Genomic DNA, 54,298 nt, shown 5'->3' on the forward strand with positions numbered 1-54,298 from the left:
AGGCGGCTGACTCAAACGGATTTACCTACGTTTCAGAGGATGAAAACGGCCAAGTCGTTGGATTTATAGATGGTGGTAGAGAGCGCACAGATGACCGACTTTACCGAGGTGAAATCAACGCTATCTACATTCTGAGCAGTCATCAACACCAAGGGATTGGCCGCGAACTGGTTCGACTGGCAGTAAAAAAACTGTGGCAGATGGATATTCAGTCCATGTTGGTCTGGGTGCTAGAAGATAATCCTGCTTGCAAATTCTACGAAGCGTTAGGAGGGCAGATCGTACGGAGTAAAAGTATTGAGATGAGAGGTAGCACTCTCATTGAGTATGCCTACGGGTGGACTGATACATCACTCCTATTGAGACCTGTTGATTGATTGACAAAGAGCTACTACACAAAGGTTATTTACACTGCACGCAGCCAGGCCAACTGTCTATAACCTCTGCCATAGTGCTTGTTGGACAGTACTAAAAACCTTTCCTCAATTGTTACAGGAAAGTAGAACGGTATATCAAGGATCTCAGCCCTCTTCTACCAAAGGGGTTCAACTGGTACAGTCCCTACGGGTGCTTAGCGTGCGTTTCTGTTCCGATGCTACTGATAGCCCAATAGGAAGGCAACCACCGGACTTTTCAAGCTGCTGCCATGCCCACTTAATTTCTGAGCGGGTGACACACCGTGCTTCTGAAGCTCGTTGAGATAAGAATCTATCGACCAGAGAAAAGCGCTGCTGCCACTGGTCTAGTTCGCTGAGCTGCTCCGCCAGAAGCAGTACATCGTTACCCCACAGTTCTACGAGATCGATAACGCCTTCACCAGGCTCCATAAAAGCGCCATGGAAAAGTTCGCGTGCGGCCCAAGGCAGAAGTTCTATCTCTACACAGTGCTGGACACCATGATGTTTGACAAGGAGTGGAGAGCTTTGCAAGCTAACTGCGAAAGCCTGACAGCTCATGTTTGTCGTTCTATCTGTTGTTTCTGTAAGTTGTAGTTTGTCCCCAAAACCGATGATGATGACAACTCGACTTTTGACAACTTCGAGGCGGTGGACGACTTGTGCGGTCATTTCAGAGTAACCACTGTAGGAACAGACCCGGTCTTTCAGGCCATTGCCAGGACGTCCTTCAGCATATTCCCAAAGTTTTGGCTGAGCATTCATACCTTTCTGCATTCCCAGACATTTTGGCTCTTCCCGGTCTAGCTATTAGACACTATTTATCAGCTAAAACACAACACGCTAACAGTCCCAAAATCCCTAAGTAATGGGCCTAGGTCTTCTACGACTGCTATAGGCAGTACGGAAAAGCTCAGAGTATAGAAGCTATAGAAATTACGGTACTTTCTGGAGATGCTGCCTACCGGAGCCGTTCGAGGATACAGCCTTCCTGTGATGAACACTGTATGTGGCATTTGCTTGATACCCGTAGGTTAGTAGTAGATGCTGATTCGCTTCTTTTCGTCTTAAACGAGCTAAGTAATTGACTGACTTGACTTAGAGCGCACTCTAAGAATTATGGTGTTTGCATGGTTACAGAATTATCGATTCAAGAAGTTGCAACGATCACTCAACTAAGCGCTCATACTCTTCGCTACTACGAGCGAATTGGACTGCTCGATCCAGTGGGTCGAGCGTCGAGCGGACACCGCCGATATTCAAAACAGGATATTGGTTGGATTGAATTCGTCACTCGATTGCGAGCGACAGGCATGTCAATTCGAGATATGCAGCAGTTTGCCGAACTACGACGGCAGGGAGATCGTACGTTTGCTCAGCGGCGTCATCTACTAGAGGCGCACCAACAGCAGATAGCTCAGCAGATAGCAGCGCTTGAGCAAAACGCAGACGTTTTAGCTGAGAAGATTCAACACTACAAACAATTAGAGGAGGAACAGGATGTCAGTAGTCGATGAGAAAGAAAACAGTGATGTTTCACAGAAGAAGAGTGAACGTTACCGCCGGGGCTGGCAAAAGCTGAAGGAGGTCGATGGCGAAGCTGGTGAGCAGGTGATTGAGAGCCTGAAGGGTGTCGCCCCTGACCTAGCTCGTTACACTGTTGAGTTTCCCTTCGGAGATATATATAACAGACCAGGACTAGATTTGAAGTCTAGAGAGATTGCTACAGTCGCTGCATTGACGGCACTTGGAAATGCTCAACCACAGCTGAAAGTTCATCTTCACGGTGCTTTGAACGTAGGGTGTACTCGTGCAGAAGTGATTGAAGTGATTATTCAGATGGCCGTCTACGCTGGCTTCCCCGCTGCGCTGAACGGCATCGCTGTGGCGAAGTCGGTTTTTGCAGAAAGAGATGAGATTGCAGATAGAAACAAGAAAGAGTAAGGAGAAAAATGACTATGGAGATACGTCATCTTGGCACTGAAGGACTAACGGTATCGGCGCTAGGACTTGGTTGTATGGGTATGAGTTCTGCCTATGAAGGTAGAGAAGATGCACAGGCAGTTGAGACAATTCATCGGGCGATTGATCTAGGCATTACGTTCTTCGATACAGCAGAAGTCTATAACGACAACGAGCAGCTCGTTGGCAAGGCTATCGAAGGACGGCGTGACCTGGTTACGGTTGCGACTAAGTTCGGCTTCAAAATCAACAACGGTAAGATTTCTGGCCTTGATAGCACTCCGGAAAATGTACGCCGAGTCTGTCATAACTCGCTACAGCGGCTGGGTGTCGATTACATTGATCTGTTTTATCAGCACCGTGTAGATAAGGCGGTGCCTATAGAAGAGACGGTAGGCGCAATGGCAGAACTGGTAGCCGAAGGAAAGGTTAGGTACTTAGGACTATCAGAAGCAAGCGTAGACACCATTCGTCGTGCCCATGCCGTTCATCCTATCAGCGCCCTTCAGTCCGAGTACTCATTTTGGGAGCGAGGCGTAGAAACTGAGGTATTGCCCCTATTGAGAGAGCTGAAGATTGGCTTCGTACCTTATTGTCCCTTAGGTAGAGGCTTCCTAACAGGAAAGGTTAAGCGAGCAGAGTCATTTGAGAGTGACTATCGCCGTCAAGACCCTCGGTTTCAAGGAGATAGTTTTACGAAGAATATGAAGCTGGTTGAGCAGGTTGAAAAACTTGCGAAAGAGAAAGAGACAACACCCGCTCAAATTGCTTTGGCGTGGTTACTGCATCAGGGGAAAGACATTGTTCCTATTCCTGGAACAAAGCGACCTGCTTATGTAGAGGAGAATGCAGTTGCGACTGAAGTTGCGTTGAGTGAAGAAGACCTATCGCGGCTAGAACGCATTGCTTCCGACAATGCTACGTCTGGTGAACGCTATGCGGAAGAACGGATGAGCTGGCTTGACGCTAGTTGATATAGATTGCCTCCTGAAGTACATATCTACTAGTCAAAACTCTTCGTTTTTGGCACTATTGAGAGCAGTTTTCAAGTCCTCATAGTGCCAGTAGGCACTGTCAACTTAGCGAAGCTTGACCGTATACCGGTGATTTTGGGAAGCTACACTCATGACTAATCCTTACCGGGGCACCGCTTCCCATCTGAAACCATCAGCTACTGCGTGTGGCTGTACCATACGTTTCCGTTAAGCTTTCGTGACATCGAAAAAATGATGCTCTATCGAGGCATCACGGTCACCTACGAAGCGATCAGAGGATGGTGTCACAAGTTTGCTCAGAGCTATGCCAATCAGATTCGCAAACAGCGGCCAAAGCCCGGTGATAAGTGGCATCTCGACGAAGTCGTCATCAAGATTAAAGGTGAACAGTTTTACTTGTGGCGGGCTGTTGACCAGCATGGTGTAGTGCTCGATATCCTGATGCAGCGATGCCGCAACAAAGCGGCAGCCAAGAAGTTCTTCCGAAAACTACTCAAACCAGCCGGCTTTGCCCCCAGAGTCATCATCACCGATAAGCTCAAGAGCTATGGGGCTGCGAAGAAGGAAATCTTGAAGGGTGTGGAACACAGGCAGCATAAAGGGTTGAACAACCGAGCCGAGAACTCACATAGACCGACCCGAGTTAGGGAAAGACGAATGGGCCGATTCAAATTCAGTGGGACAAGCCCAACGCTTTCTGTCAGCCTTTGAACCGATACGCGGTCATTTTCATCCCCATCAACACAAACAGACCGCTTCAGAATACAGAGAAACGATGCGCCAACGGATCGAAAGTTGGCGATCATTGACTGGGTTGAGTGCGTTGGCGGAGCCTCTCACTCAGAGAATCGCATAGTCCGATCAGATGGTGTTTGCTCGATGAAACTGTCTTAATATTTGCCAGTCAGCCTCAACTTGACAACGCCATTTACCCTTGTGTTGACAGGCTTGCTATATTGATGATGAAGCAAAGAAGGTAACCCTGTTGATACGTTAGCTCCATAAAACAACAACGTCCTATTCTTAGCGCAGCTCAAGCTGTGCGACTTTGTACTGTTTTATGAGAGAAACAATGGTTATTCCTGCTACATACTTAGAGCGTATCGCCCAAATTTACCCTGCTCAAACGTTCAACGAGATCGTCTTCAATCAAGATGGTATGGTCAACGATGTTGTCATTCTTGACGGTCGTATCGTCTGTCGCTTTCCCAAGCATGACTGGGCTTTTGAACTACTTCAGCAAGAAGCTAGAGTTATTAGCTTAGTTAGCCGCCACGTAGATCTTCAAGTTCCACAGTTTGAAACTGTTGAAAAAGATGCCGCGACATATCGATACATAGAAGGTATACCGCTTTCGAGAGAGGTGCTGTTCTCTCTACCACTTGAAGACCGTAATGCTGTGATGTCCGAGCTAGGACTATTTTTGAGGCAGCTACACGCAATTCCTATATCAGAAGCTGAGAAGGTAGGCATCCATCAGTCAGACACCAATCGAAGTACGCAGGATTGGCAAGACTTCTATACAGATGTTGAGGAAGCACTCTTTCCGCTGCTCATGCGTCATCAGCGAAGTGCGATTGCCTCTCACTTTGAACCAGTCCTATCTGACAATTTAGATATGGACTATCGTCCGGCTTTCATCAACGGCGACATAGGTTGCTATCACATCCTCTTCAACAAAGAGAAAAAAGCATTGTCTGGCATCATTGACTTTGGTACAGCAGGCATTGGTGATCCAGCAACCGACATTGCCGTTTTACTAGGACAGTATGGAGAAACTCTTTTAGAGCTAATGCTATCAGGCTATCCTAGTGCATCGCAGTATATGGAACGAGCGCGATTTTGGGCTGGAACGTTCGAGCTACAGTGGGCGCTTACTGGCGTCAAGAACGACAACAAAGAACTCCTACTAGCGCATCTGGGTGGGGCAAGAGACAGATTGCCACTCTGTCAGTAATCTCAGAGTCAAACCCATGACTAAGTTTTATCGGCTTAGTCACGGTCGGCAGAAAAGAGTCTCATATTTTAGACCTTTTATGACTACAGAAAAGGCATGTCTCAAATCATGTCTCCCTGCAACCTCATATGTTGTAGCTGGGCTAATGTTAGTGCAGAAAGAGTCTACGCCTTCTTCTGACCCCGTAGCCGATAACCCATGCCTCTAATCGTCTCGATATAGCCGTTCCCGAATTTTTGTCGCAGATGACGGATGTAGACTTCAATAACATTAGAGCCAGGGTCATAGTCGTAGCCCCAAACGCGGTTTAATAGCTGCTCTTTGCTCATCACATGCATTGGATGTCTGAGCAGCACTTCTGCCAAAACAAACTCACGGGCTGATAGCTCAACGGTGCGGCCGCTGATAATAGCCTGTCTGGTGATTAGGTTAAGAGAAAGGTCACCTACTCTCAGCACTGTTTCAGACTGTAGTTTCTGTTGCCCATGCAGACCACGCATCTGTACCTTAATTCGAGCGAGTAATTCTTCAAATCGAAAGGGTTTGGTCACGTAGTCATCAGCACCGCTTTCCAATACGGTTACTGTATCGTCTACGCCGTCGCGGGCAGTTAGAACAATCACAGATAGTGAATCGCCTTGACCACGCAGTTCTTGCAGTACGGCTAGGCCATCCTTACCGGGCAATCCTAGGTCTAGTAGCATTAAATCAAAGTTGTCGCTATGAGCAAGCAGGCTAGCCTGCTGACCGTCGCGGGCGACTAGAATGCTGTACCCGTGGGCCTTTAGCCCGGTACTCAGGAAGTCTACGATGTGAGGATTGTCCTCGGCGATTAGGATGCGATTCATGCCTATCTATCTCTGATACTTTTGCGAGCGGCTCCAAGGGCACAATTAGCGTAAAAGTAGAGCCTTGGCCAAGTTTACTGGTCAGTTCAATTCGGCCACCGTGGGCTTGAACAATAGCACTGACAATAGAAAGCCCCAGTCCTGCGCCTTCAAACTGACGATTGTTGTTCGTAGCGCGGGCGAATCGCTTAAATATCCGGCTTTGGTCTGCTGTCGCAACGCCTTCGCCGGTATCGCTTACCCAAAACTGTAGATATCCGTCTGTAGCCAGGGAACCCAGCGCAATTGTATCTCCAGGTTGGGTATGGCGAACTGCATTTTGCACCAAATTCATCACTGCTTGAGAAAATCTCTGTTTGTCGATAGTAGCTGGGTAGAGACCCTTCGTCTCTAACTGCCAGTTGCGTTCATCAGAGAGGGTGCGGGCCTTGAGATAAAGCTCTTCGGTGAGCCAGTCGAGATCCTCAGGTTTGAGAATCAGAAAGTCAGGTCGCTCGGCTTTGGTCAACAGCGTTAGGTCATTGACTAAACGGTCCATTTGCGCCAGTTCGCTGGTAACGAGAGCGATGGTTTCCGGCTGCTTTTCAGGACGATAAGGCAGCATTTCAAGCTGGCCCTGAATCACAGTGATGGGTGTCCTTAGCTCATGGCTGATATCTTTGAGGAACTCTTGCTGAACATTAAAAGCAAGCTGGAGCCGGTCCAACATGGCGTTGAAAGTAGTGGCGACAGCTGTGATCTCGTCATTACCCTGAACAGGAATCCGCTGCGTCATATCAGACTCGGTAATTCGACGAGCCGTTTGAGTCATCAGCTGTAGGGGCCTGAAAATGCGTCCAGCAGTTGTCCAAGCAACAACAAAGAATCCACCTAACACGGCGACTGAAACCATTAGCACCAACCTCATTGCTTCAGTGCCCGACTGATAAGCCACTGTAGAATCGCGCACTGCAACAAACACGCCGCGATCTCCATTCTCACCAACTATCAGTTCTGCAACATAGAAAAGTCGCTGGTCAGGGCTGATTACTTGCTGGCGCTGCGGCACAGTAAGACTAGACCACCGATTGAGTAGATTAGGTTGGCGCTGTAGCCAATCAAGATTAGGTTGGCCAGCCCTGTAAAGCTGACCGTTGACGAACGTAAACACGAACTCATTCTCAATGGGAACGTAATCAGCCAGAGCTTGGTCAAAAAGGTCGGTTACCTCAGCATCTAACCGTTCTCTCGTGCCTAGTGGCGTTGCCGAACGCCGTAAACGTTCAACTTCCCTCATCAAAGAAGCCTCAGCTTTTTCGTCTAGGCGATTGCAGTAAATTTGGCGAGTGACCCAAATAGCGGATATCGTTGTGCAGGTGGCGAGTAGACAGTACCAAGTCAATAGCCGAACACGAATGTTCCGAAAGGGCATGAACCCGGCTGCTAATCTTTTCATCGCATCGACTCCTCCGAATGTTGAAGGGATTTAGACTTAGCAGCCGAGCGCTCTAGGCTAACTGGCCCAGGGCCGTGGGCCGCAATCATCAGCAACCCGCCTATGATAGCTAGATTCTTCAAAAACGAAATCATCTCCGCAGGATCGGCAACCGGGTTATGAAACACTAGGGTGGCAGGAACCAAGAATAGCAATAGCAAAATTACACCGATTTGCACTTTATATCCCAAAATTAAAGAGACCCCACCGGCTATTTCAAATATCACTACGCAGAGCGCTACCAAAGCAGATAGCGGAATGCCAACGTCAGCAATTTGCTGCTGAGTATCTGCGAACTCGATCGCATTAGCAATGCCAGTTTGAATAAAGATGACGGCAATGAAGATTCTGGCTATGAGCGGCGTGTACTTTTGAATAAACATAATACTTCTCTCCTATGTAGGTTGCGAATTTACAACAGTATTTGATCAGCGAGTTGTCGTTAGCTGAGAATGGTAGACTTAGCTAAGGTCAGCAGCTTATTTGTAGATAGCGTGCGGTCTTGAAAGACAAGCGGTGAGCTAGGAAGAATTAGGCGAATTGCGCGGTCACCCATCCCATAGCCATGCAGCCAGCTCAGTAGCACTAACAAGCGACTGCGAAAACCTGGCAGATAAACGAGATGAACGCTGAGCCACATCAGCCACGGTAAAAAGCCTGTTAGCAGAAAGGGACCAATTTTACCGACACCCGAGTAGCTACCAATGATGGCCAAACGACCCTTGTTGAAGTAGCTGAAAGGCTTAGGGACTTTTCCCTTTATTTGTCTGTTGATGTTTCGGGCGATCATCACTCCTTGCTGTAACGCTTCTGGAGCCACTCCTGCGAGCGCCTTCTCTTGCTGTTGCACATGAGCCAGATCGCCAATCGCGTAAACATTGTCATAGCTGATTAACTGAAGTGTCGGTCGCACTCTGACCTTTTGTTTGCGAGCAACTGCTGGCTTCGCGGTAACTGGGGGCATTTCAGCTTCAAGCCCAGCAGCCCATACGACAGTTGCCGTAGGCAAGCGGGATCCATCTTGAAACTCTATAGCCTGAGAGGTGACACGACTCACTCTTTTCTCAAACAACACCGTTACACCCAATCGGCTAAGCGTACGCACCGTATAGCGGCCCAAGCGATCCGGCAGGTTTCCGAGCAGGTTGTCACCAGATTGCACCAGAACAATTCGTAGTTCGTTGAGAGAAAGTGTTGGATAGTCTTTTATCATCGCCTTTTTCAATTCGACGAGCGTACCTGCCATCTCAACACCAGTCGGTCCGCCACCAACGATGACAAACGTTAAGAGCTGTTTTCGCAGCAACAGGTCTGGCTCTTGAGAGGCTTGTTCTAATCGGCGAAGAATGTGGTTACGGAGGGCAATCGCCTGATCCAACGTTCTGAGAGCGAACGCATTCTCAACAGCGCCTCGGACGCCTAGATACTGCGTTCGACTGCCCGTCGCGATGACTAAGTAGTCATAGGGAAAACTGCCACTATCCGTTTCGACCACCTGATGGGCAAAATCAATACATTTGGCCTCAGCTTTGAGGAATTGAGTTCTCGCCGCTCGTCGCAGAATAGTACGAACGGGGTAAGCAATCAGCTCAGGTTCAATTTGAGCAGCGGCGACTTGATACAACAACGGCACGAACGTGTTGTAGTTATTACGATCTATCAAAAGTATATCAGCGCCGCTTTTTGATAGCGATTGAGCCGCTTGCATACCACCGAAGCCTGCCCCAATGACAACAACTCTCTTTCTTTTTGGTGTAGGTTGCATCTGCTTGACTACTCCAATAACTCTATGCTTTTCAGATTTTCAGACTAACTAGTGTGTACTCTGAATCTAAGATGAAAAAAAGTTCAGATTCGGTTCAATTGAGTCATTTACTTCTGAACAGATAAAAGGGAGCTTTGCAGAGCTCCCGTAACCAGATGTCTATCTACCGCTGACGGCTTTATTACGACTATCCAAACGCTCCATTCGCTCGGCTTGAATATCTGCAATGGCTTTGACCTGAGTGTCTAGATGCTCCAGACGGCGAACCTGTAGAGAATTAGCAGATTCTCTAGCTGCTTGAACAGTAGGAGCAGTAGCGGCAATGGCGAACATAACTGTTAAGGCAGAGAGAAGATAGCGTTTCATTGTTAAAGCTCCTTACAAAATTAGTAAATGGCCAGTGAATGGCTTGATTCATTCCAATCATGGTGCGGAACGATAAACAATACCTGACGCCCACATGAAGATTATTTCATGCACGCATTGCACATCCCGTGGGAATACTGACTGTTCGCCCAAGCAATAGGCTCGTTCAATCAAGACTTTTTTTGCTTCGCTATCCAGGTCTACCGCCTCCACGATATCGCTTTTGCGGCGGCGTTTGACGATTCCAGTACTACATCAGCCACGACCCAGTTGCCAACTCCAATTCGCTTCGTGCATCACCTGCCATATGGTGTATATGCTAATACGAGAAAACTCAGGCTGTTGACGTAATCACCGCTGTAGCAGGCTCAAAGACCAGCTGAGTGCGCCATCTTGTTCTACTTCCGGTAGCTGACTAGCTATCTCCAAAATGTATTGACGTTTCTCGCTGTCATAAACAGTTTGGGCACCGCCCAACGATGCTCAACAGATCGCTCAGCGAGCGACCCAGCCGATCAAGCTTCCAGATAACAAGCACATCCTTCTTGTAAATGCGGTCAAGCGCTTTATCCAGTCCAGGGCGTTCAGCCTTCGCTCCGCTTACACCGTGATCGCTAAAAATCTTCTTGCAGCCTGCCGCTTCCAAAGCATCTGTTTGAAGATCCAAACTTTGGTCAGCCGTCGAAACTCGGGCGTATCCAATTCTCACAGTTCCAAAACTCGCAAAGCGCCTCCTTTTTTGGTACTTTGATTGTGACACAGTTTTTGAAACACAAATATAGTCCCAAAAGCCGCTTTTTTGCCGTTTTTCTAGATGGTGTCAAAAACGGTCGTTTTTGAGGCAGTTGCATGTATAGAAAGTGCTTTTCCATACGTTTTATTGTGTTAGTGACTACAGCTTACTTTTCAATACGTCAAGTATCTCGTTGACCTTTGAAACATTTACAAAGAATCTTGCTGGATAAGCATTCGTATAGTTTTTTTCAATGTATTTCTCGGCTTCTTCAACGAGCAGATCAAGCTTCTCTGATAACAGAGCTTCATTAGGCAGAACTAACTCTGTAGCGTTCTTTATGCTACTTACTTGATTCAAAAGAAGAGCTGTCATTACTCTATTAGAATGCGTAATGATAAGACGGCGTTTTCTATGGGTGCTCTTGTCTGTTGCGCTCAGCTTAGCACTTATAAGTCGCTCAATTATGCGAGTGTGAACAACAGAATTAATTACCTTAATACCTGAAATTGTTGGATTGAATACACTTTTATAAAGAGAGCCATCTAGGTTCTCAAAAAACTTTCCTCTTTTATCCTTCAATGCAGCAACAATAGAGGCCGACATAGTTAGACAGGCCACTCCATTGAGTGCTTCATCTAAATCGATAATATTGGCATCAATATGAATATTTTTATCAGCTGTTCTTAGTAGTTGATATTGATAATTTTCGACAGCAAGTTCCTTCGAGATTCTTAATTGCTCTGGATGTTGCGAAGCAAAGTCTCTGCCTAGAACTCTATTTTGGTGATTATTGGCTTTAGTGATAGCCGTAGCAACTTCTGCATTATCAACATCAGCAACCTTTATAAATCGCGCAGGAATCTTAATCTGAGCGAGAGTATTATTGCCCTCAGAAATGTTTTTGAATATATGTCCAATAGTGCTAACGGTTTGAGCACCATTAATGACGCTTGCATTTGAAAATTTGAAGGTTCCTTTTGTAGTATCTCTATTGGCGTTACGGCGATGTGGCAATATATTCGAGACTAGTAATGTGATTCCATTGTTGTAATACCAAAACATCTCTGGGTTGTTAACAGCAGTCTTTCTAATTGACTCGTTGACATCTGTACTGCCTAGCAGATTTCTTATGTTTTTCGCAAACAAGCGAGTTCCATGAGCTTCCCACCACTCTAGGATCTGATCACCGCTGATCTGTCCATAAAACGCTAAGTGTGGCTCGGTCTTCTTTCCATAATTCTCTATCTCGACATCGTCAAGATCAATATTTACGTGTGTTCCAGTTTGCAGCCATTCTGTCAAGTCTTCGGCAGAGACAAGATGCACTTGAAATGGAAGCTCATCCTGCGAAATGTCCTCAGCAGCAAGAGCAGCTGAATTCAGTTCATCTTGCCACCTTTGCATATCGCCTAGAATTTCCTCGGCAGCACCGCGCTTGCCTGTATGAGCCATTACAAATAGAAACTTGTAATCTTGAGATTCAAGACCAACTTCTATATCACTAGCCATTTGCTGCAAGATCTGGTCAAATCTCGCGTATTCTTCTAGCTGGAGTTTTTCACATGCATCTTTGAATGCAAGAAAATCATCTTTTGTCCAAGTACTATTACCTCTTTGGTTAAATTTTGACTGGACTACTACAACTCTTTTCTCACTGTGGTTAACGCACAAAGCATCAATACCACCATCATTGGAACTATCACATACGCTGTGGCCAGCCGTAGCATCATCCACCACAGCTAAGTTATATATTGAAAAGGCAGCTATGGCTCTACTGGCCATTTTGATATCATAATCGCTCTGATCAGATTTACATTCACGTTTATGGATGAAAGATTCAAACCTTTCTCTAAACTTTTTGCCAAGGCGTTTAGCAACAATATGGGATGTAGCCGCAGCCGGAGCTGCATTATCTTCGATTTTTATATCTTTTACGAAAGCCATAATGGATATTGGTTAGAGACCCCTTTATCTGATGTGTACATAAGCTCAGTTTTCTTGATTGCTATCAATATGAACAGCTAATCGTCATCACAGGATTCATACACTCAAACGTCTTACAATATCTTAGTATTTTCAAGAAAGCTATTATGAGACACCATTTGAGACGTGATTTTCACAGGGTTCCGTAACCTATAGAGCCCATTTGAGATCTTTTACTAGATGCGCGAAAATTCAGAGAGCCGTCTATCGTAGCTATCATGGCATACTCAAGCAGTCTGACCGATGCCGAATGGGAAATCCTTGAACCGCTGTTGCCAGAAGTGCTACCACCGAAGAAGCGAACCAAGCCTCTGCGTTGGAGTTATCGAGAGCTGATAGAGGGGATGCTCTATCAGCTTAAGAACGGCTGTAACTGGGAGGACTTGCCGAAGGATCTACCGCCATATTCAACTGTGTTCTGGCACTACAACCAGTGGCGCAAAGCCGGTTCGTTTGAGCAGCTGATGACGTTACTTCATGGACAAGTGCGAGAACAAGTCAAAAAAAAGCGGTCTGGACAACATTGATGATGGCAGACTCACAAGCGGTGAAGAACACCTGCAATGCCGGCGTAGCCTCGAAAGGTTTTTGTTTCTACAAAGCCACGAACGGCATAAAACGGCATCTTGTGGTCGATACACTCGGATTTCCTTTCTTTACCCTTTGTACGCCCGCGAACCTGTCGGATGATATTGGCTTGCTGATGTTGCTCATACTCAATATCGAGTACTTCAAGTCAAAACCCGTCAACATTCCGAAGATTACCTTCTTGTTGGACAACGGCTACCACTTAGACAAGTTGACGAGCACACTAAAGGCTGTCTATCCGGGCATTATGCGCAAGATTAGGTTTGAGCTGTCGCCGAAGCCGTCGAAAGCAGAGAAGACAGCGCAGAGAAAAACAGGTTTTGTTCCCGTTGCCGTCAGGTGGGTGATTGAGCGTTCCAACGCTTGGATGGAACGCTGCAAGCGTCTGACAAAGAACTTTGAGAGAACGCTGGACAACGCTAAAGCGCAGATGGACTTTTGCTTTGTCAGGCTTATGCTCAAACGGCTTGCTGCCAATTCTTGAGATCTCAAATAGGTTCTATAGGTTTTGAGCCGTACATGATTCTCAGGCGACACTAAGCGCACAATCTTTCTCGTTTTGCCACTGATTCCTTGAAACCATGCTGACAAAGTCTACGTAATAGACATTCTCTCTGTGATAGAAACATCCATGTCATTCTCAAACTCGTTATCTTCAGTAGTTCCAATGATGTCAAGTTGAACAAATAAGTCAAAAGGCTGCTCCAGCGATCTATAAATTTTCCCTTTCAAGGAAAGATTGAAAACATTGTTTTCCTCATCATCCGAATCACTGTCTTCCTCCTCTTCAAGAATAGAAACTATCTCTTCAGTTAGCAGCTGGCCTATCGACTTCTCATTTGACTTTTCACTGACCGCTGCTTCTATAGTTTGGAGGCTATAATCATCAAAGTTTTCCTCAGTGCTCACTTCATTATAGATATCGATTAACTTATAATATAGTTCCGGAGAATTTTGTTTCATAACCTCTTTAAGAGTAAATTCCTGAAAGTAAAGATCTTCAGAAACCTGCTGAAGTAGGGATGGAAGGAAATAATCTTCGACCAAATCTTCTGCAAGTGGCTCTCTAAAAGACTTAGCAAGTCTGTTTGTTAAGTCACTATCTTCGTTAAATGGTGAACGATCTCTCAAAGAGTACTGAGAACTGCCGCTGTCAACAACACGCATGCTTCCATCTACAGATATCAAAGCCGCTGGATATCCGTTGTAGTCAGTTATCTCCGTTAAAGTCGCAACAACATTAGACTCAGTCACATTCATTTCAGGAGTCAATATCAGATTACTAAAATCCCAAGATTGGCCTACTTTCAGCGGCTGCTTCGGATATTCATAAAAAATACTTCTGTAAGCCCAAACTCCTTCCAATTGTTTTTTCTGCTCATTCGATGGTCTTTGGTCTGAAAGAGTGCTATACCATTGTTCATTCCTTCTCTCATTCAAAATACTAGAATTTTCAAGAATGCCTCTCTCGGAGAGCGAATCAGTATAGTCATATGTCTTATTGTCTTCAGCTGATATAAATTCAAAATCTCCCGTAGATGAAATTTTATCTTTTCCTATTCTCTCTACTATTTGTACTGGAATTCCATCAGCAACTTCGACAAATTTGTAGTCTACTTCTTTATTTCGTTCCTCTTTAAACTCTAAGGCTACGACTGGGCTGTCTAAAGTAGACTCGTAAAGATTTCCCTTCGATGTCTTGAATGTGAATGTAGACGAATGAACTCTTTTGACATTCGTTCCTTCGGAAATCTTCTTGCCCCCTAACCGGTAAGAAGACAGGGATTCATCAGTTTCTAATAGATACCTTATTGTCCTGTTTGGATCAGCCAGCAGGTTTATTGTTCGATTTATATCTTTGAATCCTTCCGCTTTAATAACAACATCTATATCATCTCTTTCGGGGATTTCAACTCTCACATATCCATCTGAGTCAGTGAATCTCGGAGCAGGTGCCCCGTCGAAGATAAACTGAACTTCAGCTCGTTCTACAGGATCATTTGCGCTTTCTGAATAGATGAGGAACTTTACCTCTACAGTATTAGAGTTTACAGTCTCTATCGTTTCTTTGCTAGTACCAGTTACTGTAGACAGAATTCCTTCACGATTTGAAACGCCAAGAGTAAGCATTACAGCGGATAGAAAGATAGCTAAAAACTGTGCCCATCCTGGCATCTTGCCCCACATTTGATTCATATCCCAATTTTAGAAGTACACAATATTGTACATTCTCAGAAAATTGGGTTGCTTTCTATGAAGTTCAAGATGAGTTCATCCAATCGTTTTACTTTTACTTTAGACCTGTTAAGAAACAGGGGGGTGTACGTAGCTTTAGAGCAGGAAAACCACGCTAAGAATGAAAGCCTTTCGTAGCAATATCTTCTATATTCAGTTGAGCTCGTAGCGTTGTACAAGTTGCACAGTACACCAATTGCCCCCTAGCCGAGATAAGTGTAATTCTCCACACATTGGACTAAAAGCATTGGTATGAAGGGGATTCAGCTCTAGTCTCCTGGGTAGTACAGCGCTTTGATCCGCTGAATCCACAGTCTACGGCTTCAGAGAATACCTAATACTCTGCAGCCGTAGGTGATCACATCACCACGCGAAGCGACAATGAAGGCAAAGGACAACGAATCCTTTATCCTCTGCACCACAGAAGCGCCTAATAGCCTACATTTTCAGTTCATCTTGTGCCTGCGGTTCACTGACCGCTGCCGTCTCTTCGTAAGGCAGCCAGCTCCTAAAGCCGCTCCCAACCTTCGGCCCACGTGGATGAAACTCCCCCTGCCACTGCCACGCTTCGCCCTGCCGGTGCAAGATTAGATCAACCCAGTGACCCGCCGTCCACTCAGATAGCGGCTCACTCTCCACCACGAGCAGCCTGGCCACGCGATCGCCTTTCTTTCTGAACCCATAACCGACAAGGACAGAGAAGCGGTCAGCTTCTACGTCCTGTAGCGTCCCACAGACAAACATCTGATCGACCGGCGGCGAGTCTTCATGAGGTTGCCAGTCATCGGCGTTGATGAACGAAGCGAGGGTAATGCCGTCTTTATAAAATGCAGGATAGAAGGAAAACTTGCCGCAGCGTTCTCCATCCGATAATCCCAGCAGCCGAAAGGCCAATCTTGATTTGCCCACCGAACCGACACGAAACGCGGCTCCGTCCGCTGTCACTATCTCGATACCACCTTCTACCGGCGAGAGACATCCTTCTATCCGTCCGAGGGCCTGCACCATTCGCCGCTGGGAAGGCGGGGGAAGCTTACGTTTTTTTCGCTTCTTCTGCTTTTTCTGCTTTTTCTGCTCACTCACAGGAACGGCTTCGAGGGCACCCTCTGCGTCAGGAACCACTGCACTCTCTTGAGCCGCTTCTACTGGTTCAGCGTGGAGATCGCCTACTGTGGCTGTGCTCTGCTCTGAATGCTTGGATGGCATTACTATTACTCTATATCCTCATTCGGCTAGGCCGCACTGAGAGCGCTACAGGTGAAAGCAAAGGCTCATGCACTCACCTTAGTCATACTGGCTCAGCCGTTTACCAGCATCCAGGCTAGCGCATAACGTAATCCGTCCATCTCTATCAACAGCAGCGGACTTGCAATACAACACGAAAGGGCTCAGTAAGCCAAGGCAGTTCACTGCGGATAGTGGGTTCTATAGCTAAGCGGGTGTAGAAAGGTTGGTTATGACTGAGCCAATGGAAAATGTAGGCTTGCGGAAAACTGATCAGGGCTGGGAGTTTACCAGCGAGCATGCCCTAGAAGATTTTGTTTGGCATCATCTGTATGACCTGCTGCAAGTGAGCCCATTTCAACGGCAGCTTTCGGTCATGGGTGAGATATGCGATATCTTGGCGCTCACCGAAGACCGGCAGCTAGTCATCATCGAGCTAAAGAATGCAGGGTATCGTCATGTCATACAGCAGCTCACTCGTTACTACAGCAACTTGCTGTCAGAACGACCATTCTCAGATGCTATCGATTACGAAAAGCCTGTTCGTCTGATTGCGATCGCCCCTAGCTTTCATCGACACAACTACATCGACCGGCAGTACAGCCGACTATCTTTCGAGTTCATCGAGGCGAAGGTCAAAAGGTCTGAGCAGTTTTATCTAGAGCTGATTTCTGACGACACCGATAGCCCGATAGCTAAAGCCGTCTTGCCCTACCAGGAGCCGGAGATAGACAACCAGTATGAAGACTTACCTGCACCGCCAGATTTGCTGCTCGAATGGCTAGGAGGTTGCTCAGCAACTGAGCAGCAGGCTTTCTTAAGAACAAGGGCACAAATTCTCAGGTTTGACCCAAGGATTCGAGAAATTGTCGGTACCAAAAGTATTCAATACGGCACCGGCAAAGCGAAGCTATGCGCGGAGGTCTACTTTAGTAAACTTCTTCAGCGTCCAATCCTTTTTCTTTGGCTAACGCTGCCGACCTCCTGGAAGGCGTCTGGGAAAGCAGCGCGAGCTGGCCGACTAAGACTTTGGCTGCAGAATGGCGAACTGACTCACGTAGGTCACGTCGTTAAAGGTCTTGGCAAAATGCGCCTGGAGGAGGAATGGAACGCAATACCAAAGGAGCAATGGCCGCGACGGGCGCTTGTCTATAACATGAGTCATCGTTCACATACTCCCGTTGCCGTAACAGGGTATGTGCGTCTCGCTTTAGGCATTGAGAGCAGTGCCGATTATCTAGAATTCTGCGTGTCTACTGCCCTGCAAAAGTGGCTTGAAAAGCTGTAAGGCCCTAAAGTAGCGGTGCGATGTAGATAAGCCGAGTGTGCAAGGAGGCAACAGCCGAATTAAGAGTGGAGATAATCTCTCAGCAGCACCTGTCCTGCTGTCCCCACGTAACAGAGTTATCGACTCCGGTTACGCTGACGTTAGTAATGATGTCAGTGGAATGCAGACCACGCAAGTATCCTGACCTGGCAGCCTAAAGCTGGGAAAGGGCAAGGGGAAGTCCGAAAGGGTTAACACCCGTGAACCGTCGAAGAAGCTTCGTCATTGGCGGAATCAGTGAAATCAGGCTGACACACTGCGACCAAAAGGTGAGTGGGTGGCTTAGCGGCTCGCTACTTCGTTAAGCGATAGGTCACAATCCCACCGGAGCATAGACGGAACCCGACCCGGACGTATCTCACACACTCGGAACTGCATAAGCCCGATGGATTCTCTGAACTATCAGAGTAGGCAAACCGTAAGGGATGCACAACCATCCAGCGGGTAAAGGATGCCAGAGAAAGCGAAGGCTCTTGTGTAATGCGAGAGATAGGGGTTCGAGCTTTGCCCCACATCGAAAGATGGCAAACTTCTGGCGGGTCTTTAACGGTAAACCAAAGTAAAGGAACCGTATCCATTGTGAAAGATAGAGCCATCCCGGCATCGGAGCAAAGGAAGCTGCTAAAACACTGGACCAGTATCCACTGGGACCAAGTGAAGAAGCGTGTTAGGAACCTAAGACGACGGATTTATCGTGCCACCCAAAACGGTCAGTGGAATCAGGTGCGCAGCCTGATGAAACTGATGCTAAGAAGCTACTCCAACCTGCTGCTATCAGTACGGCATGTGACTCAAGAGAATCAGGGGCGACAGACAGCGGGCCTCGATGGCCAGACTGCCTTAACCGCTGAGAAACGAGTCCAACTAGTGAATCGATTGCAAGACCATTCCCTCTGGCAAGTGCTCCCGACTAAACGGGTCTACATTCCGAAAGCGAATGGAAAATTGAGGCCGTTAGGAATTCCTGCTCTCGAAAATCGAGTCGCCCAGACGATAATGAAGAATGCGCTCGAACCTCATTGGGAAGCCCGATTTGAGGGACATAGCTATGGTTTTCGCCCTGGTCGCAGTTGTCATGATGCTATTGAGCAGTGCTTCCTACGACTCAGACATGGCTGTGATACCTGGGTACTCGATGCAGATCTAAAGGGTGCATTCGACAATTTGAGTCACTCCTTTATCCTCGACACCATCGGCCTCGTGCCGGGTCGAGAACTCATCAAGCAGTGGCTCAAGGCAGGCTACGTAGAAGCTGAGATGTTCCATGCCACCCCCAAGGGAGCCCCCCAAGGCGGGTCCATTTCACCGTTACTCTTGAACATTGCCTTGAATGGAATGGAGAAGTTGTTGTTGTCATTTACGACAACGAGAACTTACCAGCCTTCCTCAAAGGCAAAGTCTCAATCATCGTATAAACGCACGTCGCCAACTTATGGCTACTGTCGTTACGCTGATGATTTCGTGGTAACGGCGAAGACAAAAGCAGACATCGAAGCGGTTGTCCCTATCTTGCAGGCGTGGCTTAAACCACGCGGGCTAACGCTGAATATGGAGAAGACTCAGATAGTGAATGTCCAACAGGGTTTTCCCTTTCTGGGGTTCTCAATTCGGCACCACAAAGGTAAGTGTCTCTGTAAACCGCAAAAGGAAAAGATTCTGGCCTTTCTGAAGCGGATTCGGAGCTGGTTGAAGCACAATGTTTCTATCAGTCCGGCGGCAGTAATACACCACCTAAACCCGATACTGCGAGGATGGGGTAACTACTACAAACATGGCGTCAGTAAAGACGTGTTTAGCTACGTGGATTCCCAACTCTGGCAGGCGATCTGGAGATGGTGCTGTCGGCGTCATCCGAACAAACGGAGTTCATGGGTTGCCAGGAAATACTACCGAACCTTCCAAGGACGGCTGTGGACATTCACCACGTCTGTCACTGACCGGACAGGGAAGCGGAAGCCACTAACGTTAGTGCGTCTAGCGGATATTCCGATTCAACGCCATGTCAAGGTCAAAGGAACGGCTTCTCCTGATAATCCAACTCTCGAAGACTACTGGCAATACCGCCAAACCCGATACGGTAAAGCCTATTGGGAGAAAGGCTCGAAATACTACAGAGTTGCTCAGAGCCAGAATTGGCGGTGCCCAGTCTGTCATGACGCCTTGTTCAATGGAGAAGCTCTACACACGCATCATCGGCAGCAAGTTAAGAATGACGGCACTGAGATAGAAGAGAATCTAATTCATCTTCACCAAGCCTGTCATCAGTACCTGCATAAGAATGATGTGGTTTTGAATGGCCAAAGGCTTGAGCGGCTTGATGGGATAACTGTCACGAGCCGTTCTTAGGGGAGAGGGACGCGGCGACGTGTTCCCTCTTACCCGACAAGCTGCGAAATGGGGCAATTTAGTTCGTTTGTACTCTTAAAGTGCCATTTTCAGTCCCTGATATGTTTAGCGACAGTTATGCATAGAGGAAGCTGAAATGAAGCGACAGTGGGACACAGAGGAATTGATAGAGCAGTTTACGCTAATGCCATCAGAGCTAGCGCTGCTGCCAGAGGAGATCACTAACGCCACCGCTCACAATCGACTAGGCTTTGCCATCCTGCTCAAGTTCTTCCAAGTGGAAGGGCGATTCCCTCAGCACGCTGGCGAGGTGCCCAAAGTGATCACCAATTTCATCGCTCAGCAGCTAGCCCTGTCTGAAGCGGACTACCGTCAGTACAAATGGTCAGGTCGAACGGTTAAGACGCATCGCAGCCAGATCAGAACCTTCCTCGGCATCAGGCCGATGAGGCAGAGCGATCAGCAAGAGCTGAAGCGCTGGCTGATAGCAGAGATTCTACCATTGGGCCTGTCTTTTGAAGCGCTCAAAGCACAAGCCTACGGGCAGTTGCGACAACTCAAGATTGAACCGCCCACTGCGAAGGGGTTAGAACGCCTGATCCGCTCTGCGGCCCGTCTGCATGAGCGTAGCTTTTGTAAACAGATCGCGGCTCAGCTATCAGCCAAGACTCGCGCCAGCATCAATGCCCTGCTGAATACTGAAAGCCCACTAGAGGATGAAAATAGCCAGTTTAGGCAATCGCAGTTGAGCTATCTGAAAACAGATCCAGGACGGCTGGGTCTCAACAGTCTGTTGAAAGAGATAGAGAAACTACAGCGCACCCGTGAGCTAGAGCTGCCTTCGGCGTTTTTTAATCATGTTGTTCCCAAGCTAGTGCAACAGTATCGCCGCAGAGCGTCCACTGAGCCGCCGCGAGAGCTAAGACGCCATCCACCAGCGATTCGCTACACCCTAGTCGCTGCATTCTGCTGGCAGCGAGAACGAGAGATCATCGATGACCTAGTCACTTTGCTAATTCAAATCATCCACCGCTTGAGCATCAGCGCCGAGCGCCGAGTCGAGCGCGAATTGATTGCTAGCTTCAAACGAGTCAATCGCAAAGAGGCGCTTTTGTTGAAGATTGCAACGGCTTCCCTTAAGCAACCGGAAGGTACAGTGAGAGATGTCGTCTATCCTGTGGCCAACCCTGAGACATTGCAGTCACTGATTGATGAGCAGAGCGCAGGCGAGACCTATCACGAGAAGGTGCATACTCGCATTCGAGCGTCATACCTGCATCACTATCGGCGGATGGTGCCTGCCATTCTGGATGCTTTGAGCTTTCACTCTAATAATGAACAACATCAGCCGGTTGTCTACGCCTTAGCGATTCTCAAACGCTATCAGGATAGCAATCGCCGTTTCTACGACGAAGACGAAACTTTGGTGATTGAAGGCGTATTGCCCACCCACTGGCCAGAGCTGATCGGCGAAACTGATAGCAACGGAGAAGTCCGTATCAACCGGGTCAACTACGAGATCTGTGTGCTGCAAGCGCTACGAGAAAAGCTACGTGCTCGGGCGGTTTGGGTCGTAGGAGCCGGACGATACGGCAATCCAGAACAGGATCTACCCCAAGACTTTGAAGCTCATCGAGAAGTCTACTACCAGGAACTTAGCCAGCCGCTAGAAGCAGCGGCGTTTATTCAGCAGCTCAAGCAGACGATGCAAGCAGAGTTGAGCCAGCTGAACCAGGGAATGCCAAAGAACAAAGGGGTTCGCATTCAAACGCGCAAGCACGGTTGGATCTCAGTCTCTCCGGTAGAAGCGCAGCCAGAGCCACCCAACTTGCTAAAGCTCAAGGCAGAGATTACTCGCCGCTGGCCGCTGACTGGACTGTTGGAGATGCTCAAAGAAACAGATTTGCGGGTCAACTTTACTGAACAGTTTGAAAGTGCTGCTACCCGTGAGAACCTGGATCGCAACACTTTACAGCGGCGGCTGTTGCTCTGCCTCTATGGTCTAGGCACCAATACTGGCCTCAAGCGGGTCTGTGCGGGCATCGATAACGAAAACTACAACAATCTGCTCTACGTCAAGCGTCACTACATCCACAAAGAACATCTGCGTAATGCGATTGCTAAGGTCGTCAATGCGGTGCTGCGCTCACGCCTAGAGACCGTTTGGGGTGAGGGTACGTCAGCTTGCGCATCGGACTCGAAGAAGTTCGGCGCATGGGACCAGAATCTAATGACTGAATGGCACCAGCGCTACGGTGGCCTGGGGGTGATGATCTACTGGCATGTGGAGAAGAAGTCAGTGTGTATCTACTCTCAGCTCAAGACCTGTTCTTCTTCTGAAGTCGCTTCTATGCTTGAAGGGTTGTTGCGCCACAACACTGAGATGAAGGTAGAGCGCAACTATGTTGATACTCACGGTCAAAGCGAGATTGCCTTTGCCTTCTGTCATCTACTGGGCTTTAACTTGATGCCCCGGCTGAAGCGGATCGGGGCGCAGCGACTCTACTTCCCAGAGGTAGGCACTAAAGCCACCTACCAGAACTTACAGCCAGTGTTGAGTCGGGCGATTGACTGGGATTTGATTCGCAGGCAGTACGACCAGCTGATCAAGTATGCGACGGCACTGCGGTTGGGCACGGCTGAAACCGAAGTCATTCTCAGGCATTTCAATCGTAGTGAAACCAAGCACCCGACCTATCAAGGTTTGGCAGAGCTAGGCAGAGCGGTCAAGACGATCTTCCTCTGTCGTTACCTACATTCTGTTGAACTGCGACAGGAGATCCAGGATGGTTTGAATGTAGTAGAGCGCTGGAATGGCGCTAATGACTTTATCTTCTATGGGCGCAGCGGCGAGTTTGCCAGCAATCGGCGTGCTCATCAGGAGCTAGCGGCGCTAGCATTACATCTGTTGCAGATCAGCCTGGTCTATATCAACACGCTGATGATTCAGAGAGTGCTGAGTGAACCCAGGTGGTGGGCGCAGATGCAGCCGGAGGACTTGCGGGCACTGACGCCGCTGTTGTGGAACCATGTCACACCCTATGGTGTGTTTAGGTTGGATTTTAGCGATCGCATTGACTTAGAGCCTGTCGGCAGCGCCTTATCATCGGCTTGAAAGGGCGTCGAGTAGCTGCTCGGCACCGCAACTAGGCGACTCTCTTTTCATAGGCTGAAGCCGTTGCTATATAAGCACTACAGCAATTTAATCTGCCCCTAGCGCCAAGGGATGAGTCTCACGAGAATCCAAAGGTTTCAGCCGACTTAGTAAGCGCCGATTAGGCCAGATCTAGTCTGGCGCTCTGAAGCACTGTGAGACTCACTGTAAGATTGAGTCGTTCGTTGGGGAGCAGATGAACCATGTTAATAGTTTATGCGTACTAAATTGCCCCATTTCGCAGCTTGTCGGGTAAGAGGGAACACGTCGCCGCGTCCCTCTCCCCTAAGAACGGCTCGTGACAGTTATCCCATCAAGCCGCTCAAGCCTTTGGCCATTCAAAACCACATCATTCTTATGCAGGTACTGATGACAGGCTTGGTGAAGATGAATTAGATTCTCTTCTATCTCAGTGCCGTCATTCTTAACTTGCTGCCGATGATGCGTGTGTAGAGCTTCTCCATTGAACAAGGCGTCATGACAGACTGGGCACCGCCAATTCTGGCTCTGAGCAACTCTGTAGTATTTCGAGCCTTTCTCCCAATAGGCTTTACCGTATCGGGTTTGGCGGTATTGCCAGTAGTCTTCGAGAGTTGGATTATCAGGAGAAGCCGTTCCTTTGACCTTGACATGGCGTTGAATCGGAATATCCGCTAGACGCACTAACGTTAGTGGCTTCCGCTTCCCTGTCCGGTCAGTGACAGACGTGGTGAATGTCCACAGCCGTCCTTGGAAGGTTCGGTAGTATTTCCTGGCAACCCATGAACTCCGTTTGTTCGGATGACGCCGACAGCACCATCTCCAGATCGCCTGCCAGAGTTGGGAATCCACGTAGCTAAACACGTCTTTACTGACGCCATGTTTGTAGTAGTTACCCCATCCTCGCAGTATCGGGTTTAGGTGGTGTATTACTGCCGCCGGACTGATAGAAACATTGTGCTTCAACCAGCTCCGAATCCGCTTCAGAAAGGCCAGAATCTTTTCCTTTTGCGGTTTACAGAGACACTTACCTTTGTGGTGCCGAATTGAGAACCCCAGAAAGGGAAAACCCTGTTGGACATTCACTATCTGAGTCTTCTCCATATTCAGCGTTAGCCCGCGTGGTTTAAGCCACGCCTGCAAGATAGGGACAACCGCTTCGATGTCTGCTTTTGTCTTCGCCGTTACCACGAAATCATCAGCGTAACGACAGTAGCCATAAGTTGGCGACGTGCGTTTATACGATGATTGAGACTTTGCCTTTGAGGAAGGCTGGTAAGTTCTCGTTGTCGTAAATGACAACAACAACTTCTCCATTCCATTCAAGGCAATGTTCAAGAGTAACGGTGAAATGGACCCGCCTTGGGGGGCTCCCTTGGGGGTGGCATGGAACATCTCAGCTTCTACGTAGCCTGCCTTGAGCCACTGCTTGATGAGTTCTCGACCCGGCACGAGGCCGATGGTGTCGAGGATAAAGGAGTGACTCAAATTGTCGAATGCACCCTTTAGATCTGCATCGAGTACCCAGGTATCACAGCCATGTCTGAGTCGTAGGAAGCACTGCTCAATAGCATCATGACAACTGCGACCAGGGCGAAAACCATAGCTATGTCCCTCAAATCGGGCTTCCCAATGAGGTTCGAGCGCATTCTTCATTATCGTCTGGGCGACTCGATTTTCGAGAGCAGGAATTCCTAACGGCCTCAATTTTCCATTCGCTTTCGGAATGTAGACCCGTTTAGTCGGGAGCACTTGCCAGAGGGAATGGTCTTGCAATCGATTCACTAGTTGGACTCGTTTCTCAGCGGTTAAGGCAGTCTGGCCATCGAGGCCCGCTGTCTGTCGCCCCTGATTCTCTTGAGTCACATGCCGTACTGATAGCAGCAGGTTGGAGTAGCTTCTTAGCATCAGTTTCATCAGGCTGCGCACCTGATTCCACTGACCGTTTTGGGTGGCACGATAAATCCGTCGTCTTAGGTTCCTAACACGCTTCTTCACTTGGTCCCAGTGGATACTGGTCCAGTGTTTTAGCAGCTTCCTTTGCTCCGATGCCGGGATGGCTCTATCTTTCACAATGGATACGGTTCCTTTACTTTGGTTTACCGTTAAAGACCCGCCAGAAGTTTGCCATCTTTCGATGTGGGGCAAAGCTCGAACCCCTATCTCTCGCATTACACAAGAGCCTTCGCTTTCTCTGGCATCCTTTACCCGCTGGATGGTTGTGCATCCCTTACGGTTTGCCTACTCTGATAGTTCAGAGAATCCATCGGGCTTATGCAGTTCCGAGTGTGTGAGATACGTCCGGGTCGGGTTCCGTCTATGCTCCGGTGGGATTGTGACCTATCGCTTAACGAAGTAGCGAGCCGCTAAGCCACCCACTCACCTTTTGGTCGCAGTGTGTCAGCCTGATTTCACTGATTCCGCCAATGACGAAGCTTCTTCGACGGTTCACGGGTGTTAACCCTTTCGGACTTCCCCTTGCCCTTTCCCAGCTTTAGGCTGCCAGGTCAGGATACTTGCGTGGTCTGCATTCCACTGACATCATTACTAACGTCAGCGTAACCGGAGTCGATAACTCTGTTACGTGGGGACAGCAGGACAGGTGCTGCTGAGAGATTATCTCCACTCTTAATTCGGCTGTTGCCTCCTTGCACACTCGGCTTATCTACATCGCACCGCTACTTTAGGGCCTAGTCGGTTGAGGAGACTATCGAATGTCCTAGATATCGACCTCCTGATGCAGCAATCACTGCAGTACGCTGTCGGTATGCAAGCTTTCGACGTGATCGCTGTATCAGGGGGCTATTGAATTCGGCTTTTTACCAACGTAGCTTTTTCTCCCATATCAGTTAGTTCGCTACCGGATATTCCAGCCATCGAGTTCTGGGCTGTTGATGGTAAGACTGTGCCATCCTACTCAAAGCTAATTGTGACTGTGGCTTCGATTACTCTGAATGGGAAGGAAGAAAAGCCACAGATGCAAAAACAGATCTTTCCCAGTACCTGAATAAACCTTACGATCAACTTAAGCATCAACTTAGTCTGAAGTATCCTCATCAGACCAACCTAATTTTTGAGCGATCGCTTCCAACAGCAAATGCTTCTCGGCCATCATCCGCCCGAACGAGCGAGAGCACATGATGTTTTTCTTGGGCTGAATCTCTTCTAGTCCCAGACAGGCCGTCCCACGCAGTTCGTGAACGATACGCTCTGCCACTACGTTGTACAGTTGTCGAATTGTTCTTGGTCACGCCTCTCTTAGTTCAGCGTAGCGTAATTTCCTGTAGTCGAAAAAGGATAAATGTAATTGCTCAACTCCCCCTTGAGCGAGGTTGCGAGAAATAAGTCATGGCGTAAGGTAGTGATATGGAAAAGCTACCGGATTTAAGCAGTCTAACGCCCGAAGCCAAAGATGCCTTGATAGAGCGGCTATGGGAAGAGTTACAAAACCAACGGAAAAGCATAGAAGGGCTGAAGAGCAGACCAAAGAAGACCAGTCAGAATTCAAGTAAGCCGCCATCCAAGGGGTTCAAGGCGAATAAAGCGAAAAAGAAAGGCGGTGAGCGCCGAGAAGCGAGCGTAGGCAGAGCAGGTGGTGGCCGCAAGCTTCATGCCAATCCGAACCAAAGGGTAAGTGCCCATTTACAGTGCTGCCCGTCGTGTCATGAGTCAATTCCTCTAACGTCTCAACACTTGCACAGTCGCTACGACAAGATAGAGCTACCGCCGATAGCGCCTGTGGTGACGCGAGTAGAGCGCTACTGTGGAGAGTGCCTAACCTGCGGGTATCAGAGTGTGGCAACAGTGCCGCCAGAGCTGGCAGCGGGTTCACCGTTTGGCGAAACGATAGAACGATTCATCGCGTATCTGCGCTACGGTCATGCCATTAGCTATCAGCGGCTGCAACAGCTGTGCAAAGAGGTGTTTAATCTATCGATATCAGAAGGTGCGATAGCTAATCTGCTCTCACGGGTCAAGACTCGATTGGAGAAACCGCTAGGAGAGATACAAACTCGGCTACAGCAGTCGGCCGTGATCTGCTCAGACGAGACTAGTGCTCGGGTAGAGGGAAGAACGGAGTGGGAATGGGTGTTTCAGAACGAAGACGTTTGTCTCCATGTGATTTGTCCGAGCCGAGGTGCCAACGTTATCTATGCCGTTTTAGGCGAGCATACCCCGGCCACCTGGGTCTCTGATATGTTCAGCGCTCAGCGTTGTCATCCTGGCCAACAGTGGCAGGTGTGTCTAGCCCATCAGCTGCGGGATACGCAGTATGCGATAGACGCTGGCGATGAGGTCTTTGCACCCGCAATGAAGCAGTTATTCCTCGACGCCCTGAAACTTCATAAAAGACGCGACCAGCTAGCGGTCTCTACGCGATATCAATATCGTTTAGCCATTCAACGCAGACTCAGAAAGCTGCTGTCGCTAGACCCTTCTCAAACCGATGGGCAGCGGTTGAAAAAGCGATACGAGACCATTCTAGACAATTTGTTTCTGTTCCTCGAAGATGACTCAATTCCACCGACCAACAATTCTAGTGAGCAGGCAATTCGGATGAGTGCCCTCTTCCGCAAAGTTACCAATGGGTTTCGCTCTGAGTGGGGCAAGGAGCTATTCGCTGCTGTTCGCTCTGTCGTCAATACGGGCCAGCGTCAGGGCTTATCTGCCCTGCAATCGATTGAAGCTGCTTTGTCTGCCCAGGGCTCTCTCTTTCTACCCAGTTGAGCAATTACGGATAAATATTAAAAAAGAGGCAGATGCTATTGCAAAGAGAGTACTAGCACTAAATTTAAGTTCAACAGCAGACTCAATGGCGGTACCAAACAGCACACAAGCATAGCTATAAAACACCAAAGTTCGGGTTCGCCAAGGTTTAGGCTTGCGACGAGATATTAATTTATTGTTCATTGAACTTTCCTATTCTCCTTTATGTTGCTTTCATCTTAGGATGCGTTCCATCGCAGCATCCACCGCTGTCCATTTTCGGTATCGGTTCTGTCAGTGAGGATCATTTTCTTCTGATGAATCAGACCAGCCTAGTTCCTGAGCGATCGCTTGACGGCATACCTCTTGCCAGTCTTCGATTAGTCCGCTTTTAATAGCAGTCTTCATCGAAGCAGGCATCCGAATCGTCATCTTCTCAGTACAAGGTTCTGACCAATCGTGCTTTTGTTTAAAGCCATGGTCAGCTATATCAGGATTGCCGCCTGGTCTCCCTTTTGCCATATTTCCTCACTAACACCTCTTGAGGGATTTCCGCTAGAGCTAAGCATACGTAGTATAACAGCCTTGATTTAGTGAGACGGTCACACTATAATGGATTTTGTTGCAAGACTACTAAGTATTCAATCAAGCTGTTCCAACCGTTCTTAGGAGTCTCTATAATGTCTTTTAGTCAACAGGCACAAAGGTTTCTAGTTCCCTATCCTTACACACCCACGGTATTCGATGAGTAAAGACATAGATTTCTTAGTAGAACTAGCTGAATTATCTACAGCGTCTGAAGAGACTTTACCCACTGAAAAAACTGACGAGTCTATGTACAGGCGTTGCAAAGTTGCGTCTAAGCTGCTAAAACCAAAGCTTAGACAAGCGGCTGCCGACGGTCAATACGATAGTATTGCGATTCTGAAACTATATTCTTCTGATTTTCAATCGGTGAAACCTTTCCGAAGACCGCGTAATTCTGATGTCGATAGTGAAGCTTTTCAGATTTTTACATGGGACTTAGCAGAGGAAGGCTTTCGGTGCTTCATTGATCGTCCAGGACTGTCCTCGTCGCTAGTAGCCTTTCAACACTGCGGCATCTCGAAGTCAGCACAATCGGATAGATGGGTACTGTACGTTTTGTTGCCGCAACGTGAACCTCCTCGACGCTACTGGGCTAGGACTCTCGCATTCCATGCCAAGAAGATTGTTCTTCATCTGCTGGCTTTTGCCCTTGTTGCATTGATAAGCCTCCTAATCTTTGCTGCCTAAGTATTATTGGCGCTCGAAATATACGTTGAAAGCCAAGCAGGTAATACAGCAGTGGTTATACTTTACGTGGGTTTGGCAGCACTGATTATCAGCACCTTAGTTTCTATTGAGGCTGCTGTTTTCTTTGCGCTTACGGATAGCTGAGCAGCATTGTTCACATCAGAATAGACTCAGACTTAAGATAGGATAAGCTATGCTACGAAGTTTACAAACGTTGAATATTCAAGCGACCTCTCTTAAGTACAAGCAAGCAGGTTTCTTACAGAAATCGTCGTAAAGCCCACTGATTTTAATCGTGGGATATAAGACGGTGAGCGTAGCGAACAATCTTGCTCAAAGCTTTATATAGCAACGGTGTCAGGTTATTAGGTGGTGATAAAGTATACCTATGGCACCCGTGACGACGACGCTAAAACTAAAGTGCTTTGACCTCAATCAGGCCAAAGCAAATATGTTTGGGCAAACGACAGCAGCGACAACGCAGTTGGCGAATGAGTGCTGGGTTGGATTATCACTATCAAGATAGTGGATTGCGAGTTGTTTGTTCGGATGTCGAGAGCTAGTGAAAAATCCATGAGACTTGAGGAGAATTGATGGAATTGAGGGAGCATAGGAAGACGCAATCACCTTCTCAGTTCATTTGATATGTTGTAGTTGTCTAAAGAAGTTACTGATTAAAAAGGTATTTTGAATGTCTAGTAATCCTACCCAACCGGCTTTTCTATTTGTCCTAGAGCAACATGTGGCGGACTGGCGGCAGATGGTATTGCCGCCGTATTGGCTAGGCGATCGCCGAGCTCCCGAGTATCTACAACGAATCAGAGAGGTAGGCGGGAAATACCTGCGGTTGCGTAGCGCTAATCTACAAGGCGTTAATCTGAGCGGCGCTAACTTGCGGAAAGCCGATCTGAGTAGCGCCAACCTCAGTAGTGCTAATTTACGCGAAGTCGACCTAAGTGATGCAACTCTGTACTGTATCGACTTAGAGGACGCTTCTTTAGTCAGGGCCAAGCTGTGTGACGCCAAAATGCAAGGCGCTATCCTACACAGGGCAGATTTGAGGGGCGCAGATCTCAGTGGCGCGAACCTCGATAGAGCCGAACCGAACAAGGCTTGCTTACGCGGCGTTAACCTGCATGGAGCCAGTCTGTTCGCAGCGGATCTACGCGGAGCTGATTTACAAGAAGCCGATTTGCATGGAGCCAACTTGTTCTTCGCGGATCTCAAAGCAGCCAATCTAAACAATAGCGACTTGTGTGGAGCCGTCCTAGAAATGACTGATCTAAACCAGGTTTCTCTAGTAGGAGCAAAAGTTGATAATACTCGATTCGGTGAGGGTGAAGGGTTGTCCGATGAGAGAAAGGAAGATCTGAAGCAGAGAGGCGCAATTTTTGGGTGGGATGCGTTTTGCGAAGAGAACAAACCCTAGCATCTAACCTTGACTATCTCCTTGAGCCGTGTCGTATACCGGGGCGATCGCCACTGCTGTCTCATCCCCCAAGACTTCCGCTGCTTGCCCTTCTCTAGTCCTTGAGCCGCAAAGCGAACTGTACCTCTACCCATCTTGGCGTTAAGCGAATCCATCAGCGCCATTAACTCATCGGACTGCTCGTGGTCGGTAGAGCAGAACAAGTTTCCCTGTACGGTGGTAGCCGGGGCCAGGTCAACCAGCATAACGCCGCACTTGTGGTACTCAAACCCAGGTCGATACAGCTGTGCCATACATGCTCTGGCCGCATGGATAATCTCGCGGCTATCGCGGCTAGGTACGGTGAATGACCAGGTGCAGCTATTGCTGTACTGCGCCTCATGCTTACGGAATCTGTTGGTTTGCAAGAACACCTGCAACCCCCCACAGCGACTGCCCTGGCCGCGTAGCTTTCCGGCTGCTCTAGCGGCATGGTCAGCGATCGCCTCCAACAGTAAATGCTTCTCAGAGATCATCTGCCCGAACGAGCGCGAACACATAATGTTCTTCTTCGGCTGGATCTCTTCTAGTCCCAGACAAGCGGTTCCGCGTAGTTCATGAACAATACGCTCTGCCACTACGTTGAACACCTGGCGAATTGTCCTTGGCTCAGCGGCTCGTAAGTCAGCAGCAGTTTTAATACCAATCGCGTTGAGCTTGAGTGCCCAGCGCCGCCCGATGCCCCAGATATCTTCGACTGCAATAGTGGGAAGCACCTGGTCTTGGAGGGTGCGATCACACAAGTTAAAAACACCGCTCGTTGTTCGCTTCTTTGCCACATAGTTTGCGACCTTAGCCAGTGTTTTAGTAGGTCCGATACCCACGCCGATAGGTATGCCTGTCCATTGATGAACTTTCCTTTGCATCTGGCGTCCGTAGTCAGTGAGGTCAAGGTGGGCAAAGCCGTCCAGTTGTAGAAAAACCTCATCGATTGAATAAACTTCCATATCCGGGGTGAATGTCCCCAAACATGCCATTACCCGCTGAGACATATCACCATAGAGGGCGTAGTTAGAAGAGAAAACTGCAACATTGTTTTGAGTACAGAGGCTTCGATACTTATGCCACGGCCCGCCCATTGGTACCCCTAACGTTTTTAGTTGTGGTGATCTAGCAATAAAACAACCGTCGTTATTTGATAGCACACCACAGGCGTGAGTCTCTAGCTCAGGCCGGAATACCCGCTCGCAGGACACGTAGAATTGGTTGCAGTCACAAAGAGCAAAGATCGGCATGGAATAACCCTCTCAGCGCATCGAGCGAATGATATGGATGACAACACCCCAAATCCGCACGTCGGCATCCTCACCCAGTTCAATCGAAGGATAGTCAGGGTTTGCTGCCATCAGGAAGGTTTGCTGTTCCTTCTGACATAGCTTTTTAACCGTCAGTTCGCCATCGATCGCCGCAACAACAACTCTGCCGTGGCGCGGTTCTTCACTACGATCAACAATGAGCAAGTCCTCATGATGAATACCTTCGCCTACCATTGACCAGCCATCAGCACGGACAAGGAAAGTGGCGCTAGGATGCGGAATCAGATGCTCGTTCAGGTTGATATGGCCATCAAGGTGATCGGTTGCAGGCGAAGGAAACCCAGCTGAGACCGGACAGCTATACAGCGGAAGTAGATGCGATCGGTACGGAATCAGACGGAGCGCTTCAGAAACGATCATAGAATTCAGTAATGCGGGAGGACAGAATCGGTTGCCACACAGCGCTCCTGATAGCTATGCGGCAGGTCTTAGAAGGTGAGGTGAAGCAAACTGATAATTCTCAAAACATCAAAAAATATAGTACAAAAGAACTAAAATTTAAGATTACTGCTACGCCCGTGAGAAATCAAGTCCCTTGGTTCTGCAAGTAGTTCTGAAGGCAGAGGTCGAACATAGAATCACCCTTGAGCACCGTCTAAGGTACTCCTGTGCAACGTTTTTGGTCGGAGTGGTTTATGGATACTATCTTGGCGGATCGGTTAGTGCGGATTAAGTCCGAGCGGGTCTTCGTGAGGAGATGCGCCTAGCTAACCGCGCTAGGCCACAAAGCTGTGGGTACTCTAGCCCAAGTTCTGCAAACAATTACCAGATTGAGATGTAGGGATAAGCCTGACCATAATTTCTGATAGATAAGAGTTGCTAAATTACTATGAATAGCCGCAATAAACCTGAGCATCCTGTTGGTAGGTACCAAGATTTTCTTGATGCTGCTCTGGGAACTGATATGACTCAAGGAATGGAGAAACGTCATGCTGCTAGAGTCTTAGAAGCAATAGACTATGCAGATCAGGAAGACTATGTAGAAGCCACCGCTCTATTTTCGATGGCTTCAAGTACCGCTCCCACAGCTTCAGGTAAGCAGTCCTGCCTGCTTTTATCAAAGGGAGCAAGTGATGCTTACAATGCTTATGAGAATGCACTTGCAAATGCTGCCTCTGAGATAAAAGCTAAAGAGATAGCACAAGCAGCCTGGAACCTGATTGGCTGACAAAAGATGCAATAGCCAGGTTGAATCGCTGTCATACAGGGACTTGAGAGCCGCAAAGGTTGCGAGGGGGAGCCAGCGTTCTAAGATTTAGATGCAACTCAAAACCAAAGGAACGCTGTGAAAAAAACTCCCGCCTCTACGATGCCTTGAAAGCCTGGCTGGGTCAAGATTGCCCCTGGGCACATCTATCGCATCTAACGACCTGCTGTTGGATGGTGTTTGCGCTGATTCAAACCGGCAGCGTCAGCCTGACAAAGTGGACAACCTACTTGCCCTGTCGCGGTCTCTACGCCCAGAGTAAACAAAGACGGGTGCGTCGCTGGTTAGGCAATAGCCGCATCAACATCCACCGATTGTACAAACCGCTGATTCAAGCGGCCTTGGCGACCTGGGAAGCCGAGTGCCTTTATCTTTGTTTAGACACCTCGCTGTTTTGGGAGCAGTACTGCTTAATTCGGCTAGCCGTGGTGTATCGAGGCCGCTCCATTCCTCTGGCTTGGCGAGTTCTAGAACACAACAGTGCCTCTGTTGCGTTTGAAGCCTATGAAGAACTGCTCAGGCAGTCTACGCAATACTTGCCTTCAAACGCAAACATGATTCTGTTGGCCGACCGAGGCTTTGTGCATACCCGTGCGATGACGCTGATAAAACAACTCGGCTGGCACTACCGCATCCGTATCAAAAGTGACACCTGGATTTGGCGACCCGGTTCCGGCTGGTGTCAACCTAAATCGTTTCACCTAGAACGAGGTCGGGCACTATGTTTCCACCACATCAGACTCCATCGTCACGAACAGTACGGCCCAGTGCATGTCATCATCGGGCGCAACAACATCAATGGTGAACTTTGGGCCGTCGTCAGCGACCAGCCCACTAGCCCGCAAACCTTTATGGAATATGCCTTGCGCTTCGATATCGAGGAAGGATTTTTAGACGACCAGTCCGCCGGTTGGAATCTACAACGCTCTGAGATTCGAGGCCTCACTGACCTCTCTCGCTTATGGTTTATTCTGGCAGTAGCCACGCTTTACGTCACGGCTCAAGGCGTAGCGGTTGTGCAATCAGGCCGTAGGCGATGGATTGACACACACTGGGATAGAGGCAACAGCTACTTTCGCATCGGATTGGAGTGGACTAAGGCGGCTCTGCTCAACGGTTGGCAGGTGATTAAACAGGCTTGTTTTACCTCTCACATTGATCCGCAACCGGCGATGGCTTCTAGGCCACAACACAACAAGAAGTCCGGGCGCTTGCTCGATTTCAGCGTGATTACCGTTAAGTTTGTTCCTGATTAAACTTTTGTCAGCCAATCAGGCCTGGAACACTGTACAAACCGAATTATCCAATTACTTAAACTTTCTAGGCTTTTACTATTGTGAACGCAAGAAGCACTTAGAAGCAATTGAATTTTATGATAGAGCGATCAAGATTAATCCACGTTGCTCAATGGCATATTTGAGTCGTGGCTACAATAAAGCTGAATTGGATCTTTACGATGAAGCAATTAAAGATCTGCAAATTGCCGAGCAGCTTTACAATGAGCAAGGTGACAAAGTTAACAGCCAATATGCTCAAGAAATTTTGATGCTAATAAAATCTGGGGTTTTTTGCACAACCCCTCGAAAAGGTATAGTCCAGATTGAGATCGTCGAGACTCATTCTTGTGCTGGCCATATTTAGCGAGCGCAGAGTATAGTCGATACTTTGAATATTAAAGTCTATTCAGTTGTTAGCATTGGCTAATTCCAGCTTTACTACCTAGCTTGACACAGCTACTTTTAGCTACCGTCTTTAGTCGCGGTTAATCACTCTTCGATGGTTAACAACTGCATAACGGCGCATTATCTTCTCTGCTTCTAGCAAGTACAACAGCTTCAGTTGAGCGCCAGAATACCTACTGCTCATTAGTCTAGCAAGCGTTAGGAGAGTTTTTGGGTGCTGGCAGAAAGTTCTGACAACTTGAGGGAAAACACAATGAGAAAAACTTTTTGTGGTCGTGCGATCACAAAGCTTAGCTACGTTTACATGCTGAACTACCCAACGAAAGTATTGATAGATAGCAATCAGGTTTTATCAATACTTTGAAAGGACTTAGTATGTGATCGCTTTGGAAAACGGTGCATGGCCGTGTTAGTTAGCGAGCTATATTCCATACAGCGACTCCATATCGAACGCATTGACACACAAGGTACACAGCATTGCGACCGATCAATCAAAAGCCTGAATCTACTGCTGTGAAAGAGATTACGTGGCTATTTCAATAACGAGTCTCAGTCGTCCTATTGTGGACTTTACCTTTTCGAGGGGTTGTGCAAAAAACCCATTATTCGTGGATCGTTTGGGCCGATGAAACTGAACGGGAGCGACTCCAACAATTGCATCTATCCCCATATCGACGTCCTCCTGCTCAATGCTGGCTCAAACCTACCGATGACTTGACTGAAAAGCCTGCCACAAATCAGGTGTTGAAATAACGTTATTTAGGAGCTCGACCGATGTCACCTAACTCTAAACGGCCAAAAACAGATGGGGGTATTGAGAATGGTTCATCTCGACTATGTTGTTCAAGTATTTTGTCTGCCGGATTTTTGTTGCTTTCGGTAGGGACTCGTCAGTCTTCAATGCTTCAATCGCAGGCGGATAGGCGGCATTCTTATCGATGGTGATTACTCTCGGTGCAATTGTGTGCGAGGCGTTGAGTACCTTGTTGAAAAAGCGTTTAGCCGCTTTGGCATCCCGTTTGGCGCAGAGCATAAAGTCTAACGTATTGCCCTCAGAATCAACAGCTCGATAGAGATACTTCCACTTTCCTCGGACTTTTACGTATGTCTCATCAGTCCTCCACGAGTCGTTGGTAGGCTTCAGATGGCGGCGAGAGCGCTGGTCTAGTTCTGGGCTATAGGCCTGCACCCAGCGGTAGATTGTCGTATGGTCAACGTTGACGCCCCGTTCGAGCATCATTTCTTCTATGTCCCGGTAGCTGAGGCTATAGCGCAGATACCAACGCACCGTCAGCAAGATAATGCCTGATTGGAAGTGACGCCATTTGAACGGTTTTGAGGAAGGCATAGCAAGGGTGCGAACTGGGCATCTCAGAATACCAATAAAGGGCTACGCAATTTTTGCAACACAGCCTTGGCAACTGAGCATCAACAATGAACTTCATGATGCTAGCTTATACAAACCTTTCACTTGACTCAACCGAGTCGCATACAACAGGGCTGAGAGTATATCATCCTCTTCCAAATCATCGTAGTCTGACAAAATCTCTGCATGGCTCATGCCTGAACTCAGTAGTTCCAAAATAAATTCTACTGGGTAGCGCAATCCTCTGATGCAGGGCTTTCCATGGCAGACCCCTGGATCAATAGTTATCCTGTCTAGAAGCGTGCTATCCATAAGAAACTCTTCGGGCAACGTTGTTTCAACTATACTCAGTCTGACACCATACAGAAATCCTGGCGCAATAAGTTTGTGAGAAACCGTCAGGATTCAGTAGCCAAAATCGAACAGTGGCCATCCTGCTGCTAGTCTGAGGCTACCCTCGCGACATCTTCCTATGGATTGCCCACACTGCCAATCGCCTCGTGTTTCATCTTTGCAGCGTGAAACCAGGCTGGGCTACACCATGTATCGGTGCAAGGAATGTCGTCGGACGTTCAATGAACGGACAGACACACTGTTCAATTTTATCGAAGTGCCTACCGACATCATCTTTCAGGTATTGCTCTGCCGCGTTCGATACAAGCTCAGCTATCGATATGTCGCTGAGTTTTTTCTGCTGCGTGGCTTCCAGTTCACCCATGAAACTGTGCGAGATTGGGAGGAACGCTTCCTGCCTCATTTTACTGAACAGATCAGGATGAAGCGGAAAGGTCAAGTCGGCAAGGTTTGGCTCGTTGACGAAACCTACATTCGGATAAAAGGGGCGTGGTGCTACCTCTATCGGGGCATGGATGAGGATGGCAATCTGGTGGATGTCCGTCTCAGCAAGACTCGCGATATGGCTGGCACCAAAGCTTTCTTTGCCCAATCCATTGGTCTTCACGAGGACGCTCCAGAGAAGGTCGCCACCGATGGATTGGCTTCCTATCCACGGGCGATCATAGAAGAACTAGGACAAGACACTGAGCACGAGGTGCGCCCCTGCACCGCCAATCCGGTGGAGCAGAGTCATCGACGCATCAAGCATCGCTATTACCCTACGCTGGGCTTCGGCGAGTTTGAAGCAGCTCAGAGATTCTGCCGAGCAGTCGATGAGGTGGGTCACTTTTTGAGGCCGTGATCGCGTATGGCAGAATTCGTATCTCTAGATGACCGAAGGAAACGGTTTATAAGTGGTGTTGAGGAACTGCAAACATTGTTCCAGGCCGCTTAAACAGAAAGAGAGAGAGGTGTGGTCGCGTTAATCGCGATACTTCGCAATTTGGCTACTGACTTCTGTTCCTATGATGAGTACATCAGGAATCAGAGCGTTCTTACCAAAAGTGCCCGAATTTTTTATGCCCCTATTTGGGCAAACGAATAGAATCTGGACACTCACCTATCGACCATGGAGGATTGCCATCATGCGTAAATCATCTAAAGTTGAGAGCTATCAGGATAAACAAGTGTTCGTTGGTATTGACGTACATAAGCGAACGTATACGATTGTCAGTTTTATGGATGGGATTGTCATCAAGAAATGGACGACCCCTGCGAGCAATGGCAAATTAGTTGCGCAACTGAAATCGTGGTACCCTCAGGCTGATATTCATGCCGCCTATGAAGCCGGGTTCTCAGGGTTTGGATTGCATCGAGCGTTAACACAAGCCGGTATCGAGAATTTAGTGGTGAATCCCGGCAGCATTGAAACCACCGTCCACAATCGAGTGAAAACAGATAAACGAGATGCTAAGAAGATCGCCTCCTTGCTAGCGGCGGGGAGACTCAGCGGCATCCGAGTTCCAACAGAACAAACCGAACATAAACGTCTCTTGACGCGAACTAGAGAACAATTAGTGAAGGAGCGAACGTCGATCAAGAACATGATTCGGATGCGCGCCCATCAGTTTGGCTTGCTTCTACCAGACGACAAACGAGAAATGAGCCAGAGCTTGCTGAAATCGATATTGGCCAAAACCCCCAGTCCTGAATTCACCATCATTCTCCAGGCCTATCGGAAAATCTGGAAAGTGCTTGACACGGAAATCAAAGCGATTGAAGCCAAGTTGAAACAGCAAGCACAACAAGATCCACTCGAAGTCACCTATCGGTCTGCCCCTGGCATTGGTCCACTCTCTTCGCGTATCCTATCCAACGAACTGGGTGATATGAGTCAGTTTGCCAACGAGCGTCAATTGTTTAGTTATACGGGCCTAACGCCCAGTGAGCACTCCAGTGGAGATGCCATTCGCCGGGGGCATATCACCCGACAAGGGAACACTAGAGTACGACACATACTGTGTGAATCAGCTTGGGTCGCCATTAGAAAAGACCGAAACTTGAGGGATTTCTATCAGCGACTTTATCCAAGAACGGGGAAGAAGAAAGCCATCGTTGCTGTAGCCAGAAAATTGGTCGGACGTCTCCGCTCAGCCTTCCGACAGGGGGAACCCTATCGATTCAATCCGATTGGCTAATCGATGAGAACGGATAAACCACAATGAGTCTGGAGAATATGAGCAGAGTTTTAACAACCAGCTTACTTTGCAACTACGAGAAATTGTCTGTAAATATTTACCTTGAGTAATTACGTAGTTCTGTATGTGGTGCAAGTATTTTAGAGCGAATAAGGAAAAGGTGGCACAGCGTTGACTGTGACCACGGATGACTGACTGTTTCAGCTCACCTCACTTTCTCAAGAGTCAGTACTTGGATAATGGAGGAAAATTAAAGTCACCATGACCGATAGCGAAGGCTGACCGACCCTGGAAGCATCAGGGTAAATTTTTGCTATACGCTATTGATTCTCATCATGACTGACATTTTCGTCTACAACGCTTGACCTTTCCCTCAACGACACCCATGCTTACAAGCCGACTCTGAGCCAGCAAGATACCCTTACATCGAGAAATTCTCGGGAAGCCAATGTATCCGATGCCGCGCCTTACTTTTCCATAACTGGTAGCTGCAAACTCCATACCTTTTTCACAACGACGAAGCCTGCATGCAGCCACTACCGTTAGAAACATCAGCAAACAGGTTCTCTCATCGGACTTGTGAAAAGGTCTTCTAAATTTCCCAGATTTGGGGAGCTTTGGTCACCTTCCTAGCGATCACCCCATTTCCATCAACAGTGACTTCCAAGTTGCTGACCTGTGAACTGACGTTGAGTACGCCAGTGGACAGGATCGTTCGTCTCAATTATTACCCTTCGCACACATGAAGAAGTCCTAATCTTTTCCGGACACAATCCTTGTCATTCTTGTTTCGGAGAACCCTGGCAGCCGACGCTTTGGAAAATTCCAAGTCATGGCTGACAAACAGCATCGCTAGATAAAGGTTGAATCGTCTGACATCTCTCATTGTCGCTGAAGTTTTGCGGCCATCCTGACTGACGTAAGCTGACAAAAAGCTAGCACCGGGATACCGACATCCAAATCCCATTGCTGACACTTATTTGGACACAGTGCAGTGTCAGCAAACAATCAAATCAACACCAGTTCAATCTCATTAAAACAGGAGAATTACTATGACTTATGGACAATTGACACCCACAACTTCCAATACAGCAACAGGTGAGCGGAATATTGATAGCCTAATCAGTGCAAAACGCTATCTGCACGAATCCAAACAGAGCTCAGGTGGCATGGGTGGTGATCCTGAGCAGCCACCATACGGTGGAGACGAACCACCAATCGGTGGAGGTGAGCCACCAATCGACCCTATTGATCCACCTGACGAATCCGACGAACCCGTAGGAATTAAAACACGTATTACCTACAGCTTCCCAGATGAATTTCGTGACAAGGATTACGAATCGGACTACGGAGGGTTTGATGGCTTTAATGCTTTCAACTCTGCTCAGAAAGCTGCTACTCGCAGCATCATGAAGATGTATGAGTCAGTGGCTAACTTCGATCTCGATGAGCTGACAGATAACAAGGATCGCGACGCGACTATCCGCCTTGCAAATGCAGATGGAACTAATCGATTCGATGGCATTGCTGGTTTTCCCTCCGAACCTGATTTTATGCAAGGGGACGTTTGGATTGACTCTGTCAACGACCCACGAAATACTAACCCCAAAATAGGGAATAAGGGATACTGGGTTCTGATGCATGAGATCGGCCATGCGTTGGGACTAACACATTCTCATGAAACCCATGCGAATTTAGATGGGCCTATGGATTCATGGCTGGACTCGAAAGAATTTACAGTGATGAGCTATAAAGCTCACGTGGGGGGAGAATTGATTCCGAACCCAGTAGATGAAGTGGATCAGCCACAGTCACTGATGATGTATGACATCGCTGCTATCCAGGCAATGTACGGTGCTAACTTCGATACCCGTTCTGGTAACACAACCTATACCTTCTCTACCAGTACTGGTGAGATGTTTGCCAATGGTCAGAGTTTAGGAAAACCAGAGAATAACACGATTTTTCGAACTATTTGGGACGGTAATGGCAGGGATACCTATGATTTCTCAAACACCGGACGCTCTCAAAGCATCAATCTAAGACCGGGTGCATGGAGTGATCTCAGTGCGGATTCGACTGCTCAGAACGCTCGACTCAAGATTGAATGGGGGGGAGTTGTCACAAAACGGGCTCGCGGACACATTGCAAACGCCCTACAGCACAACGACGACCCACGCTCTTTGATCGAAAATGCTAAAGGCGGCGGCGGCAGCGATACCATTCAAGGCAACATTGCCCGCAATCATTTGTATGGGAATGTAGGGGATGATCGTTTATGGGGCTGGGACAACAACGACACGCTCGATGGCGGTAGCGAGGATGATTTACTCTTTGGGGGGCGCCACAACGATATCCTCAAGGGTGGTCCTGGCAACGATATTTTGGTAGGTGCCGACCCGTATTCAAACACGCCCCACAACGAAGTTGACGTGCTGTGGGGCGGCGCTGATGCCGATCGCTTTGTATTAGGACTAGCATCTGATTATTCTGTCCCCACTGTAGGTGGCCCGCCTGCTAATCGCATCTTGTATGACGACAACGTCGTATGGACTGAAGGTCAAAATAGTTATGCCCTGATTATGGACTTTGAATTAGGGATAGATCGCATACAACTCAGGGGGGATTCTAGAGATTACAATTGGCGTTCTGTCGAAGTGGTTCATGACAATCAGACTTACTTAGGAACGGGCATTTACGTAGATAACCCAGTTCCCCACCGTGACGAATTGATTGGTGTTCTAGTGGGTGTTAATGCCAGTCAAATCAGTGTGTATGACAGCAGCCAGTTCTCTTATGTATATGCCACGACTGAGTTTTAGAGGTTGAATCCCAACGAAACTGTGATTGACAAAACAGAATCCGCTCATGCTAAATCTCTTGAAGCTATTGAATTAACAGAGACGTTTTAAAGCGTTGACGTAGCTCTATCCTTCTTTACAATCAGGGGCCGAGAGACTTAGCCGGAAACGTTGAATTGAAGATTTCCAAAATTGCATCCCATAAACAGCTAAGGAGCAAAGCATCATGGCTAACTTTGCAGTGCCAAATTTAATTGCCGATACAGGTTTGGGAGAAAACACCTTACCCAAAATCAATGCCAAGAGAGGACATGTCGCGATCGCCAATCGCAACTCGGGAGACCTCTCGATTTTGCATGAACAGACCGGTGCGGTGAAGGGCCACGTTGCCCTGCCGACCGGCCCGAACGGAGAAGCGGGGGAGCCTACTTACCTCTCTTTTCTCAATCGCACCGATGAGGTGGCCGTCGCCGATCGCGCCAACGACCGAGTGGTCTTCTACGACCAGCGCACCTACGAAGTTACCGGCACAGTGGATACGGGCGCGGGCAACTTCCACATGTGGGCGGCCCCCAAAGAAACCCAGCTTTGGGTGATCAACGACATTGATGAGGCCCTGACAGTCATTGACCCGCAAACTAAGACCGAAATCACGCGAATTCATTTGCCGGAGGAGTTGATTGGCGCAGACGCTAAGCCCCACGACCTGATTTTTGATCCGGCGGGTCAGTACGTTTACGTCACCGCGGAGCAGGAAGATCACCTCGATGACGATCTACTGCTGAAGATTGACACCCAGAGCTTTGAGGTCGTAGATGCCATCACCACGGGCAAACACACCCATGTCTCGGTTGCTCCCGAGCATAATCTGCTCTATGTGCTGTCCCAAGACAATGACACGATTGAAATCTATGACCATCGCGGCCTCGAACTTGAGCAAGTGGGCCATATCGATCAGCCCAATCCTCATGGAGTGAGTGCTGCCACCAATGGCCGGTACCTTTACACCACCAATATTTCGGATGGTGGCGAGCAGGGCATCTTCGTCATCGATACCGTCACGAACCAGATTGTGGGCGATGTGGATACACCGTTTGCGGTACCTCATAACCTGGCAGTGACGAATGATGGCAACAGTCTATTTCTCACCCACTCAGGAGCCGATGCCACTGCCGTCAGCCGGTTTTCTCTCGATGATCCAACCGATCCGGTGTGGCAGATTAGCGTCAATACTGGGGGACTCAATCCCTTTGGGTTGGCCTATATCCCTTCTGTCCACGATGAGCTGTACGTCTGTGGCGACAAAGACGACGTGCTTAAAACGGCCAAGGGCCAGGACACCGTCTATGGTGGCGCTGGCAAGGACAAGCTGTGGGGTCAAGGCGGCAACGACAAGCTGTTTGGCGAAGCCGATGATGACTACCTCCGTGGCAACCGGGGGGACGATGTGCTGATTGGCGGACTTGGCAACGACACCGTCAATGGCGGCAGCGGCGATGACCTGCTGATTGGCGCTCAAGTGGAGTCGCTCACCCCCGGCGCGGGCGAAGTGGATACCTACAAAGGTGGCAAAGGGGCCGATACGTTCGTGTTGGGCGATGCCCTCAGCGTCCATTACGACGATGGCGATCCAGCCTCTCTAGGCTTTGAGGATTATGGCTTGCTTAAAGACTTCACGTTAGATCAGCAAGACGTGGTTCGCCTGCACGGTAGCGCTGATCGATACGAGCTCGGCAGCGTTCAAGGCGATACGTTCATTTTTTATCAGGGCGAAGGCCAAACTGCGGAGCTGGTCGGCATCGTCCAAAACGTCACGGGGCTGAACTTAAACAGCGCGGCATTTGAATACGCAACCGTCTGAGGACGTGCTATGAAAATCGCTCACGACATTACCGCACTGGTTGGGTGTACCCCGCTGGTGCAGCTCAACCGCATTCCCCAAGCGGAGGGCTGTGTAGCCCGCATTGTTTTGAAATTAGAGAGCATGAACCCGGCTTCATCGGTGAAAGATCGCATCGCTATCAGCATGATTCAGGCCGCCGAAGACCAGGGGCTCATCTTCCCCGGGCAAACGATTTTGATCGAAGCGACGGGGGGCAATACCGGTATCGCGTTGGCAATGGCGGCGGCAGTCAAGGGCTATGCGCTGATGCTAACCATGCCCGACACCATGAGTCTGGAACGGCGGCGGCTCCTGCGAGCCTATGGGGCCGAGTTAGTGCTCACGCCGGGTAATTTAGGCATGAAGGGGGCGATCGCCCAAGCGACAGAACTGTTAGCGGCTATTCCCCATGCGTTCATGCTGCAGCAGTTCCAGAATCCCGCGAATCCCGAGATTCACCGTCAAACCACCGCTGAAGAAATCTGGGCCGATACCGAGGGGCGGGTTGACATTGTGGTGGCTGGGGCTGGCACCGGGGGCACCATCACCGGCATTGCCGCTGCTCTCAAGGCGCGCAAACCTGACTTTCAAGCGATCGCAGTAGAACCGGCTGCCAGTGCCGTACTTTCCGGCGGCACCCCAGGATCGCACCAGATTCAGGGCATTGGGGCGGGATTTATTCCCCCGGTCATGCAGGTGGATTGGATAGACGAGGTCATTGCCGTGGCGGATGACACCGTGATCGCCTATAGCCGTCGTCTGGCCCGCGAAGAGGGCATTCTCTCGGGCATCTCGACGGGGGCGGCGCTATGTGCCGCCGTCCAGGTGGCCCAGCGTCCAGAAAATACCGAAAAATTAATCGTTGTCATCCAACCGAGCGGGGGCGAACGGTACCTCAGCACCGCGCTGTTTCGAGAATTAGCAGTGTCTTCAGCATCGCCTTCGCAGTCATGGCCTCGGCAATCGCGTCTCGGCCATGTTCATCAGACCATCAAGCCAACCGCCACTGCCGCCATGGGTCAGCGCTAGTTCCCACTCTTCACTAATTTCTAGGAATTCATCATGAATGCTACTTACATCGCGCTGCAGCCCCAGCCTCCGCCTGGGTTGGCAGGCTCCACTGAGCTTATTGACCAGCTGTTAGAGGAATTTTCCCCCATCATTTCCCATGTATTTTGCTGCGATTTCTAACTACAACACCAGGAGAAAATTATGACTCTGCAACTAGGCGATATCGTCCCAAATTTCACTCAACAAACCACCGAGGGTGAAATCAACTTCTATGACTGGGCCGGGAATAGCTGGGTCGTGCTGTTTTCGCACCCCGCCGACTACACCCCGGTCTGCACGACGGAGTTGGGCAACGTGGCCAAACTCAAACCTGAGTTTGCCAAGCGCGGGGCCAAGGTGATTACCCTCAGTGTGGATGGCGTGAAGTCCCATCAGGGCTGGGTTGGGGACATCAACGAAACCCAGCGTACCACCGTGAACTATCCCATCATTGCGGATGAAGACAAGTCGGTGTCGAACCTTTACGGCATGATTCACCCAAATGCCAATGCCAAAGTGACGGTGCGGACGGTGTTCATCATCGACCCCAGCAGAAAGCTGCGACTCACGATGACGTATCCCCCCACCACTGGGCGGAACTTCACCGAAATTCTGCGGGTATTGGATTCGCTGCAGTTGACCGATAACTACAGCGTCGCCACCCCCGTGGATTGGCAGGACGGGGAGGATGTGGTGATTGTACCTACCATTCCTACCGATGTAGCCCGACAGAAGTTTCCCAAGGGCGTTAACGAAATCAAGCCCTATCTGCGCTTGACGCCGCAGCCGAATCGCTAGGTGATCGCAATTGCAGCCAGAAAGCAGATAGCTTCCCGAGTCGTTCGCTTGTACCAGTGATGATTTGAGCCCTGGAACGTAATTGCTCAACTGGGTAGAAAGAGAGAGCCCTGGGCAGACAAAGCAGCTTCAATCGATTGCAGGGCAGATAAGCCCTGACGCTGGCCCGTATTGACGACAGAGCGAACAGCAGCGAATAGCTCCTTGCCCCACTCAGAGCGAAACCCATTGGTAACTTTGCGGAAGAGGGCACTCATCCGAATTGCCTGCTCACTAGAATTGTTGGTCGGTGGAATTGAGTCATCTTCGAGGAACAGAAACAAATTGTCTAGAATGGTCTCGTATCGCTTTTTCAACCGCTGCCCATCGGTTTGAGAAGGGTCTAGCGACAGCAGCTTTCTGAGTCTGCGTTGAATGGCTAAACGATATTGATATCGCGTAGAGACCGCTAGCTGGTCGCGTCTTTTATGAAGTTTCAGGGCGTCGAGGAATAACTGCTTCATTGCGGGTGCAAAGACCTCATCGCCAGCGTCTATCGCATACTGCGTATCCCGCAGCTGATGGGCTAGACACACCTGCCACTGTTGGCCAGGATGACAACGCTGAGCGCTGAACATATCAGAGACCCAGGTGGCCGGGGTATGCTCGCCTAAAACGGCATAGATAACGTTGGCACCTCGGCTCGGACAAATCACATGGAGACAAACGTCTTCGTTCTGAAACACCCATTCCCACTCCGTTCTTCCCTCTACCCGAGCACTAGTCTCGTCTGAGCAGATCAGGGCCGACTGCTGTAGCCGAGTTTGTATCTCTCCTAGCGGTTTCTCCAATCGAGTCTTGACCCGTGAGAGCAGATTAGCTATCGCACCTTCTGATATCGATAGATTAAACACCTCTTTGCACAGCTGTTGCAGCCGCTGATAGCTAATGGCATGACCGTAGCGCAGATACGCGATGAATCGTTCTATCGTTTCGCCAAACGGTGAACCCGCTGCCAGCTCTGGCGGCACTGTTGCCACACTCTGATACCCGCAGGTTAGGCACTCTCCACAGTAGCGCTCTACTCGCGTCACCACAGGCGCTATCGGCGGTAGCTCTATCTTGTCGTAGCGACTGTGCAAGTGTTGAGACGTTAGAGGAATTGACTCATGACACGACGGGCAGCACTGTAAATGGGCACTTACCCTTTGGTTCGGATTGGCATGAAGCTTGCGGCCACCACCTGCTCTGCCTACGCTCGCTTCTCGGCGCTCACCGCCTTTCTTTTTCGCTTTATTCGCCTTGAACCCCTTGGATGGCGGCTTACTTGAATTCTGACTGGTCTTCTTTGATCTGCTCTTCAGCCCTTCTATGCTTTTCCGTTGGTTTTGTAACTCTTCCCATAGCCGCTCTATCAAGGCATCTTTGGCTTCGGGCGTTAGACTGCTTAAATCCGGTAGCTTTTCCATATCACTACCTTACGCCATGACTTATTTCTCGCAACCTCGCTCAAGGGGGAGTTGAGCAATTACCCTGGAACTGTATCACTCACGATGCGGTTCTAGGGCTTTCGGGGACTTTCCTTTGCCGACTGCCGATCACCACTAACCCCAGTTGAGCCCTTGAAGCCTGAAGCCTCAACTGCTCCCAGCGTGAGGAGAGCATTTTTCTAGGCTGGTGTCAGGCCCATGACTCCAGTAATATTCATCCCTTCATAGGGCCGCTTAGCCCTCAGCGTTTTAAAACATTCTCCCATTTGAGGATGCCAGATTTTCACGGTCACATCCGGGCTACAGATGGCCAGCCAAGTGTCGTCAGAATGCCAGTTGAGCCCTCTGACTTCATTGTTGTGACAGTTAAAGAAGTGATCGCACTCACCCGTAACCACATTCCACGATAGCCCCAAACTGCATCAGGGCATCGCGCTGGGCATCGCTAATGCCGGTCACGCCAGTAATATTCATCCCTTCGTATAGGCGCTCGGGGATGAAGGTGCGAATACGGTTGCCGGAGGAGATGTCCCAGAGGGCGATCTCCCCATCCGCATAACCACTCGCTAGCCAGCGATCACAGGGCCTCCACACCAGCGATTGAATGTAGCTGTTTTGTCCAGACAGCGCTTTGACCCAGGTGCTATGCACAACATCCCAAATCCGAATCGTGGCGTCCGGGCCACTCATAGCTAAGAATTGCCCTTCTGGATGCCAAGCGACCGACTGTCGTCCATCGATGCGGCTGTCAAAGATCCGCAGGCATTGCCCGGTCGAGGCATCCCAAAGTCTCACAGTTTGATCTAGGCTGGCGCTAGCCAGTATCTGTCCATGGGGATGCCACGCCACCGCCACCGCCCATCCCTGATGGCCTTCTAAAGTGCCGATACAGGTGCCTGTCGCCATATTTAAAAGTTTGATGGTTTGGTCACAGCCGCCACAGGCCAGGATTTGACTGTCAGGACTCCAGGCCAGCTCAAAAATCCAGTTACTACGGCTGGCGGAGTTGGGGTAAAGCTGAAACAGTTCTCCTGTTTTCATATGCCACAGCCGCAGTAGGGCTTCATCAGAACTGGTGGCCAGCCACTGACCATCAGGGCTAAAGGTGACCGCCCTGACCCAATCTTTGTATTCATGCCAAACTTGCTTGCAGGCTCCCGTCCTACTGTCCCATAGCCGGACGGTGCGATCATGGGAACCACTGGCAAGTAGAGGTTCGTGAGGATGAAAGGAAATCGCTTCGACACCGCTAAGATGACCAGAAAACGTTAGCTGTAGATTGCCAGTTCTCAAAGACCAGAGGCGAATCAGGCTATCAGCATGGCTACTGACCAAATACTCACCCGTGGGGTCAAACGCCATGGCAATGACGTTACGGGTCTGTCCTTGAAGGGTACGGAGACACTGCCCTGTCTTCGCGTCCCAAAGCCTAACCGTTTTATCATGGGAGCCGCTGGCAAATGTTTGGTTGTTAGGGTGAAATGTAGCATCGCGGATGCCGTTTAGGTGACCGGCACAGATGTGTTGACAGCGATAATGTTGAGTGTCCCAGAGGCGAATCGTTTGATCGGCGCTGGTACTCGCCAGGGTATTGCCGTCGGGACTAAAGTTGAGCGACCAAATTTGGGCTGTATGTTCCCGCAAAGTCTTGAGGCATTGGCCGCTACTCACATCCCATAGCTTGATCGTTTCATCGCGGCTAGCACTGACCAGCAGGGGTGACTGTTCCTCCGATGCGAGTGGGTGGGGCTGAAATGCGACATCCCAGACTAAATCTAAGTGGCCCCATAGCGTTTGAATGCACTCGCCGCTGACCACATCCCAAATGCGGATCGATTGATCTTCACCGCTACTGGCAAGAAAACGTCCGTCAGGACTAAACGCCACAGACCAGATCCAACTGGGATGACCGCTCAAGATGTGCAGAACGGAGCCACTTTCTAGCTCCCAAATACGCACAGTCTGATCATGAGAGCCGCTAGCGAGCCACTTGCCGTCCGGACTCCAGGCGATCGCCACCACCCAATTGTCATGTCCCGACAGGGTGTTCAACAGCTTACCTGTGTCGGCATCCCACAGCTTGACGTTGCCATCGGCAGCACTGCTTGCCAGCAGATGACGCCCACCATAGGCCGGACTTAGAATTGGGCAAAAAGCGACTGCGACGGGACTATACGCGGCAGACCAGGCAGCACCGGTCGGCTCCTGACAGGTGGCCAGCTTTTGATAATCGGTGGTTTGCCACACGCAAATTTCGCCATGAAAATCGCCCGTCGCCAGCAGCAACCCGTCCGGACTAAAGTTGACCGAAAAAATTAGCCCAATCATCTGCGTGAAGACCGAGTTAGCTAAGTTGGTGTACCGAAAGTTGACGTGGCGTAGTCCTTTGGCCCGTAAATAAGCATGTTGAATCGTCAGGTGCGAGAAGTCAAAGCCACTTAAGTCAAGGTCGAGGTGGCAGCACAAATTGACCAGATTGCCGCCGCCATAGCCTCCCATCTGTAATTCAGAGCGTCGCAGCGCCGTCAAAATTCTCAAAAGCTGCTGTTCGATAGGCGCGATCGCGGCGAAGGTTCGCCGAAATTCCTGAGCGATAGGAGCCAAGATCAGTCGAATTTGGCTCTCTCTGACGTACTCTGGCACTGTGGTTTTCACCAAAGCCAAGCTGACGAAAAGCTCAAGTTCGGCGGTGGTGAGTTCTGCCGTGATGCTTTCAATCAGGCAATCGCCCACATATTCCATAACCACTGGCTGCTGGGTATAGCGACCGCCCTGCCGCTCAATCAGGCTCCGGCGACAGAGAGCTTCTAGCCCCTCTAGCAAGCGATAGGGAGTTACCGGAGGGATGATATCCTCCTGTAAGGTATCTATCGGGGTCCATTCACGATTGATCGCCAACCAACTCATCAGGGTCTGCTCTAGGGGAGAGAGGCGGCCAAACTGTTGATCGAGCAGTTGGCGCACGCCGTTAAACAACACCGTTCCCTGGGTGAGAAAGACCTCAATGTCGTTATCAAACAGATCTTGAATTGAAGTGGCGACAATTTTGAGCGCCAGGGGATTACCGCCGTAGGTCTCAATCAACCGGTGGCGCAGGTCTGCGGAACCCGATACCCCTTTGGCAGTCAGGATGGCATCGGCTTCGGTTTGCAGGCCCGATAGCATGAGTGATCGCACTGGCAATTCTGCCCCTTCTCGGGTAGCAATTACCGCTGGTTTTTCACGGCTGGTCAGCACCACACAGCTCTGGTGAGAGGCATCACCGACCAGCTGCAGCAACTGCTCATAGTCCTCAAAGCCGGGGCAAAATTGCCCAAGGGATTGTGGCTGCAAGATCGCCTCCACGTTATCCAGAATAACTAAACAACGAGAGGCTTGTAAGTGAGGCAGCAGGTGGGCGAGCGTCGGTTGAGTGTCCTGCTGGTTTGACACCAGCGGCACCAATTGCGTCAGTAAGGTTTCCATCGGGGGAGCGTTGCGGAGACTGCGCCAGATAACGATGTCGAAGGCTGACTGCACCTGCTGAGCAAAGGTTACCCCCAAAGCCGTTTTGCCAATTCCGCCCATTCCCAGCAAGGTCAGCAGGCGACACCGATCCTGAAGCATCCACGTTCGCAGGGTAGCCAATTCCGCCTCGCGACCGACAAAGAAGCTGACATCAGGCGCTTCACCCCAATCTTGCTTGATGACCGTCTGCGAAATGGTCGCTGCAGGGGTTGATAGGGCTTGGCCATGGTAGCGCTTTAGGGCCTGTTGAAAGTTCGTTTTGCTAACTTTTTCCCCCAGCGCTTTTGACAGCTGCCGCCAGAGCTTCGGGCCAATATCCCGTTTCAAGTAATTGATCGAATAGCCTGCTGACTCAGCAATTTCTTCATAGGTTTGATCGGCGATCGCACCTAACAGAATCGTGGTTTCGACATCAGAAAGATATCGCTGTCCGTAGGCAAACAGAACACCATTGGCCGTTTCAAGAATCTGTTCTGGGTCCATGGAACTGGCTGATAAGAGACTCATACCTTACTTCTCCATAGCTGGGCAACAAAACCCATACCTTCCCCACAACGACAGCCAGCCCGGTTCTCCTTATGCTTGAAAAGCATCATCCAACAGAATCGGGAATTTTTAGGGACGCCATGCCAGGATTACCCTTCGCTTATTGGAGAGCACCAAGAAGTGTGGGAAAGCCCGGAAATTCGTTGTCTGGCTCCTACCGACCCCTCAAGCAGCTAGAGCCTCCAGCTCTGGATACCATCGCTCAAAAGTCGCCTGCCAATTGCCATCGAGAACGCGCGTCCTGACTTGCAATAGGAGATGCGCCCCTTTCGGCGTCCATCGCATTTGCTGTTTCTTAACCATTCGCTTGCTGATCACCTGATTCACAGTGGACTCAACGAAGCCCGTCGATATCCTTTCTCCATTGCGATAACGCTCGCCGTAGTTGGTGATGAACTGCTGATTATGGATGATGTAAGTCTCGAACTCCTCTCCTTTCTTCAGCAGCCTGTTTTGTTCGGAACTAGTTTCATCCGTATCCAGCGATAACGTCAGCGACTCAACTTTTTGCAATGCCTGAAAAACGTTGCCGTGCTAGAGATACCACTTGATACTCTCTAGGGTTTTGAGAATGTCCTCCTGCTGCCAGTTATAGTGATAGTTGACCCCTTTCGCCATCTGATTCATCGCAGTAATACGCATAGTGATGTGGAACCAGTCGAGGAGGTGTTCAGCCTGGGGATTGAGGTACAGCTGCAAGTCTCGTACTGTGTCACCGCCATCCGAGAAGAAGGTGACCTGCTGATTTGGCTGCATTTCCTGTGACTTGAGCACTTCAAACACCCGTCGTTTCGGCTTTTCGTCGTAGCTGTTGACCAGACCAAAGCATTTAGAGGTACCATCATCAGCAATACTTTTGCCCGTAATGACTTCAAAGCATCGCTGTTGCTGCGGCTGCGCCTCAGCCCTACGAGCACAAACATAGCCGCCATCAATCCCCATCGTCAGCGGCATATCAGGACGCGGCAAAGTAGCCCAATTGCGTTCACCGCCTTCGATGAACATAAACCATTCATCGCCCAACTCAGCCTCTAGCCGCTCAGCCATTTGTTGAGTATGGTTTCGCACCGTTTCAGCATCTAGGTGTTCATCAATCGGCAGCACTTGGAAAGCACCAAAAACCTCGGGAAAGCCCGGAAACTCGTTCGAGCCCTGCATGAGAGTGTGCCTTCCAGAGCCTGAGAGTGGCGATCACAACCCGTAATCATCAGCCGTAATCAGCATGGTCTCCTGAAAACTCGTTAATCAGCACAAACGAGTTTTCAACGTTTCCCACACTTTTCGGTAGTCTCATAGTACACTCTCAGATTTGCACTATATCCTTCAGCTGGTGATGGGCTGGAGCGACTATCATCTCAACTGCTTTACGATTCACGGCAAGCGCTACGGCGTAGATAATGCAAGCTGTCTTTTCCTCAGCGAGGATACCGACGAAGTGCAGATTGCTGATCTGGGCTTGAGAGAACGAGAAAAGTTTCGCTACGAATATGACTTTACGGATCGCTGGCATCATCAACTGCGTGTCGAAGCCATTCTTCATCCTGACGAGCCGCTGCTTACGCCTGTCTGTGTTGCAGGTGCACGTTCAGCACCGCCAGAAGACTGTGGTGGCGTGATGGCCTATTTCGCTAAACGACAGCACTATTCCTACTGGCGTGGCATTGAGGTGCTCGCTGATATCCAGGAGCGTGGCAGAGAAGCTGTCTCAGAACATGACGAAGAGATTCGGCGGCTGATGCGATGGCTGAGTCTGGACAAATTTGACCGTGATGGGGTGAATTGTCGTCTGAAGCAGTATGCCGAAGGGGATCGCGAATGGTTGTTTGCTGAGGTTATAAGGTAATGCCAATCAAAGTTCAGATTGTGTTTGAAGACGAGACTGGCGGGCCTACGGTGGTGCAGGAAGTCGCTCAAATAGAGCGTGATCAGTTCTCTCCGGCCACACTGGGGCTGACGCTAGGAGAGGCAAAGACGGTTCTGCATGGGCTGCAACGTCATCTGGTGACAAAGCAGGTTGAGGACTATCAACAACAGCAGCTGGCCTGCCCTGATTGCCAACAGCCGCGCCGACTCAAGGATCGCCGCAAGCTAACCTACCGCAGCTTGTTTGGAAAGCTGAAACTTCCCTGCGATCGCTTTTTTCACTGCGACTGTCAGTCGCATGAAAAGAAAAGCGTCAGCCCGCTGTCAGACTTGCTGGCTGAACGCACGGCTCCTGAATTGTTGTATCTGGAGACAAAGTTCGCTGCACTGATGTCTTTTGAACAAAGCGCCAAGCTCTTAGCCGAACTCCTACCGCTTGATGAACAGTTGAATGCAGAAACGATCCGAAACCATACTCAACAGATGGCGCAGCGAGTAGATGCTGAGTTAGGGGAGGAGCGATTTATGTACATTGATTGCTGTGAACGGGACATTGCTGCACTGCCACGGCCTGATATGCCGCTGACGATGGGTATCGATGGAGGCTATGTCAGAGCGACCCAGTCGCAGTCTGATCCGAAACAGCCACATCATTTTGAAATCATTACGGGCAAAAGTATTGCCGATGATGGCTCATCCAAGTGCTTTGGCTTGGTCAATAGCTACGACACAAAGCCCAAACGCCGGGTATTTGAAGTGCTTCAGTCCCAAGGGATGCAGATGAATCAGCAGGTCACCTTTTTCTCGGATGGCGGCGATACGGTACGGGAGCTTCAGCTCTATCTCAATCCACAAGCTGAGCATCTGCTCGATTGGTTCCATATCACCATGCGTATTACCGTCATGACTCAGATGGCGAAGGGGATCTCTATCCCGGAAGACTGGTTGATTAAGGATGTGGACAAGACGCTTGAGAGCCTCAAGTGGTATCTCTGGCACGGCAATGTCTATCAGGCACTGCAAGAGATTGACTGGTTAGCTGATTTACTTGATGCTGATGACCTGACACCTAAGCAACGCCGATTTTTACAGAAGGTCGAGGAGTTCAAAACCTACATTTCCAACAATCAAGCGTTCATCACCAACTACGGTGAGCGCTATCGCAATGGCGAAAGGATTTCGTCTGGCTTTGTTGAGTCTACGGTCAATCAGGTGATCAGCAAGCGTATGGTCAAAAAGCAGCAGATGCGGTGGACGAAGAAAGGTGCACACCTGCTCTTACAGGTCAGAACGAAAGTGCTCGACGGCGACTGGCGTAAAACCTTTGAGCAGTGGTACCCAGAACTAGCTGCTCAAGCGGCTTGAACGGCTGAGCCACGAGTTTCCGGGCTTTCCCAAGGTTTTTGGTGCTCTCCCATCCGCCTCAAATCGCGCTGTACCTTCTTCGCCTTATCTGCCGGAAACTGAAAGTACTCTGTTAGGACCAGCGGGGG

At 49.3% G+C, this 54,298-nt stretch carries 45 protein-coding genes and 5 pseudogenes; 27 read left to right on the top strand and 23 right to left on the bottom strand.

Annotation, left to right across the window (positions count from 1 at the left end; translation table 11 throughout):
- The coding region (locus S7335_RS23185) for a GNAT family N-acetyltransferase (protein ID WP_006458630.1) at nt 1–377 on the top strand (377 nt) is incomplete at its 5' end.
- A 168-nt stretch (nt 378–545) separates the two neighbouring features.
- Here the strand turns inward: S7335_RS23185 and S7335_RS23190 are convergent.
- Complete coding sequence (locus tag S7335_RS23190) at nt 546–1,160, bottom strand: hypothetical protein (protein WP_006458326.1); 615 nt, start codon at nt 1,158–1,160, stop codon at nt 546–548.
- Between the two features lie 365 nt (nt 1,161–1,525).
- On the opposite strand from S7335_RS23190, the gene S7335_RS23195 reads away from it, so the two are divergent.
- The 5 genes and pseudogenes from S7335_RS23195 (at nt 1,526) to S7335_RS23215 (ending at nt 5,309) form a co-directional block, all read left to right on the top strand.
- Nucleotides 1,526–1,912: a MerR family transcriptional regulator gene (locus S7335_RS23195; protein WP_006458191.1), complete on the top strand. Its 387-nt coding sequence runs from the start codon at nt 1,526–1,528 to the stop codon at nt 1,910–1,912.
- On the top strand, nt 1,896–2,339 hold the full coding sequence (locus S7335_RS23200) for a carboxymuconolactone decarboxylase family protein (RefSeq protein WP_006458384.1): 444 nt from the start codon (nt 1,896–1,898) through the stop codon (nt 2,337–2,339). Before S7335_RS23195 ends, S7335_RS23200 begins: the two co-directional genes overlap by 17 nt.
- A gap of 14 nt (nt 2,340–2,353) precedes the next feature.
- Nucleotides 2,354–3,331, top strand: a complete 978-nt coding sequence (locus S7335_RS23205; RefSeq protein ID WP_006458179.1) for an aldo/keto reductase — start codon at nt 2,354–2,356, stop codon at nt 3,329–3,331.
- A gap of 192 nt (nt 3,332–3,523) precedes the next feature.
- Nucleotides 3,524–4,208, top strand: a pseudogene (locus S7335_RS23210) (IS6 family transposase).
- Nucleotides 4,209–4,424: 216 nt separating this feature from the next.
- The gene (locus S7335_RS23215) at nt 4,425–5,309 is read left to right on the top strand and encodes a phosphotransferase family protein (protein WP_006458625.1); all 885 of its coding nucleotides are present in this window, start codon (nt 4,425–4,427) and stop codon (nt 5,307–5,309) included.
- A gap of 164 nt (nt 5,310–5,473) precedes the next feature.
- Here the strand turns inward: S7335_RS23215 and S7335_RS23220 are convergent, their stop codons facing one another.
- From S7335_RS23220 to S7335_RS23250, 7 genes and pseudogenes are all read right to left on the bottom strand, one after another.
- Nucleotides 5,474–6,157, bottom strand: a complete 684-nt coding sequence (locus S7335_RS23220; protein WP_038019992.1) for a response regulator transcription factor — start codon at nt 6,155–6,157, stop codon at nt 5,474–5,476.
- Complete coding sequence (locus S7335_RS23225; protein ID WP_006458628.1) at nt 6,045–7,592, bottom strand: cell wall metabolism sensor histidine kinase WalK; 1,548 nt, start codon at nt 7,590–7,592, stop codon at nt 6,045–6,047. The genes S7335_RS23220 and S7335_RS23225 overlap by 113 nt, the downstream gene beginning before the upstream one ends.
- A complete protein-coding gene (locus S7335_RS23230) occupies nt 7,589–8,014 on the bottom strand; it encodes a DoxX family protein (RefSeq protein WP_006458694.1) in 426 nt (141 codons plus the stop codon). Before S7335_RS23230 ends, S7335_RS23225 begins: the two co-directional genes overlap by 4 nt.
- A 59-nt stretch (nt 8,015–8,073) precedes the next feature.
- A complete protein-coding gene (locus S7335_RS23235) occupies nt 8,074–9,396 on the bottom strand; it encodes an NAD(P)/FAD-dependent oxidoreductase (RefSeq protein WP_006458537.1) in 1,323 nt (440 codons plus the stop codon).
- A 159-nt stretch (nt 9,397–9,555) separates the two neighbouring features.
- Nucleotides 9,556–9,762, bottom strand: a complete 207-nt coding sequence (locus S7335_RS23240) for a hypothetical protein (protein ID WP_006458521.1) — start codon at nt 9,760–9,762, stop codon at nt 9,556–9,558.
- Nucleotides 9,763–10,234: 472 nt separating this feature from the next.
- Nucleotides 10,235–10,471, bottom strand: a pseudogene (locus S7335_RS23245) (recombinase family protein); the annotation flags it as partial.
- 183 nt (nt 10,472–10,654) lie between these two features.
- Nucleotides 10,655–12,442, bottom strand: a complete 1,788-nt coding sequence (locus tag S7335_RS23250) for an AIPR family protein (RefSeq protein ID WP_006458492.1) — start codon at nt 12,440–12,442, stop codon at nt 10,655–10,657.
- Between the two features lie 257 nt (nt 12,443–12,699).
- On the opposite strand from S7335_RS23250, the gene S7335_RS23255 reads away from it, so the two are divergent.
- Nucleotides 12,700–13,008, top strand: coding sequence for a transposase (locus S7335_RS23255; RefSeq protein ID WP_006458505.1), 309 nt, complete (start codon nt 12,700–12,702; stop codon nt 13,006–13,008).
- 2 nt (nt 13,009–13,010) lie between these two features.
- Entirely contained in the window at nt 13,011–13,553 is a 543-nt protein-coding gene (locus S7335_RS23260; protein ID WP_038020090.1) for a transposase, read from the top strand.
- A 110-nt stretch (nt 13,554–13,663) separates the two neighbouring features.
- Here the strand turns inward: S7335_RS23260 and S7335_RS26425 are convergent, their stop codons facing one another.
- Both S7335_RS26425 and S7335_RS23270 read right to left on the bottom strand, forming a co-directional pair.
- Nucleotides 13,664–15,244: a hypothetical protein gene (locus tag S7335_RS26425; protein ID WP_227500111.1), complete on the bottom strand. Its 1,581-nt coding sequence runs from the start codon at nt 15,242–15,244 to the stop codon at nt 13,664–13,666.
- Between the two features lie 498 nt (nt 15,245–15,742).
- On the bottom strand, nt 15,743–16,510 hold the full coding sequence (locus S7335_RS23270; RefSeq protein ID WP_006458571.1) for a hypothetical protein: 768 nt from the start codon (nt 16,508–16,510) through the stop codon (nt 15,743–15,745).
- 250 nt (nt 16,511–16,760) lie between these two features.
- Here S7335_RS23270 and S7335_RS23275 point away from each other — a divergent pair, with 250 nt between their 5' ends.
- On the top strand, nt 16,761–17,816 hold the full coding sequence (locus tag S7335_RS23275; RefSeq protein ID WP_006458604.1) for a hypothetical protein: 1,056 nt from the start codon (nt 16,761–16,763) through the stop codon (nt 17,814–17,816).
- Nucleotides 17,817–18,148: 332 nt separating this feature from the next.
- Here the strand turns inward: S7335_RS23275 and S7335_RS28620 are convergent, their stop codons facing one another.
- Nucleotides 18,149–18,433: a hypothetical protein gene (locus S7335_RS28620; RefSeq protein ID WP_198011490.1), complete on the bottom strand. Its 285-nt coding sequence runs from the start codon at nt 18,431–18,433 to the stop codon at nt 18,149–18,151.
- Nucleotide 18,434: 1 nt separating this feature from the next.
- On the opposite strand from S7335_RS28620, the gene ltrA (S7335_RS23280) reads away from it, so the two are divergent.
- Nucleotides 18,435–20,201, top strand: a complete 1,767-nt coding sequence (ltrA, locus tag S7335_RS23280) for a group II intron reverse transcriptase/maturase (protein WP_227500097.1) — start codon at nt 18,435–18,437, stop codon at nt 20,199–20,201.
- A 136-nt stretch (nt 20,202–20,337) separates the two neighbouring features.
- Nucleotides 20,338–23,316, top strand: coding sequence for a Tn3 family transposase (locus tag S7335_RS23285; RefSeq protein ID WP_006458599.1), 2,979 nt, complete (start codon nt 20,338–20,340; stop codon nt 23,314–23,316).
- Between the two features lie 324 nt (nt 23,317–23,640).
- Here S7335_RS23285 and ltrA (S7335_RS23290) read toward each other — a convergent pair whose 3' ends face one another.
- Nucleotides 23,641–25,407 (bottom strand): group II intron reverse transcriptase/maturase, encoded by a 1,767-nt coding sequence (ltrA, locus tag S7335_RS23290; protein WP_227500097.1) that lies wholly within the window; start codon nt 25,405–25,407, stop codon nt 23,641–23,643.
- 1 nt (nt 25,408) lies between these two features.
- Between ltrA (S7335_RS23290) and S7335_RS28625 the strand changes: the two genes are divergently transcribed.
- Nucleotides 25,409–25,693: a hypothetical protein gene (locus tag S7335_RS28625; protein ID WP_198011490.1), complete on the top strand. Its 285-nt coding sequence runs from the start codon at nt 25,409–25,411 to the stop codon at nt 25,691–25,693.
- A gap of 678 nt (nt 25,694–26,371) precedes the next feature.
- On the opposite strand, the gene S7335_RS29390 is transcribed toward S7335_RS28625, so the two are convergent.
- Nucleotides 26,372–26,551, bottom strand: a complete 180-nt coding sequence (locus S7335_RS29390; protein WP_006458541.1) for a hypothetical protein — start codon at nt 26,549–26,551, stop codon at nt 26,372–26,374.
- A gap of 149 nt (nt 26,552–26,700) precedes the next feature.
- Between S7335_RS29390 and S7335_RS23300 the strand changes: the two genes are divergently transcribed.
- Nucleotides 26,701–28,062 carry an IS66 family transposase gene (locus S7335_RS23300; RefSeq protein WP_006458576.1) on the top strand — a complete coding sequence of 454 codons (1,362 nt, stop codon included), beginning with the start codon at nt 26,701–26,703 and terminating at the stop codon, nt 28,060–28,062.
- Between the two features lie 273 nt (nt 28,063–28,335).
- On the opposite strand, the gene S7335_RS23305 is transcribed toward S7335_RS23300, so the two are convergent.
- Complete coding sequence (locus S7335_RS23305) at nt 28,336–28,563, bottom strand: hypothetical protein (protein ID WP_006458533.1); 228 nt, start codon at nt 28,561–28,563, stop codon at nt 28,336–28,338.
- A gap of 222 nt (nt 28,564–28,785) precedes the next feature.
- Between S7335_RS23305 and S7335_RS23310 the strand changes: the two genes are divergently transcribed.
- Together S7335_RS23310 and S7335_RS23315 are read left to right on the top strand one after the other, a co-directional pair.
- Nucleotides 28,786–29,316: a hypothetical protein gene (locus S7335_RS23310; protein WP_006458655.1), complete on the top strand. Its 531-nt coding sequence runs from the start codon at nt 28,786–28,788 to the stop codon at nt 29,314–29,316.
- Between the two features lie 691 nt (nt 29,317–30,007).
- Nucleotides 30,008–30,745, top strand: coding sequence for a pentapeptide repeat-containing protein (locus tag S7335_RS23315; protein WP_050766047.1), 738 nt, complete (start codon nt 30,008–30,010; stop codon nt 30,743–30,745).
- Here the strand turns inward: S7335_RS23315 and umuC are convergent.
- The gene (gene umuC / locus S7335_RS23320) at nt 30,742–32,019 is read right to left on the bottom strand and encodes a translesion error-prone DNA polymerase V subunit UmuC (protein ID WP_006458587.1); all 1,278 of its coding nucleotides are present in this window, start codon (nt 32,017–32,019) and stop codon (nt 30,742–30,744) included. The genes S7335_RS23315 and umuC overlap by 4 nt on opposite strands.
- 12 nt (nt 32,020–32,031) lie before the next feature.
- Nucleotides 32,032–32,460 (bottom strand): LexA family transcriptional regulator, encoded by a 429-nt coding sequence (locus S7335_RS23325; RefSeq protein WP_006458613.1) that lies wholly within the window; start codon nt 32,458–32,460, stop codon nt 32,032–32,034.
- Nucleotides 32,461–32,929: 469 nt separating this feature from the next.
- Here S7335_RS23325 and S7335_RS23335 point away from each other — a divergent pair, with 469 nt between their 5' ends.
- The 3 genes from S7335_RS23335 to S7335_RS28630 all read left to right on the top strand — a co-directional run bounded on the left by S7335_RS23335 (nt 32,930) and on the right by S7335_RS28630 (nt 34,948).
- Complete coding sequence (locus tag S7335_RS23335) at nt 32,930–33,268, top strand: hypothetical protein (RefSeq protein WP_006458679.1); 339 nt, start codon at nt 32,930–32,932, stop codon at nt 33,266–33,268.
- A gap of 212 nt (nt 33,269–33,480) precedes the next feature.
- Nucleotides 33,481–34,563, top strand: a complete 1,083-nt coding sequence (locus S7335_RS23340; protein WP_038019365.1) for a transposase — start codon at nt 33,481–33,483, stop codon at nt 34,561–34,563.
- Nucleotides 34,564–34,567: 4 nt separating this feature from the next.
- Nucleotides 34,568–34,948, top strand: a complete 381-nt coding sequence (locus S7335_RS28630; RefSeq protein ID WP_006458561.1) for a tetratricopeptide repeat protein — start codon at nt 34,568–34,570, stop codon at nt 34,946–34,948.
- A gap of 861 nt (nt 34,949–35,809) precedes the next feature.
- On the opposite strand, the pseudogene S7335_RS23350 reads toward S7335_RS28630, so the two are convergent.
- Together S7335_RS23350 and S7335_RS23355 are read right to left on the bottom strand one after the other, a co-directional pair.
- Nucleotides 35,810–36,337: pseudogene (locus tag S7335_RS23350) on the bottom strand (IS6 family transposase); the annotation flags it as partial.
- A gap of 93 nt (nt 36,338–36,430) precedes the next feature.
- Nucleotides 36,431–36,667 carry a DUF433 domain-containing protein gene (locus S7335_RS23355; protein WP_006458589.1) on the bottom strand — a complete coding sequence of 79 codons (237 nt, stop codon included), beginning with the start codon at nt 36,665–36,667 and terminating at the stop codon, nt 36,431–36,433.
- A gap of 160 nt (nt 36,668–36,827) precedes the next feature.
- Between S7335_RS23355 and S7335_RS23360 the strand changes: the two genes are divergently transcribed.
- Together S7335_RS23360 and S7335_RS23365 are read left to right on the top strand one after the other, a co-directional pair.
- Entirely contained in the window at nt 36,828–37,553 is a 726-nt protein-coding gene (locus S7335_RS23360) for an IS6 family transposase (RefSeq protein ID WP_227500112.1), read from the top strand.
- Nucleotides 37,554–37,836: 283 nt separating this feature from the next.
- Nucleotides 37,837–38,889, top strand: a complete 1,053-nt coding sequence (locus S7335_RS23365; RefSeq protein WP_038020103.1) for an IS110 family transposase — start codon at nt 37,837–37,839, stop codon at nt 38,887–38,889.
- Nucleotides 38,890–39,481: 592 nt separating this feature from the next.
- Here the strand turns inward: S7335_RS23365 and S7335_RS29325 are convergent.
- On the bottom strand, nt 39,482–39,613 hold the full coding sequence (locus tag S7335_RS29325; RefSeq protein WP_006458605.1) for a hypothetical protein: 132 nt from the start codon (nt 39,611–39,613) through the stop codon (nt 39,482–39,484).
- A gap of 328 nt (nt 39,614–39,941) precedes the next feature.
- On the opposite strand from S7335_RS29325, the gene S7335_RS26430 reads away from it, so the two are divergent.
- The 5 genes from S7335_RS26430 to S7335_RS23385 all read left to right on the top strand — a co-directional run bounded on the left by S7335_RS26430 (nt 39,942) and on the right by S7335_RS23385 (nt 45,420).
- A complete protein-coding gene (locus tag S7335_RS26430; protein ID WP_006458592.1) occupies nt 39,942–41,711 on the top strand; it encodes a M10 family metallopeptidase in 1,770 nt (589 codons plus the stop codon).
- A 205-nt stretch (nt 41,712–41,916) separates the two neighbouring features.
- Complete coding sequence (locus S7335_RS23375; protein WP_006458540.1) at nt 41,917–43,551, top strand: beta-propeller fold lactonase family protein; 1,635 nt, start codon at nt 41,917–41,919, stop codon at nt 43,549–43,551.
- A gap of 9 nt (nt 43,552–43,560) precedes the next feature.
- Complete coding sequence (gene cysK, locus S7335_RS23380; protein WP_006458567.1) at nt 43,561–44,601, top strand: cysteine synthase A; 1,041 nt, start codon at nt 43,561–43,563, stop codon at nt 44,599–44,601.
- A 33-nt stretch (nt 44,602–44,634) separates the two neighbouring features.
- Complete coding sequence (locus tag S7335_RS29330) at nt 44,635–44,763, top strand: hypothetical protein (protein WP_255346496.1); 129 nt, start codon at nt 44,635–44,637, stop codon at nt 44,761–44,763.
- Nucleotides 44,764–44,784: 21 nt separating this feature from the next.
- Nucleotides 44,785–45,420, top strand: a complete 636-nt coding sequence (locus S7335_RS23385) for a peroxiredoxin (protein ID WP_006458517.1) — start codon at nt 44,785–44,787, stop codon at nt 45,418–45,420.
- A gap of 86 nt (nt 45,421–45,506) precedes the next feature.
- On the opposite strand, the gene S7335_RS23390 is transcribed toward S7335_RS23385, so the two are convergent.
- The 4 genes and pseudogenes from S7335_RS23390 to S7335_RS27130 form a co-directional block, all read right to left on the bottom strand.
- On the bottom strand, nt 45,507–46,868 hold the full coding sequence (locus S7335_RS23390; RefSeq protein ID WP_006458594.1) for an IS66 family transposase: 1,362 nt from the start codon (nt 46,866–46,868) through the stop codon (nt 45,507–45,509).
- Nucleotides 46,869–47,068: 200 nt separating this feature from the next.
- Nucleotides 47,069–47,287 (bottom strand): hypothetical protein, encoded by a 219-nt coding sequence (locus tag S7335_RS28180; protein ID WP_006458667.1) that lies wholly within the window; start codon nt 47,285–47,287, stop codon nt 47,069–47,071.
- Complete coding sequence (locus tag S7335_RS23395; RefSeq protein ID WP_006458660.1) at nt 47,274–50,903, bottom strand: NB-ARC domain-containing protein; 3,630 nt, start codon at nt 50,901–50,903, stop codon at nt 47,274–47,276. The genes S7335_RS28180 and S7335_RS23395 overlap by 14 nt, the downstream gene beginning before the upstream one ends.
- Before the next feature lie 204 nt (nt 50,904–51,107).
- A pseudogene (locus S7335_RS27130) lies at nt 51,108–52,049 on the bottom strand (ISKra4 family transposase); the annotation flags it as partial.
- Nucleotides 52,050–52,245: 196 nt separating this feature from the next.
- Between S7335_RS27130 and S7335_RS23410 the strand changes: the two are divergent.
- Together S7335_RS23410 and S7335_RS23415 are read left to right on the top strand one after the other, a co-directional pair.
- Nucleotides 52,246–52,785 (top strand): annotated as a pseudogene (locus tag S7335_RS23410) (plasmid pRiA4b ORF-3 family protein); the annotation flags it as partial.
- On the top strand, nt 52,785–54,170 hold the full coding sequence (locus S7335_RS23415) for an ISKra4-like element ISSysp6 family transposase (RefSeq protein WP_006458588.1): 1,386 nt from the start codon (nt 52,785–52,787) through the stop codon (nt 54,168–54,170). The pseudogene S7335_RS23410 and the gene S7335_RS23415, both read left to right, overlap by 1 nt.
- Nucleotides 54,171–54,298: the final 128 nt, after the last annotated feature.

It is taken from the genome of Synechococcus sp. PCC 7335 (genome assembly GCF_000155595.1).
In the GTDB taxonomy this organism is placed as follows: domain Bacteria; phylum Cyanobacteriota; class Cyanobacteriia; order Phormidesmidales; family Phormidesmidaceae; genus Phormidesmis.

What these genes read in the sequence shown, in the direction of transcription:
- S7335_RS23220 (WP_038019992.1), bottom strand. Translation starts at nt 6,157, where the DNA reads ATGAATCGCATCCTAATCGCCGAGGACAATCCTCACATCGTAGACTTC.
- S7335_RS23240 (WP_006458521.1), bottom strand. Translation starts at nt 9,762, where the DNA reads ATGAAACGCTATCTTCTCTCTGCCTTAACAGTTATGTTCGCCATTGCC.
- S7335_RS23390 (WP_006458594.1), bottom strand. Translation starts at nt 46,868, where the DNA reads ATGGAAAAGCTACCGGATTTAAGCAGTCTAACGCCCGAAGCCAAAGAT.
- S7335_RS23255 (WP_006458505.1), top strand. Translation starts at nt 12,700, where the DNA reads ATGGCATACTCAAGCAGTCTGACCGATGCCGAATGGGAAATCCTTGAA.
- cysK (WP_006458567.1), top strand. Translation starts at nt 43,561, where the DNA reads ATGAAAATCGCTCACGACATTACCGCACTGGTTGGGTGTACCCCGCTG.
- S7335_RS23260 (WP_038020090.1), top strand. Translation starts at nt 13,011, where the DNA reads ATGGCAGACTCACAAGCGGTGAAGAACACCTGCAATGCCGGCGTAGCC.
- S7335_RS23275 (WP_006458604.1), top strand. Translation starts at nt 16,761, where the DNA reads ATGACTGAGCCAATGGAAAATGTAGGCTTGCGGAAAACTGATCAGGGC.
- S7335_RS23200 (WP_006458384.1), top strand. Translation starts at nt 1,896, where the DNA reads ATGTCAGTAGTCGATGAGAAAGAAAACAGTGATGTTTCACAGAAGAAG.
- S7335_RS23215 (WP_006458625.1), top strand. Translation starts at nt 4,425, where the DNA reads ATGGTTATTCCTGCTACATACTTAGAGCGTATCGCCCAAATTTACCCT.
- S7335_RS23360 (WP_227500112.1), top strand. Translation starts at nt 36,828, where the DNA reads ATGGATTGCCCACACTGCCAATCGCCTCGTGTTTCATCTTTGCAGCGT.
- S7335_RS23235 (WP_006458537.1), bottom strand. Translation starts at nt 9,396, where the DNA reads ATGCAACCTACACCAAAAAGAAAGAGAGTTGTTGTCATTGGGGCAGGC.
- S7335_RS23325 (WP_006458613.1), bottom strand. Translation starts at nt 32,460, where the DNA reads ATGATCGTTTCTGAAGCGCTCCGTCTGATTCCGTACCGATCGCATCTA.
- S7335_RS23205 (WP_006458179.1), top strand. Translation starts at nt 2,354, where the DNA reads ATGGAGATACGTCATCTTGGCACTGAAGGACTAACGGTATCGGCGCTA.
- S7335_RS28625 (WP_198011490.1), top strand. Translation starts at nt 25,409, where the DNA reads ATGGATACGGTTCCTTTACTTTGGTTTACCGTTAAAGACCCGCCAGAA.
- S7335_RS23385 (WP_006458517.1), top strand. Translation starts at nt 44,785, where the DNA reads ATGACTCTGCAACTAGGCGATATCGTCCCAAATTTCACTCAACAAACC.
- S7335_RS23335 (WP_006458679.1), top strand. Translation starts at nt 32,930, where the DNA reads ATGAATAGCCGCAATAAACCTGAGCATCCTGTTGGTAGGTACCAAGAT.
- S7335_RS23395 (WP_006458660.1), bottom strand. Translation starts at nt 50,903, where the DNA reads ATGAGTCTCTTATCAGCCAGTTCCATGGACCCAGAACAGATTCTTGAA.
- S7335_RS23315 (WP_050766047.1), top strand. Translation starts at nt 30,008, where the DNA reads ATGTCTAGTAATCCTACCCAACCGGCTTTTCTATTTGTCCTAGAGCAA.
- S7335_RS23270 (WP_006458571.1), bottom strand. Translation starts at nt 16,510, where the DNA reads ATGCCATCCAAGCATTCAGAGCAGAGCACAGCCACAGTAGGCGATCTC.
- S7335_RS23225 (WP_006458628.1), bottom strand. Translation starts at nt 7,592, where the DNA reads ATGAAAAGATTAGCAGCCGGGTTCATGCCCTTTCGGAACATTCGTGTT.
- S7335_RS23355 (WP_006458589.1), bottom strand. Translation starts at nt 36,667, where the DNA reads ATGGATAGCACGCTTCTAGACAGGATAACTATTGATCCAGGGGTCTGC.
- S7335_RS28620 (WP_198011490.1), bottom strand. Translation starts at nt 18,433, where the DNA reads ATGGATACGGTTCCTTTACTTTGGTTTACCGTTAAAGACCCGCCAGAA.
- S7335_RS23285 (WP_006458599.1), top strand. Translation starts at nt 20,338, where the DNA reads ATGAAGCGACAGTGGGACACAGAGGAATTGATAGAGCAGTTTACGCTA.
- S7335_RS23250 (WP_006458492.1), bottom strand. Translation starts at nt 12,442, where the DNA reads ATGGCTTTCGTAAAAGATATAAAAATCGAAGATAATGCAGCTCCGGCT.
- S7335_RS26425 (WP_227500111.1), bottom strand. Translation starts at nt 15,244, where the DNA reads ATGCCAGGATGGGCACAGTTTTTAGCTATCTTTCTATCCGCTGTAATG.
- umuC (WP_006458587.1), bottom strand. Translation starts at nt 32,019, where the DNA reads ATGCCGATCTTTGCTCTTTGTGACTGCAACCAATTCTACGTGTCCTGC.
- S7335_RS23365 (WP_038020103.1), top strand. Translation starts at nt 37,837, where the DNA reads ATGCGTAAATCATCTAAAGTTGAGAGCTATCAGGATAAACAAGTGTTC.
- S7335_RS23310 (WP_006458655.1), top strand. Translation starts at nt 28,786, where the DNA reads ATGAGTAAAGACATAGATTTCTTAGTAGAACTAGCTGAATTATCTACA.
- S7335_RS23190 (WP_006458326.1), bottom strand. Translation starts at nt 1,160, where the DNA reads ATGAATGCTCAGCCAAAACTTTGGGAATATGCTGAAGGACGTCCTGGC.
- S7335_RS23375 (WP_006458540.1), top strand. Translation starts at nt 41,917, where the DNA reads ATGGCTAACTTTGCAGTGCCAAATTTAATTGCCGATACAGGTTTGGGA.
- S7335_RS26430 (WP_006458592.1), top strand. Translation starts at nt 39,942, where the DNA reads ATGACTTATGGACAATTGACACCCACAACTTCCAATACAGCAACAGGT.
- S7335_RS29330 (WP_255346496.1), top strand. Translation starts at nt 44,635, where the DNA reads ATGAATGCTACTTACATCGCGCTGCAGCCCCAGCCTCCGCCTGGGTTG.
- S7335_RS23230 (WP_006458694.1), bottom strand. Translation starts at nt 8,014, where the DNA reads ATGTTTATTCAAAAGTACACGCCGCTCATAGCCAGAATCTTCATTGCC.
- S7335_RS23340 (WP_038019365.1), top strand. Translation starts at nt 33,481, where the DNA reads ATGGTGTTTGCGCTGATTCAAACCGGCAGCGTCAGCCTGACAAAGTGG.
- S7335_RS23305 (WP_006458533.1), bottom strand. Translation starts at nt 28,563, where the DNA reads ATGGCAAAAGGGAGACCAGGCGGCAATCCTGATATAGCTGACCATGGC.
- S7335_RS23415 (WP_006458588.1), top strand. Translation starts at nt 52,785, where the DNA reads ATGCCAATCAAAGTTCAGATTGTGTTTGAAGACGAGACTGGCGGGCCT.
- S7335_RS23195 (WP_006458191.1), top strand. Translation starts at nt 1,526, where the DNA reads ATGGTTACAGAATTATCGATTCAAGAAGTTGCAACGATCACTCAACTA.
- S7335_RS23300 (WP_006458576.1), top strand. Translation starts at nt 26,701, where the DNA reads ATGGAAAAGCTACCGGATTTAAGCAGTCTAACGCCCGAAGCCAAAGAT.